The 57,671-nt window shown below is 67.5% G+C and carries 51 protein-coding genes, 1 tRNA gene and 5 pseudogenes; 27 read left to right on the forward strand and 30 right to left on the reverse strand.

All coding sequences use genetic code 11. From position 1 onward, the window contains the following. Window positions 1-83: 83 nt before the first annotated feature. On the reverse strand, window positions 84-266 hold the full coding sequence (locus tag E1161_RS04100; protein ID WP_207920090.1) for a hypothetical protein: 183 nt from the start codon (window positions 264-266) through the stop codon (window positions 84-86). A gap of 656 nt (window positions 267-922) precedes the next feature. On the opposite strand from E1161_RS04100, the gene E1161_RS04105 reads away from it, so the two are divergent. Both E1161_RS04105 and E1161_RS04110 read left to right on the forward strand, forming a co-directional pair. Then, window positions 923-1,795: an AAA family ATPase gene (locus E1161_RS04105; RefSeq protein WP_132619740.1), complete on the forward strand. Its 873-nt coding sequence runs from the start codon at window positions 923-925 to the stop codon at window positions 1,793-1,795. Next, window positions 1,792-3,138: a vWA domain-containing protein gene (locus E1161_RS04110; protein ID WP_132619742.1), complete on the forward strand. Its 1,347-nt coding sequence runs from the start codon at window positions 1,792-1,794 to the stop codon at window positions 3,136-3,138. The genes E1161_RS04105 and E1161_RS04110 overlap by 4 nt, the downstream gene beginning before the upstream one ends. Before the next feature lie 110 nt (window positions 3,139-3,248). Here E1161_RS04110 and E1161_RS04115 read toward each other — a convergent pair whose 3' ends face one another. Continuing rightward, window positions 3,249-4,013: an alpha/beta fold hydrolase gene (locus E1161_RS04115; RefSeq protein WP_132619744.1), complete on the reverse strand. Its 765-nt coding sequence runs from the start codon at window positions 4,011-4,013 to the stop codon at window positions 3,249-3,251. 248 nt (window positions 4,014-4,261) lie between these two features. Between E1161_RS04115 and lnt the strand changes: the two genes are divergently transcribed. Both lnt and E1161_RS04125 read left to right on the forward strand, forming a co-directional pair. Next, window positions 4,262-5,818 carry an apolipoprotein N-acyltransferase gene (lnt, locus tag E1161_RS04120; RefSeq protein WP_235874770.1) on the forward strand — a complete coding sequence of 519 codons (1,557 nt, stop codon included), beginning with the start codon at window positions 4,262-4,264 and terminating at the stop codon, window positions 5,816-5,818. Window positions 5,819-5,868: 50 nt separating this feature from the next. Then, window positions 5,869-6,642, forward strand: a complete 774-nt coding sequence (locus E1161_RS04125; RefSeq protein ID WP_132619746.1) for a polyprenol monophosphomannose synthase — start codon at window positions 5,869-5,871, stop codon at window positions 6,640-6,642. A 295-nt stretch (window positions 6,643-6,937) separates the two neighbouring features. Here E1161_RS04125 and E1161_RS04130 read toward each other — a convergent pair whose 3' ends face one another. The 3 genes from E1161_RS04130 to E1161_RS04140 all read right to left on the reverse strand — a co-directional run bounded on the left by E1161_RS04130 (window position 6,938) and on the right by E1161_RS04140 (window position 10,130). After that, window positions 6,938-7,276, reverse strand: a complete 339-nt coding sequence (locus E1161_RS04130; protein WP_132619748.1) for an RNA polymerase-binding protein RbpA — start codon at window positions 7,274-7,276, stop codon at window positions 6,938-6,940. A 481-nt stretch (window positions 7,277-7,757) separates the two neighbouring features. Continuing rightward, entirely contained in the window at window positions 7,758-9,164 is a 1,407-nt protein-coding gene (locus tag E1161_RS04135) for an MFS transporter (protein WP_132619750.1), read from the reverse strand. 105 nt (window positions 9,165-9,269) lie between these two features. After that, the gene (locus E1161_RS04140) at window positions 9,270-10,130 is read right to left on the reverse strand and encodes a glycerophosphodiester phosphodiesterase family protein (protein WP_132619752.1); all 861 of its coding nucleotides are present in this window, start codon (window positions 10,128-10,130) and stop codon (window positions 9,270-9,272) included. 98 nt (window positions 10,131-10,228) lie between these two features. On the opposite strand from E1161_RS04140, the gene E1161_RS04145 reads away from it, so the two are divergent. Together E1161_RS04145 and E1161_RS04150 are read left to right on the forward strand one after the other, a co-directional pair. Continuing rightward, complete coding sequence (locus E1161_RS04145) at window positions 10,229-10,591, forward strand: hypothetical protein (protein WP_207920108.1); 363 nt, start codon at window positions 10,229-10,231, stop codon at window positions 10,589-10,591. A gap of 131 nt (window positions 10,592-10,722) precedes the next feature. Beyond that, window positions 10,723-11,376, forward strand: coding sequence for a VOC family protein (locus E1161_RS04150; protein ID WP_132619754.1), 654 nt, complete (start codon window positions 10,723-10,725; stop codon window positions 11,374-11,376). On the opposite strand, the gene E1161_RS04155 is transcribed toward E1161_RS04150, so the two are convergent. Beyond that, window positions 11,351-12,310 carry a tyrosine-type recombinase/integrase gene (locus tag E1161_RS04155; RefSeq protein ID WP_132619756.1) on the reverse strand — a complete coding sequence of 320 codons (960 nt, stop codon included), beginning with the start codon at window positions 12,308-12,310 and terminating at the stop codon, window positions 11,351-11,353. The genes E1161_RS04150 and E1161_RS04155 overlap by 26 nt on opposite strands. A 58-nt stretch (window positions 12,311-12,368) precedes the next feature. Continuing rightward, window positions 12,369-13,721 carry a M20/M25/M40 family metallo-hydrolase gene (locus tag E1161_RS04160; protein ID WP_132619758.1) on the reverse strand — a complete coding sequence of 451 codons (1,353 nt, stop codon included), beginning with the start codon at window positions 13,719-13,721 and terminating at the stop codon, window positions 12,369-12,371. A gap of 121 nt (window positions 13,722-13,842) precedes the next feature. Between E1161_RS04160 and E1161_RS04165 the strand changes: the two genes are divergently transcribed. Continuing rightward, window positions 13,843-13,928, forward strand: a tRNA-Leu gene (locus E1161_RS04165). Here E1161_RS04165 and E1161_RS04170 read toward each other — a convergent pair. From E1161_RS04170 to E1161_RS04195, 6 genes are all read right to left on the reverse strand, one after another. Continuing rightward, a complete protein-coding gene (locus E1161_RS04170; protein ID WP_132619760.1) occupies window positions 13,910-15,676 on the reverse strand; it encodes a recombinase family protein in 1,767 nt (588 codons plus the stop codon). The genes E1161_RS04165 and E1161_RS04170 overlap by 19 nt on opposite strands. A 161-nt stretch (window positions 15,677-15,837) precedes the next feature. Next, on the reverse strand, window positions 15,838-17,979 hold the full coding sequence (locus tag E1161_RS04175) for an FtsK/SpoIIIE domain-containing protein (RefSeq protein WP_235874771.1): 2,142 nt from the start codon (window positions 17,977-17,979) through the stop codon (window positions 15,838-15,840). Further along, complete coding sequence (locus E1161_RS04180) at window positions 17,976-18,668, reverse strand: hypothetical protein (protein ID WP_132619762.1); 693 nt, start codon at window positions 18,666-18,668, stop codon at window positions 17,976-17,978. The genes E1161_RS04175 and E1161_RS04180 overlap by 4 nt, the downstream gene beginning before the upstream one ends. Next, complete coding sequence (locus tag E1161_RS04185; protein ID WP_132619764.1) at window positions 18,665-18,997, reverse strand: hypothetical protein; 333 nt, start codon at window positions 18,995-18,997, stop codon at window positions 18,665-18,667. Before E1161_RS04185 ends, E1161_RS04180 begins: the two co-directional genes overlap by 4 nt. Continuing rightward, window positions 18,994-19,344 carry a WhiB family transcriptional regulator gene (locus tag E1161_RS04190; RefSeq protein ID WP_132619766.1) on the reverse strand — a complete coding sequence of 117 codons (351 nt, stop codon included), beginning with the start codon at window positions 19,342-19,344 and terminating at the stop codon, window positions 18,994-18,996. Before E1161_RS04190 ends, E1161_RS04185 begins: the two co-directional genes overlap by 4 nt. Continuing rightward, the gene (locus E1161_RS04195; RefSeq protein ID WP_235874772.1) at window positions 19,344-19,547 is read right to left on the reverse strand and encodes a helix-turn-helix domain-containing protein; all 204 of its coding nucleotides are present in this window, start codon (window positions 19,545-19,547) and stop codon (window positions 19,344-19,346) included. The genes E1161_RS04190 and E1161_RS04195 overlap by 1 nt, the downstream gene beginning before the upstream one ends. Before the next feature lie 182 nt (window positions 19,548-19,729). Here E1161_RS04195 and E1161_RS04200 point away from each other — a divergent pair, with 182 nt between their 5' ends. Together E1161_RS04200 and E1161_RS04205 are read left to right on the forward strand one after the other, a co-directional pair. Beyond that, window positions 19,730-20,113: a helix-turn-helix domain-containing protein gene (locus E1161_RS04200; protein WP_132619770.1), complete on the forward strand. Its 384-nt coding sequence runs from the start codon at window positions 19,730-19,732 to the stop codon at window positions 20,111-20,113. 210 nt (window positions 20,114-20,323) lie between these two features. Then, window positions 20,324-20,761, forward strand: coding sequence for a hypothetical protein (locus tag E1161_RS04205; RefSeq protein ID WP_132619772.1), 438 nt, complete (start codon window positions 20,324-20,326; stop codon window positions 20,759-20,761). Between the two features lie 1,302 nt (window positions 20,762-22,063). On the opposite strand, the gene E1161_RS27020 is transcribed toward E1161_RS04205, so the two are convergent. The 5 genes from E1161_RS27020 to E1161_RS04225 all read right to left on the reverse strand — a co-directional run bounded on the left by E1161_RS27020 (window position 22,064) and on the right by E1161_RS04225 (window position 25,162). Further along, window positions 22,064-22,222, reverse strand: coding sequence for a hypothetical protein (locus E1161_RS27020; protein ID WP_165939679.1), 159 nt, complete (start codon window positions 22,220-22,222; stop codon window positions 22,064-22,066). Window positions 22,223-22,309: 87 nt separating this feature from the next. After that, window positions 22,310-23,065 (reverse strand): DUF4190 domain-containing protein, encoded by a 756-nt coding sequence (locus E1161_RS04210; protein ID WP_132619774.1) that lies wholly within the window; start codon window positions 23,063-23,065, stop codon window positions 22,310-22,312. 41 nt (window positions 23,066-23,106) lie between these two features. After that, on the reverse strand, window positions 23,107-23,406 hold the full coding sequence (locus E1161_RS04215) for a hypothetical protein (RefSeq protein ID WP_165939680.1): 300 nt from the start codon (window positions 23,404-23,406) through the stop codon (window positions 23,107-23,109). 392 nt (window positions 23,407-23,798) lie between these two features. Next, a complete protein-coding gene (locus tag E1161_RS04220; RefSeq protein ID WP_132619778.1) occupies window positions 23,799-24,308 on the reverse strand; it encodes a hypothetical protein in 510 nt (169 codons plus the stop codon). A gap of 539 nt (window positions 24,309-24,847) precedes the next feature. Beyond that, window positions 24,848-25,162 carry a hypothetical protein gene (locus tag E1161_RS04225; protein ID WP_132619780.1) on the reverse strand — a complete coding sequence of 105 codons (315 nt, stop codon included), beginning with the start codon at window positions 25,160-25,162 and terminating at the stop codon, window positions 24,848-24,850. A 170-nt stretch (window positions 25,163-25,332) separates the two neighbouring features. Here E1161_RS04225 and E1161_RS04230 point away from each other — a divergent pair, with 170 nt between their 5' ends. The 3 genes and pseudogenes from E1161_RS04230 to E1161_RS04240 all read left to right on the forward strand — a co-directional run bounded on the left by E1161_RS04230 (window position 25,333) and on the right by E1161_RS04240 (window position 27,701). Continuing rightward, a complete protein-coding gene (locus E1161_RS04230; protein WP_132619782.1) occupies window positions 25,333-25,944 on the forward strand; it encodes a hypothetical protein in 612 nt (203 codons plus the stop codon). Beyond that, a complete protein-coding gene (locus tag E1161_RS04235; protein ID WP_132619784.1) occupies window positions 25,944-26,165 on the forward strand; it encodes a MerR family transcriptional regulator in 222 nt (73 codons plus the stop codon). The genes E1161_RS04230 and E1161_RS04235 overlap by 1 nt, the downstream gene beginning before the upstream one ends. Before the next feature lie 594 nt (window positions 26,166-26,759). Continuing rightward, window positions 26,760-27,701: pseudogene (locus E1161_RS04240) on the forward strand (IS5 family transposase). A gap of 735 nt (window positions 27,702-28,436) precedes the next feature. On the opposite strand, the gene E1161_RS04245 reads toward E1161_RS04240, so the two are convergent. Further along, entirely contained in the window at window positions 28,437-29,264 is an 828-nt protein-coding gene (locus tag E1161_RS04245; RefSeq protein ID WP_132619786.1) for a hypothetical protein, read from the reverse strand. Between the two features lie 640 nt (window positions 29,265-29,904). On the opposite strand from E1161_RS04245, the gene E1161_RS04250 reads away from it, so the two are divergent. From E1161_RS04250 to E1161_RS04280, 7 genes and pseudogenes are all read left to right on the forward strand, one after another. After that, window positions 29,905-30,453 (forward strand): hypothetical protein, encoded by a 549-nt coding sequence (locus tag E1161_RS04250; RefSeq protein ID WP_132619788.1) that lies wholly within the window; start codon window positions 29,905-29,907, stop codon window positions 30,451-30,453. An 820-nt stretch (window positions 30,454-31,273) separates the two neighbouring features. Continuing rightward, window positions 31,274-32,338 (forward strand): beta family protein, encoded by a 1,065-nt coding sequence (locus E1161_RS04255; RefSeq protein ID WP_165939681.1) that lies wholly within the window; start codon window positions 31,274-31,276, stop codon window positions 32,336-32,338. Between the two features lie 965 nt (window positions 32,339-33,303). Next, window positions 33,304-34,391 (forward strand): annotated as a pseudogene (locus E1161_RS27890) (DNA/RNA helicase domain-containing protein). 140 nt (window positions 34,392-34,531) lie between these two features. Then, window positions 34,532-34,897 carry a nucleotide pyrophosphohydrolase gene (locus E1161_RS04265; protein WP_132619792.1) on the forward strand — a complete coding sequence of 122 codons (366 nt, stop codon included), beginning with the start codon at window positions 34,532-34,534 and terminating at the stop codon, window positions 34,895-34,897. Then, a complete protein-coding gene (locus tag E1161_RS04270; RefSeq protein WP_132619794.1) occupies window positions 34,894-35,883 on the forward strand; it encodes a hypothetical protein in 990 nt (329 codons plus the stop codon). The genes E1161_RS04265 and E1161_RS04270 overlap by 4 nt, the downstream gene beginning before the upstream one ends. Before the next feature lie 635 nt (window positions 35,884-36,518). Continuing rightward, window positions 36,519-39,893 (forward strand): DEAD/DEAH box helicase, encoded by a 3,375-nt coding sequence (locus tag E1161_RS04275; RefSeq protein ID WP_132619796.1) that lies wholly within the window; start codon window positions 36,519-36,521, stop codon window positions 39,891-39,893. A gap of 100 nt (window positions 39,894-39,993) precedes the next feature. Beyond that, window positions 39,994-41,103, forward strand: coding sequence for a hypothetical protein (locus E1161_RS04280; protein ID WP_132619798.1), 1,110 nt, complete (start codon window positions 39,994-39,996; stop codon window positions 41,101-41,103). 283 nt (window positions 41,104-41,386) lie between these two features. Here E1161_RS04280 and E1161_RS04285 read toward each other — a convergent pair whose 3' ends face one another. From E1161_RS04285 to E1161_RS27530, 5 genes and pseudogenes are all read right to left on the reverse strand, one after another. Continuing rightward, window positions 41,387-41,584, reverse strand: coding sequence for a hypothetical protein (locus tag E1161_RS04285; protein WP_132619800.1), 198 nt, complete (start codon window positions 41,582-41,584; stop codon window positions 41,387-41,389). 52 nt (window positions 41,585-41,636) lie between these two features. Beyond that, window positions 41,637-42,530, reverse strand: a complete 894-nt coding sequence (locus E1161_RS04290; RefSeq protein WP_132619802.1) for an oxygenase MpaB family protein — start codon at window positions 42,528-42,530, stop codon at window positions 41,637-41,639. 80 nt (window positions 42,531-42,610) lie between these two features. Next, window positions 42,611-42,739, reverse strand: a complete 129-nt coding sequence (locus tag E1161_RS28295) for a hypothetical protein (protein WP_268951365.1) — start codon at window positions 42,737-42,739, stop codon at window positions 42,611-42,613. 134 nt (window positions 42,740-42,873) lie between these two features. Next, window positions 42,874-43,044 (reverse strand): annotated as a pseudogene (locus E1161_RS28620) (cytochrome P450); the annotation flags it as partial. A 3-nt stretch (window positions 43,045-43,047) separates the two neighbouring features. Further along, window positions 43,048-43,200, reverse strand: coding sequence for a hypothetical protein (locus E1161_RS27530; protein WP_207920091.1), 153 nt, complete (start codon window positions 43,198-43,200; stop codon window positions 43,048-43,050). 380 nt (window positions 43,201-43,580) lie between these two features. Between E1161_RS27530 and E1161_RS04300 the strand changes: the two are divergent. Beyond that, window positions 43,581-44,026: pseudogene (locus E1161_RS04300) on the forward strand (single-stranded DNA-binding protein). Window positions 44,027-44,254: 228 nt separating this feature from the next. Here E1161_RS04300 and E1161_RS04305 read toward each other — a convergent pair. The 3 genes from E1161_RS04305 to E1161_RS04315 form a co-directional block, all read right to left on the reverse strand. Next, entirely contained in the window at window positions 44,255-44,569 is a 315-nt protein-coding gene (locus tag E1161_RS04305) for a hypothetical protein (RefSeq protein ID WP_132619804.1), read from the reverse strand. A gap of 225 nt (window positions 44,570-44,794) precedes the next feature. Then, a complete protein-coding gene (locus E1161_RS04310; protein ID WP_132619806.1) occupies window positions 44,795-46,234 on the reverse strand; it encodes a carboxylesterase/lipase family protein in 1,440 nt (479 codons plus the stop codon). A 12-nt stretch (window positions 46,235-46,246) separates the two neighbouring features. After that, window positions 46,247-47,149 (reverse strand): MBL fold metallo-hydrolase, encoded by a 903-nt coding sequence (locus E1161_RS04315; RefSeq protein WP_132619808.1) that lies wholly within the window; start codon window positions 47,147-47,149, stop codon window positions 46,247-46,249. A gap of 133 nt (window positions 47,150-47,282) precedes the next feature. Between E1161_RS04315 and E1161_RS04320 the strand changes: the two genes are divergently transcribed. The 3 genes from E1161_RS04320 to E1161_RS04325 all read left to right on the forward strand — a co-directional run bounded on the left by E1161_RS04320 (window position 47,283) and on the right by E1161_RS04325 (window position 50,065). Beyond that, entirely contained in the window at window positions 47,283-48,191 is a 909-nt protein-coding gene (locus tag E1161_RS04320) for a helix-turn-helix transcriptional regulator (RefSeq protein WP_132619810.1), read from the forward strand. Between the two features lie 458 nt (window positions 48,192-48,649). Beyond that, complete coding sequence (locus E1161_RS28300) at window positions 48,650-48,778, forward strand: hypothetical protein (RefSeq protein ID WP_268951366.1); 129 nt, start codon at window positions 48,650-48,652, stop codon at window positions 48,776-48,778. Window positions 48,779-48,949: 171 nt separating this feature from the next. After that, window positions 48,950-50,065, forward strand: coding sequence for a YcaO-like family protein (locus tag E1161_RS04325; RefSeq protein WP_235874773.1), 1,116 nt, complete (start codon window positions 48,950-48,952; stop codon window positions 50,063-50,065). A 703-nt stretch (window positions 50,066-50,768) separates the two neighbouring features. Here the strand turns inward: E1161_RS04325 and ku are convergent. Further along, the gene (gene ku, locus E1161_RS04335) at window positions 50,769-51,569 is read right to left on the reverse strand and encodes a non-homologous end joining protein Ku (protein ID WP_165939682.1); all 801 of its coding nucleotides are present in this window, start codon (window positions 51,567-51,569) and stop codon (window positions 50,769-50,771) included. Window positions 51,570-52,746: 1,177 nt separating this feature from the next. Here ku and E1161_RS27025 point away from each other — a divergent pair. Both E1161_RS27025 and E1161_RS04340 read left to right on the forward strand, forming a co-directional pair. Next, entirely contained in the window at window positions 52,747-52,911 is a 165-nt protein-coding gene (locus tag E1161_RS27025) for a hypothetical protein (protein WP_165939683.1), read from the forward strand. 629 nt (window positions 52,912-53,540) lie between these two features. Next, window positions 53,541-54,320 carry a Rossmann-fold NAD(P)-binding domain-containing protein gene (locus E1161_RS04340; protein WP_235874774.1) on the forward strand — a complete coding sequence of 260 codons (780 nt, stop codon included), beginning with the start codon at window positions 53,541-53,543 and terminating at the stop codon, window positions 54,318-54,320. A gap of 122 nt (window positions 54,321-54,442) precedes the next feature. Here the strand turns inward: E1161_RS04340 and E1161_RS27895 are convergent, their stop codons facing one another. Beyond that, the gene (locus E1161_RS27895) at window positions 54,443-54,979 is read right to left on the reverse strand and encodes an MFS transporter (RefSeq protein ID WP_235874775.1); all 537 of its coding nucleotides are present in this window, start codon (window positions 54,977-54,979) and stop codon (window positions 54,443-54,445) included. 331 nt (window positions 54,980-55,310) lie between these two features. Then, a pseudogene (locus E1161_RS28625) lies at window positions 55,311-55,679 on the reverse strand (MFS transporter); the annotation flags it as partial. A gap of 47 nt (window positions 55,680-55,726) precedes the next feature. Between E1161_RS28625 and E1161_RS27900 the strand changes: the two are divergent. Together E1161_RS27900 and E1161_RS04350 are read left to right on the forward strand one after the other, a co-directional pair. Then, window positions 55,727-56,149, forward strand: a complete 423-nt coding sequence (locus E1161_RS27900; RefSeq protein ID WP_235874776.1) for a zinc-binding dehydrogenase — start codon at window positions 55,727-55,729, stop codon at window positions 56,147-56,149. Between the two features lie 181 nt (window positions 56,150-56,330). Further along, window positions 56,331-57,605 (forward strand): ATP-binding protein, encoded by a 1,275-nt coding sequence (locus E1161_RS04350; protein WP_132619816.1) that lies wholly within the window; start codon window positions 56,331-56,333, stop codon window positions 57,603-57,605. Window positions 57,606-57,671: the final 66 nt, after the last annotated feature.

Below are 57,671 nucleotides of genomic sequence, written 5' to 3' on the forward strand. Positions count from 1 at the left end.
CCGCCACCCGAGGCCGGTAACAACGGCTCGATGACCTGCCACTGCTCATCAGTCAGCTCATGCCTACGCACCATCAACCAAGATCAAACCAGGTCACCCACACCCACTTTGAGGACACCCCCTAGCGCGACGTAGCAGGTCACCCACAGGCTGGCCTCCTTGACGCTGACGGCATGCGGCCGCCGCCCCACCACGAGCAGGTCGGCCGCGATCAGGCCGAGCAACGCGACCAGCGTCACCGCCCACACCCACACCGGGAAGTTCATCCGCGTCCCCTCACACCGCTCGCTGCGCGCCCTGCCCCTGTGCTGGGACCAGTGGATGCAGAATACTGTATGGAAAAACGGACCTTCGGTGATCAGCGGTACGATCCCGAGCAATTCGGTCGAGATCCCATGCCATTCGGATCGAAATCACAGCCGAACGAGGACATTTGACCGGACGAGTCCGATTCCTCCTCGCCCGTGCCGTTCTTCTTGATCGTCCACACTGGACGTACGTCCCACGCGAGGCGGAATGCTCTTGCTCCGGTCGCCGCGAGTCAAGCAGCGGCGACCAGCGCGGCGAACCAGCGCTGGTCGACCCGACGACCCGCGCGCTGGCACCGGCGCCCGGGGCGACGATGGCGTCGGCGCCGACCCGCGCCCAGCGGAAGGTGCGGCCGCGCCACCCCACGCCGACGACGCGTCCGGTGCCGCGCCAGACCCCGGCGCTGGGCGGCTCGACCTCCACCCACGCCACTCCCCCCGGCCGCAGCAGGTGACGCCAGGCAGACCGAAGCGCGTCAGGGCGTCGTGCCCGGCGGCGCGACGGGCTTGCACGAAACCGCTTTCGGCTGCGGGTGACCGCCATCACTTCCGTTGGACAGGGGTGCGCGTGCTGAGCAACCGTTCGGTGTGGAACTCGGCGAGGGGAGCGTGCGGTGACCGACGGGCGAACGGGCATCTTCGAGTCGGTCGACGACGTCGTCGAGAAGCTGGCCGAGACCGGCTACCTGGCCTCGACCGCCGTGGCCACCACGGTGTTCCTCGCCGACAAGCTCGGCAAACCGCTGCTCGTCGAAGGTCCGGCAGGAGTCGGGAAGACCGAACTGGCCAAGGCCGTCGCCGCCGTCGCCGAAGCGCGGCTGGTGCGGTTGCAGTGCTACGAGGGCATCGACGAGGCGCGGGCGCTCTACGAGTGGAACCACGCCAAGCAGCTACTGCGCATCACCGCGGGCCGTGATGAGACCTGGGACGAGGCCCGCACCGACATCTTCAGCGAGGAGTTCCTGCTGTCCAGGCCGCTGCTGACGGCGATCAGCGGGGACGAGCCGACGGTGCTGCTCATCGACGAGACCGACAAGGCCGACGTCGAGGTCGAAGGGCTGCTGCTGGAGGTGCTCAGCGACTTCCAGGTCACCGTTCCCGAGCTCGGCACGATCAGCGCGTCGCAGCGCCCGTTCGTGGTGCTGACCTCCAACGCCACCCGCGAGCTGTCCGAAGCGCTGCGCCGCCGCTGCCTGTTCCTGCACATCGACTTCCCCGACGCCGAGCTGGAGCAGCGCATCGTGCGGCTCAAGGTTCCCGGACTCGACGAGGCGCTGGCCGGATCGGTCGTGGAGGTGGTGGGGGCGTTGCGCGGTATGCAGTTGCGCAAGTCGCCGTCGGTGGCTGAGACGATCGACTGGGCCCGCACGCTGCTCGCGCTCGGCGCGGACACCCTCGACGAGGACGTGGTGCGCGACAGCCTCGGAGTGATCCTCAAGCACCAGGACGACGTCCGCCGCGCCACCGAGAAGATGGTCGTGCCATGACGTTGCAGGCCCGCGTGGTCGGCTTCGCCGGGGCGCTGCGCGAGCAGGGCGTGCGCATCGGTCCGGGCGAAACCGTCGACGCGGCAGCGGTTCTGGAAGTCCTCGGGATGGCCGACCGGGAACGCCTGCGGGAGGGGCTGGCCGCGGCCCTGGTGCGCGCCGACGGTCAGCGCGAGGTCTTCGACGCCGCGTTCGACCTCTACTTCCCCGCAGGGGTGGGCGCGCCCGAAAGCGCCCGAAACGGCGACGAATCCGACCTCGAACAGCGGTTGGTGCAAGCACTGGCCGGCGACGACTCGGGCGCGCTGGGGGCGCTGGCCGGGGAAGCGGTGGACGCGCTCGGGCAGTTCGGCGGTTCGGACGGCCCGCAGGGCTGGTCGGCGCACCAGACGCTGGAACGCCTGCAGCCCCAGACGCTGCTGGCCCGAGTGCTCGCTGCGATGCGCGGTGAAGCCGCGGAGGACTTCACCGATCGGCTCGACCGCGACGAGATCCGACGCCGCATCGACACCTTCCGCGAGCGCGTCCGCACCGAGGCGCGTCGCCGCTCCGCGGAACTGCGCGGCGCCGACCACGTCGCCAAGCACGCCATCGCGCCGAGCGCCGACCAGGTCGACTTCCTCAACGCCGGCCGCGACCAGCTAGCCGACCTCCGCCGTGCCGTGCAGCCGCTGGCGCGCAAGCTCGCCACGCGCATGGCCGCCCGGCGGCGCCGCGCTGCCAGGGGAACCATCGACCTGCGACGCACGCTGCGCCGATCGCTGTCCACCGGCGGCGTGCCGCTGCGCCCGGTGTACGCGCACCACCGCCCGGCGCGGCCCGAAATCGTTCTGCTGTGCGACGTCTCGGGCTCGGTCGCCGGATTCGCCAACTTCACGATGTTGCTGGTGCAGGCCCTGCACGACCAGTTCAGCAAGGTCCGGGTCTTCGCCTTCGTCAACCGAACCGACGAGGTGACCCGCATGATCGAACCGGGCGCGGCCGATCCCGTCGAGCTGGGGCGCAGCATCCTCTCCGAGGCCGCGGTCACCGGCTGGCACGACAGCAGCGACTACGGCAACGCGCTGGCCGAGTTCACCGACGAGTACCTGGACGCGGTGGGGCCGCGCACGTCGGTCCTCGTCCTCGGCGACGCCAGGACGAACGGCTGGAACCCCAACCTCGAAGCACTGCACACCATCAAGCAGCGAGCCCGCCACGTGTTCTGGCTCAACCCCGAACCGGAGCTGCGCTGGTCGACGGGCGACTCCGCGGCCCGCGACTACGCCCGGATCGCCGAGATGCACGAGTGCCGCAACACCAGGCGCCTGTCCCACCTGGTCTCCACCCTCCTGCCCGTCTGACCCCGCCGAGGTCAGCTTCGCCTTGCTCTTCGGCGCCAGTGGCAGCGGCTTCGTTGGACTTCCCTGCGCCACTCCGGAACAGCTGCTGAGGCCGCACCTTTCAGCAGGGCCTACAGGGCGCTGGTGGACAGGAAGCGTTCGAGGGTCGTGGCGAGGGCGATCGGGGTTTCGTCGATCGCGTAGTGCCCGGCGTTGGGGAAGACCTCGAGATCGCAGTTGGGGTACCACTGCGCGAAGGTGGCCTTCATGGTGTCCTCGCCGAGGGCCGGGTCGTGCTCTCCGGCGATCACCTTGACCGGCACCGGGTTCCCCTCGATCTCTGCGTGGAAGTCGGTCTTCGCCCAGGCGTTGAGGTAGTCGGCGACGGCGGCCGGGTCGGAGTGCTGCCGGGAGTGCTCGACCACCGCGTCCAGCCACACCGCGGTGAGCCTGTTGCCGGTGGTCAGGTCGATGATGGCGCGGCGGTTGGCGAGATCGTCGGCGGCGCCGGAGAACAGCGCCCAGCCCTGTTCGTCGAAGGGCACACCGGCTGCCGGGACGGGGGAGATGCCGACCAGCGCCCGGACCCGCTGCGGTGCGTCGGCCAGGACCCGCTGTGCCACCGCTCCCCCCATCGAGTGGCCGACCAACGAGAACGCGTCCAGCCCGAGCCGGTCGGCCAGCGCGAGGACGTCGGCGGCGGCCTCGGCGAGGGTGTGCTCGCCCGCCTCGTCGATGCGCGCGCCGTAGCCGCGGTAGTCGGGGAAGACGTAGCGGAACCGGCTCGTGTCCAGGTGCGGGTGCAGGACCCGCCAGGCAGCCGCCGAGCCGAACCAGCCGTGCAGCGCGATAACAGGGTGCGCTCCGTCGCCGATCTCCTCGTGTCCGGTGCTCATCGGTCCCCTCCCAATCGATCGGTCGGTCGTCACGCGACCATCGCTGAGGTGCGCTTCCCGCGGGCGCATCGATGATCACCGGGCCGATCGAGGGTGAGCGGCGTCACACTCGGTGGTCAATCGCCTGCTCAGGGCCTGTGTGCGGAGCGCACCCGGCTCGGCGCGTACATTTGGGCGGAGGCGTGCCTGGGCACGCGGCAACGTTGGCGGTCCCGGGCGGGGCCGGAAGCACCGAGAAGGTTGGTCGGGTGGTAGTCCCCACGGCTCCTGCGCAGGACGTCGCGCAGCCGGATCCCCGCACCCCCGGACGACGGGCCGCCTGGGCGCTGCGCCTGGTCGCGGTGACCGCCGCCGGATTCGCCCTCTACGCCGGTTCTCCGCCGCGCGAGGCGTGGTGGGTCGCTCCCCTGGCGGTGGCCGTGCTGGCCGCCGTCGTGCGCCACCGCGAGGTCCGCGCCGGTTTCGGCTACGGCGTGGTGTTCGGCTTCGCGTTCCTGCTGCCGCTGCTGGGCTGGCTGCAGGACTTCCTCGGCGCCGACTTCGGCCCCTGGCCCTGGCTGGGCGTGGCCGCGGTCGAGGCGCTGTTCATCGGGCTCGCCGGTGCCGGGATGGCGCTGGTCAGCCGCCTCCCCACGGCCCCGGTGTGGATGGCGGCCGTGTTCGTGACGGCCGAGTCGGTGCGCTCTGCGTTCCCCTTCGGCGGGTTCCCGTGGGGCCGGTTGGCCTTCACCCAGGACACCGGACCGCTGCTGTCGCTGGCTGCCCTCGGCGGCACGACCCTCGTCTCCTTCTCCGTGGCCCTCATCGGCGGTGGTCTGGCCGAGCTCGTGCGCGCCCCGCGTCGCTGGGCGGTGCCGGTGGCCGCGATCGCCGTGCCGCTGGTCGGCGGGCTGGCGTGCTGGCCGCTGGTGGGCACCGACGCCAACGCCGGGACCGCGCGGGTCGCCATCGTGCAGGGCAATGCCCCCAACCTCGGTCTGGGCCTGCTCTACGAGGACGAGGTCCTGCACGACAACCACGTGCGCGCGGCGCAGAAGCTCGTCGACGACGTGCGCGCCGGACGGGTCGCACGACCCGATTTCGCGCTGTTCCCCGAGCAGGTCGGTAGCTGGGGCCCCTCGCGCACCGACCCGGAGCTGTCGGCGATCGCTTCCCAGCTGGGCGTGCCGCTGGTCGTCGGCGGTCTCGGCCAGGACGGCGACGGGCGGTTGCACAACCAGGTCGTGCGCTGGGATCCGGGAACAGGGTTCGGCGACCGCTACGTCAAGAAGCACCTGGTCCCCTTCGCCGAGACGATCCCGATGCGGGAGTTCGCGCGGCTGGTCAGCCCTTTCGTGGACCGCTTCCAGTCGGACATGACGCCGGGCGAGGAACCGGGTGTGATCGACGTCGCGGGTCTGAAGCTGGGCGTGGGCGTCTGCTACGACGTCGCCTACAACGACGTCTTCGGCCCGGCCGCGGCCCAGGGCGCCACGCTGCTGGCGGTGCCCACCAACAACGCCTGGTACGGGCATTCGGAGATGAGCTACCAGCAGCTGGCGATGTCCCGGCTGCGCGCGGTGGAGACCGGCCGGGCGGTGCTGGTGGGGGCCACCAGCGGGGTGAGCGCGGTGGTGGCGCCGGACGGTTCGGTGACCGCGCAGACCGACCTGTTCACCGAGGAGAACTTGACCGCCGAGGTTCCGCTGCGGGCGAACCGGACGCCGGCCACCGAGCTCGGCTCGGTTCCGATGTGGACACTGGCGGTGCTGGGGGTGGGCGCGATCGCGGCTGCCGGGTGGCGGTCGAGGAAGTCCGACGCCTGAACGACGTACGAGTGCACGGCCGGTCCAGGTGACCGGCTAGGAGGATGTGGATGGCGAGGCAAGCCCCGGCCGAGAAGGTGCTGGTGGTGATCCCCACCTACGACGAGCGGGAGAACCTGGAACCGATCGTGCGGCGGTTGTTCGACGCGCTGCCCGCGGCGAACGTGCTGGTGGTCGACGACGGCAGCCCGGACGGTACCGGCGAGTTGGCCGACCGTCTGGCGGCTTCCGACGACCGGTTGCACGTCATGCACCGTACCGAGAAGGCCGGCCTGGGGGCCGCCTACGTCGCCGGGTTCGAGTGGGCGCTGGCCCGCGACTACACGGCGATCATGGAGATGGACGCCGACGGTTCGCACGCCCCGGAGGACCTGCCGCGCCTGATCGGCATGGTCGGTGACAGCGGGACCGGCGCGGACGTGGTGTTGGGGTCGCGCTACGTGACCGGCGGCCGCACGGTGAACTGGCCCTGGTACCGGGAGTTCCTGTCCCGGGGCGCCAACGTCTACTCGAAGCTGGCACTGGGCGTGCCGATCAACGACATCACCTCCGGCTACCGCGTGTACCGGCGGGAGGTCCTGGAGACGGTCCAGCTGCACAACATCGCTTCGCAGGGCTACTGCTTCCAGGTCGACCTCGCCTGGCGCGCGGTCGAGGCAGGGTTCAGGGTCGTCGAGGTCCCGATCACCTTCGTGGAACGAGAGCTCGGCGCCTCCAAGATGGACGCGGAGGTCGTGCGAGAAGCCCTGCTCCGGGTCACCAAGTGGGGCCTGCGCCGCAGAGGCACCCAAGCAGCAGGAGCAATCCGCTCCCTGCTCCCCTGAACCAGGCGCGGCACTCGCCACTCCCCCAACGTGAGGCAACCGGTGAAGCCGGTTCCTCAGTTCACCACCTGAGCAACCGGCACCGCCGCGGGTTCTGACACGTCTTCTCGGGGAGGACAGCCGCAGCGCCGCGTAATCGACATACTCAAGTCGCGGATCCCGGAGCCAGAAGGCGTGTCAGGTTCCGCTACCCGCACCGCTGAGCACAACGACCACAGAGTATTTGATCAGTGGACACACACGTAAGCGCCCGAGCGAGAAGTGCCCGGGCGCTTGCCATGCCTGTGTGTGAGTTCTACCGGCCGCGACGGGCGCGCAGCAGCTCCAGTCGCTCGTTGAGCAGCTCTTCCAGCTCCGGGATCGTGCGCCGTTCGAGCAGCATGTCCCAGTGGGTGCGCGGCGGCTTGACCTTCTTCTGCTCCGGTTCGTTGCCGTCGATGATCTTCGACTCGGTGCCGTGCAGGCGGCATTCCCAAGTCGGCGGGACCTCGGCGTCGTCGGAGAAGGGCACCTCGAACTCGTGGCTCTTGGGGCAGGCGTAGCGCACCGTCCGGCGCGGTGCGAGGTCGTGGTTACGGTCGGTCTCGTAGCTCACAGCTCCGAGCCGGCTGCCACGCAGAACGCGGTCGGCCATGACGGTTCCTTTCCCTTCGGCCCGGGCTGAGAGCCCGAGCGGTTGTGCTCACCGTGTGCAACGACGGAGTACCCGTCGTCTGTTCCCGGCGTCGTGTTGCTTGGTCGCCGTCGGTGACATTGTTCACCCGTCAACAACGGCTGTCCTCCTAGAGACGCGGTCGAGTGGCGTTCGTGGTGCGTTCTCCCGACAGCAATCTACAAGTGGGTTCGAACGGGTGATAGTGCCAGATGTCCGGTCACCATCGCCAAGCAGGACCCTGGATCGTTAGTCATTGTGGGATGCAGATCACGACCCTTACGGCCGATCCCTTCATCCGCCACGTGACTGATCGTAGTGCCATGATCCTCCCCCGTGATCACAACGCAGCGTACTGGCATATTCCGTTCCTGCGGATTCCCGAGCACTCCTAGATCACCAGCATGGAGCAATGCCCGCTCGATCGCGAGACGAACACGCCTGATCACTCTGCGCACACGCGCTAGAGGAGTTCCGGTGCCCGGTTGCCCACCGCCTCGATGGCTCTGCGGACCGGCACCAGCGCGATCAGCACCAGGCCGACCGCGAAGAAGACGACCAACGAGATGATGGCCAGCCGGAACGAACCGGTCGCCTGCCCGACGCCGGCGAACACCAGCGGCCCCAGCCACGACGTCGAGCGCTCCCCCACCTCGTAGAGGGAGAAGTACTCGGCCTCGCGGCCCGGTGGGATCATCTGGCTGAACAACGAACGGGACAGCGCATTGGTGCCCCCGAGGACCATGCCGATTCCCACGGCCAACCCGTAGAACTGCATCTCCTGCCCGGCCTGCACGAAGTAGGCGGCCACCAGCACCAGGAGCCAGGTCGCCAGGCTGACCAGGATGGTCTTCTTCGCGCCGATGCGGCGGGCGAGCACGCCGTGCAGCACGCCACCGACGAAGGCGATGAACTGCACGATCAGCAGCGTCACGATCAGCGAGTCCTGCGGCAGCTTGAGCTCCAAGCTGCCGTACTGAGCCGAGACCTGCGAAACCGTCGAGATGCCGTCGGTGTAGATCCAGTAGGAGCCCAGGAACGCCAGCGTGAGCGGGAAGTGCTTGGCCTCGCGCAGGGTGCCGATCAGCTGCTTGAAGCCCGCGGTGACCGCTGCGGCGCCCTTGTCACCGCCCTCGACGGCCTTGTGGCGCCGCAGCGCGGTCAGCGGCAGCAGCGTGAACACCGCCCACCAGATGCCCGAGGAGAAGAAGATCAGGCGCACGGCCGCGGATTCGGACAGGCCGACGGCGTCGTGGCCGAGGTAGATGACCAGGTGCAGCGCCAGTGCCGTGCCGCCGCCGAGGTAGCCGATCGCCCAGCCCCGGGTGGAGACGTTGTCGCGCTCGTCGGCATCGGCGATCTCCGGCAGGAACGAGTAGTAGACGACGATCGAGGCGCCGAAGCAGATGTTGCCGATGATGAACAGCACCACGCCCAGCTGCCAGTTCTGCCCGGCCACCAGCGCCAGCAGCCCCGTGGTGATCGCGCCGCCGAAGGCGAACAGCGCCAGCATCAGGCGCTTGTTCTGAGTCCGGTCGGCGATCGCGCCGGTGATCGGCAGCACCACCACCTGCACCACGGTGGCCACCGAGAGCAGGTAGCCCCAGAGCGAACCGGCGGGGAAGGTCAGTCCCACGATCGAGATGTCGCAGTTGACCAGCGAGTTGTCGCCCGCGCAGGCGTCGAGCCCGTTGCGCGCGACGTCGGCCTTGGCCGCGGCCGTGGCCACCGAGGTCAGGTAGAGCGAGAGGAAGACCGTCGTCACCGACGTCGGGAAGACCGAGTTGGCCCAGTCGTACCAGCACCACCCGCGTTGTTCCCGGCGGCGCTGCGCGGTTCCCGGTGCCGCTTCGCTGTCCATCACGCTCATCCCGTTCGGTCCTCCGCGGAGTGGATCACTCGATTGGAGGCACCATACTGGCTACCGGTTCCCGCGTGAGACGCACTCGCGCACGTTCGGAGATCCTTCGTCCGCTCAGCTCCGGGCGGGCTCTCCGACGCGCTCCCGCAGGAGCTGGTTCAGCAGGTCCGGGCGGTCGGTGACCAGCCCGTCCACGCCGAGGTCCAGCAACCGCAGCATCTCCGAGGGCTCGTCGACAGTCCACACGTGCACCTCAACACCCCACCGATGAGCCAGCCCGACGAACCGCTCATCGACGACCTCGAGCCCCTGGTGCCGCGCGGGAACCTGCACAGCGGCGCCCCGGATCAACCCCCGCTCACCCCCCTGACCGGATCTCAGTGGAAATCGGAGTCCGGACTTCCACTGAAATCCGGTCAGGGAAGTGACCCCCCGGCGATAGGGGGCCAACGGCAGTCGGGACCAAGCCCAGAGGGCGGCAACGCCGCGCTGGCCGGTGGAAGTCAGCAGCCTCGGACCGCCGACCTTGCGCAGCAGGGTCAGACGCCGGTCGACGAACGAGGCCAAGCACACCCGGTCCCAGGCGTTGTGCCTGCGCACGGTCCGCAGCACCGGCCCGGCGGCGCTGTCGGCCTTGACGTCGATGTTCAACAGCAAGTCCGGGAACTCCTCCAGCGCCGCGTCGAGGCTCGCGACCGGTTCCCGCCCGGCGATCCTGGCGCGGGACACCTCCGAGAACGGCAGTTGGGCGATGTCGCCGTCGCGATCGGTGGTTCGGGCGAGCGACGCGTCGTGGTGGATGACGACGACACCGTCGCTCGTGGCGTGCACATCGGTCTCGATGTAGCGGTAGCCCTCATTCGCGGCGGCGCGGAAGGCGCTCAGCGAGTTCTCCATCTCGGCCAGATCGCCGAGGTGCCAGCCGCGGTGGGCGAACGCGCGCGGCCACGGCCCGTCCAGGAAGGGATGCGTCACGGACGCCACTCTGCCGCACCCGAGTGACCGGCTGGTGTCGGGCCGGTGGCGTCTGAGTCGGCGTGGCGCCACCACCAAGATCACCGGGGTTGACTAACGTGATCACCGTGGACAACTCCGTCGAGCCCACCCGACGAGCTCGCCAGGTGCGTCACTGCGCCTGGTGCGGCAGGCGCGTACCCGACGCCGGACGGCAAGGCAGGCCACGCCTGTACTGCGCGCAGGCCTGCCGGCAGCGCGCCTACGAGCGCAGGACGGCGGTGCAGCGCGGCGGGCTCCCCGAGGACTCGGTGGTGCTCTCGGCCGCCGAGCTCGCTGATCTGCAGGATCGCCTCTTCCAGCTGCGCTGCGCGGCCGAGGACGTGGTGACCGCGGTCGACGACGCCGCCGACCGGTCGGACCTGCGCAAGCTCGCGGCCCAGGTCGTGGACGTCGCCGCTGAGCTAGAGCGCCTGCGCTGAACTCCCGAACACCACCACGCGCACCCGGTACGACCCACGAGGGGGCCGCTCCCGCCCTGGGACGAACGGAGCATTGTGCCGGCCTGCGCGGGTGGCAAGATGAACTGATCCCCGGTGGCGAGGAAACGACGGTGCCCGCAAGTCCTTCGGTCCGCGGCTTGCGTCGCGTCGACCTGCTCAGTCGCGATCCGATGGCTGCTGCCGTCTTCTACCGAGTCGTGCTCGACTGGTCGCCGGTGCCCGTGAACTCCGGACTGGACTGCTGGGTCGGCAACCGCCGCTGCGCCTTCATCCGCACACCTCGCGCCGACGAGATCCCCGGCTTCCGCCTCGTGTTCGCCGGCGCCCCCATGGACTGCTCGCTGGCCGGGCCGGACAACGCGCTCGCCCAAGTCACCAAGGGACGCGTCCAGCACGGCCCGCAGGCACCGGAACCACGCCCGGGAGAACCGTGCTGGGCCGAGCTGGCCACCACCGAACCGGCCCGCGCCGACGCGTTCTGGGCCGACACCCTCGGCTGGACCGTCGAGGAGGGCACCTACGTCTCGGGAGGGCGGGCGATCGCCGGGCGCAGCGAGACCGCCGGGAATCCGGGCTGGCTGTGCTACTTCGCGGTCACCGACCTCGACGAGGTCGCCGAGTACGCCGCCGAACGCGGCGGCGAGGTCGAACGCATCGACCACCCCGCGCTCGGCAAGGCCATGCTGCTGACCGACGACTCCGGCGCCCGCATCGGCCTCGCCGAAACCTCCACCTGGGCTAACCCAACTCGCCCAGAACCCTGAGGGTGCGGTTGGCCTTCACCGAGAGCCGCTGCTCGCGGGCGGTGACGTCGATGTAGGTCTGGCTGGAGTTCATCGACGAGTGGCCGAGCAGCTTGGCGATCTCGGCGGCGCTGGCCCCGTCCTCGGCGAGCCGGGTGGCGAAGGTGTGCCGCAGGGCGTGCACCATCGCCCCGGGCTGCACCCGGTCGGACACCCCGGCGGCCTGCAACGACCGCCGCACCAGGTATTGCAGGCCACCGCGTTGGAGCTTCTCACCCCGGTGGTCGACGAACAGCGGCTCGGCGCCGGGGAGCCGGTTGCCGAAGCGCTGCTTGCGGGTGCGCAGGTAGGTCTGGATGAGCCCGTCGAGGCTGTCCTCGATCGGGATCGACCGGCTCTTGCCTCCCTTGCCCTGCACGTGCAGCCGTCGGTCACCGGCCCGGCCCGCCCGCGACGCCACGGTCAGCTCAAGCAGCTCCGCCGAGCGCACACCCGTGCACAGCAGGGTCGCCAGGATCGCCAGATCGCGTTCGGGCCAAGGGTTTCGGGCCTTGCGGACCCCCGCGGCCACCTGGCGCAGCAGCCGCTCCGGGGTTTCCTCCCCCTGCAGCGGTTTCGGCGTGGCGGGCGCGCTGCGCGGCTTGGGAACCACCTGCATCGGGTTGCCCGACACCGCGCCTTCGATGACGCCGAAGCCGAAGAAACCGTTCCACGTCGACCAGGCCCGCGTCACCGTGGCCGCCGAACGCCGAGCGGCGAACCGCGCGAACGCCGAACGCAGCACCGAGGGGTCCAGGTCGTCGACCGCGATTCCCTCGACCGGTGTGCCGGTGAGCTCGGCGAGCTCACCGGCCACCGACTCCAGGTCGCGGCGGTAGGCGCGCAGCGAGTTGGCCGCCAGCTTGCGCGCCTGCAAGTGCTCCAGGTAGCTCTCCACCAAGCGCGCCAAGTCCACGCCACACCTCCCGACACGATGATCAACTACGGGAGATGTAACCAGACGGGACCGACAGTCAGCTGTTGCGGATGAAGCGGTCCAGCACTCGCACGCCGAACTTCAGCGCGTCGACCGGGACCCGCTCGTCCACACCGTGGAACAGCGCGGAGAAGTCCAGGTCGGCGGGCAGCTGCAGAGGCGCGAATCCGTAGCAGTTCATGCCCAGCCGGGCGAAGGACTTCGCGTCGGTGCCACCGGACATCATGTAGGGCAAGGCCTTCGCGCCGGGGTCCTCGGCCAGCAGCGAGGCCTGCATCTGCTCGACCAGCCGGCCTTCGAACCTGGTTTCCACCGGCGGCAGCCCGACCCACTCGCGCTCGACGTCCAGCCCCAGCAGGTCGGCCAGCTCCCGATCGAACGCCTCTTCCCGGCCGGGAAGGATGCGGCAGTCCACGGCCGCTTCGGCGACCGAGGGGATGACGTTGTGCTTGTAACCGGCGGTGAGCATCGTCGGGTTGGCGGTGTCGCGCAGCGTCGCCCCGATGATGCGCGAGATGTTGCCGAGCTTGGCCACGGAACCTTCGAGGTCCTCCTCCGGGAAGTCCCAGCCGGTGATCTCGCTGACCCCGTCCAGGAACTCCTGCACGCTGTCGGTCATGACCAGCGGGAACCGGTGTTTGCCCAGCTTCGCCACAGCCTCCGACAGCTGCGTGACCGCGTTGTCCTGGTGCACCATCGACCCGTGGCCCGCACGCGCGCGCACGCGCAGCTTCAGCCAGCGGATGCCCTTCTCGGCGGTCTGCACCAGGTAGGCCCGCACGCCGTCCTTGAGCGTCAGCGAGTAGCCGCCGACCTCGCTGATCGCCTCGGTGCACCCCTCGAACAGCTCCGGCCGGTGATCCACCAGCCACTGCGCACCCTGGAACCCGCCCGCTTCCTCGTCGGAGAGGAACGCGAAGACGATGTCGCGCGGTGGCGCGATGCCGTCCCGCTTGTAGCGACGGGCGATGGCCAGGCTCATCGCCAGCATGTCCTTCATGTCCACGGCCCCGCGCCCCCACACGTAGCCGTCCTGCACCGCCCCGGAGAAGGGGTGCACCGACCACTCCGCCGGGTCCGCGGGCACCGCGTCGAGGTGCCCGTGCACCAGCAAGCCGCCCCGGGAGCGGTCGGCCCCTGGCAACCGCGCCACCACGTTCGCCCGCCCCACCTGGTCGCCGGCCTCGACGTAGGTGACCTCGTAGCCGACCTCGCCTAGCTTCTCGGCCACGTACTCGGCCGCAGCCCGCTCAGGCACAAGGGTGTCGGCGTCGCCCGTGTTCGTGCTGTCGATGCGGATCAGGTCACTGGCCAGCTGAACGACCTCGTCCTGCGCCAGCGCCAACCCCGCGTCTTGATCAGTACCGGAGATCCCGTTGTGCTCGCTCACCAGGCATTCCTATCACCCGCTGCGCCCAACAGGGGGGTCCTCGCGAAGCCCAGTCGACCATGAGCTAATCTATACACACAACACAGCGGGAACGCCCCGGAAACGGCGGCAGACCCGAGGCGTCCGAGTGGCGGAATGGCAGACGCGCTAGCTTGAGGTGCTAGTGCCCTACTAATGGGCGTGGGGGTTCAAGTCCCCCCTCGGACACGCACACTATTCACCCGGTTCGCCGGGTGAATTTTTATTTCGGCAGCTCTCTCACCCGGCTCGTAGCGAACCTGCAGGTCAACGGACTCGTAGAGGCTGGCCAGCCGCTCGGGTTTGGAGCTCGACAGCGCCGCGCCGGCGTCGCCGAGAGAATCGACCATCGCGTAGACCTCGGCCTCGGAGATCGCTCCGCCGGTCGTCATTGTGTTCTCAAATTCGGCGCGAGCGGCCGCGCGTTCCGCCTGGGCTGTGTTGATCACATCGGTCAGCGCGGCGGGGTCCACTCCGGCACCGATCGCGTCCTGGAACCGGCGCAGCCGGGCCTCGGCGTCAGCCAATCGCGTCTTGGTCGCCTCGATGGACGCAGACGAGGCCCCGTCCGACTCTTGAGACTCGACCAGCGCCGCCACCGTCTGATGGACCTGCTCCGGAGCGAACAGACCACCCAGCCACCCGTTGACGGACTCCCTGAGGAGGTCCTCACGCAGGTACACCGCTGGCGGGTGCTCGGCCAGCACCGGCGATCCCGGGGCGAGCGTCCGGGCCGGGCACCGGTAGTACATGCCATGAGCCCTCGGGCTGGCCTCCATCTTCCGCCCGCACACCGCACATCGGACCCGACCTCGGAACAAGTACGTCCGCTTCGTCGGGCGCCCGCTGCGTTCGAGCTTGCGGGCGGCCCGCAACTTGCCCGCGCCCTTCGAACGGCGCAGCAGCTGAGCCTGGGTGAAGTCCTCAACACTCAAAATCTGCGGATGCGCCGGCTTCCGGGAGCGCACGACAGACTCGCTACCTGCTCGGCGGAAGCGGATCACGTACCCAGCGGCCACGTCGTCCGAATCGATGAGCTGCTCCTGCCGGGTCCAGCGCCCGAAGAACGCATAGCCGGTGTAGCGAGGGTTCTCGAGGATCGCCCGGACCGTGCTGCCCTGCCACCCATCGGCCAGCCGGTGCCGGTTCTGCTCCGGCCGCCGAGCCGAGGGGCACGGGATGCCGTCGCGGTTCAGCCCGTTGGCGATCGCGCGGTCTCCCCTGCCGCTGAGGTACTCGGCAAAGATCCGGCGCACGACGTCGACGACTTCCTCATCGATGGCGAGCACCTTCAGCCGGTATCCGTCGGCGGCGCGCGATGGGTTCGGATGCGGGCCGGCGTCCACGACCTTGTAGCCGTACGGCGCCCGACCGCCCTGATGGCGTCCTTCGTTGAGTACCTGTGCATCCATGGCCGCCCGCACCCGGGCCTGCACGTGCTGGCGTTCCGACTCGCTCATGCCGCCGAGCACGTTCATCAGCATCTTGTGCGACGGATTCCGCTCGTCGAACTTGCCGGCCAGCTCCGGTACCCAGAGCTCGACTCCGTGGGCGGCGAACTTCGGAGCGATGAGCGAGAACTGGTTGCCGAACCAGCACCGAGTCCCTTCGCCCACGACCACGGCGTTCCACCCGCGGTTCGGGTCCTTCAGCGCCGCCAACAGGCGCTGGGCCTCGCGGCGCCGCTCCCACGGCACTGACCGCGATTGACCGACGTCGAAGTACTCGGCCGCGATTGTGCCGCCCAGTGGCTCGACGAACTTGCTGGCGTTGCCCAGCTGCCATCCCAGTGATGTTTCGGGGTCCTGGTTGTCCTCGGTCGAGCAGCGTCCGTAGAACGCCACGAGCCCGATCCCTTCCTCGACAGGCTCGACCGCGTCGACACCGAGCAGCTCATCTAGCGTCGACCAGGGGTCTCCGCTGATTTCAACAGTCATGTGATCCCTTCGCCCGGAGGCCTATCCGGAGCCTCGACCTCGGTCAGCTCGATCAGTATTGCTAGCATTATGCGGCTCGTTTCCGGTGTTAGCACAGGCAGATCGTCTGGAACCCGTACCGTGATGGCATCCGGGTCTCGATCGTCGGCCGTCATTGCTGATCAGCCCTCCGAATCGCCTGCTGAGCTGATTTCATCAGATACCCGATCGATGGCGGTTCGGATGTCGGCGGTGAAGTAGCCGCGCACTCGTCGGAGCTCACCGGTTTCGTCCGGGATCCGGTGCCTGGTCGGTCGGCATTCGAGCTGGCCCATCTGCTTGGCGAAGGTGCCGGGGTCGACTTCCAGCGCTTCGGTCAGTTCGGCGCTCGGCACGAACTCACGCTGGTCGAGCTCGTCTCCGAGGTGGTCGACGACGGAGGCGAGCGGCTCAGGCAGCTCGACGAGCGTGCGGTCGGATCCGTCTGGTCCGCTGCCCAGCGCCTTGACTACGGCCGCCCGATCGATCGCGCGCGGTCTGTCATCGCCGGCCGCGTGGCCGCTCAGGGTGCCCGCCGCCTCTCGCAGCGTCCGGCCGCGCTCACAGATCGATCGCCACTCCGCGTTGTCCATGTAGAAGGTCCGGACCGTCACCGCGACTGTGTCGCCGCCGGAGTCGGCTTCACCGTCGGGGCGGAGGATGCCGACTCCCTTGTGGCTGGGCAGCAGCGTCGAGGCGTCGAAGCCTCGGGTGTTCATCTGCTCACCGAGGACGATGTTGGAGTCCCGCCAGTCCATCACCCGCAGCGCGAAGCGCGAGCCCAGCACTGCACGCAGCCGAGAGGGGATGGTGTTGGAGTCCGGTCGCTGCGTAGCCAGGATGACCACGACGCCAACAGCCGGTCCCTTCCGGGCGAGGTAGGTCAACAGGTCGGCGATGTAGGCGCCGAGCGTGGTCTTCTTGCCCCCGATCTCCTCCTTGGTCGGGTTCTCCAGGTAGACCTGGACCTCGTCGATGATCACGGCGGTGATGGGCATGCCCAGTTCGCGGTCCCGCGAGATGGCCGGGGTGATCTTCGACTCCGGGCAGATCTCGTCGTCCAGCGCGGACATCCGCGAGAACCGCGCCTGCACCTCGGCGACCAACTCGACCAGGTGATCGCGGACGGCTTCCGCTTGTTCTTGCTCGTCACCGCAGACGTAGCGGTGGGCGACGGCTTCTGCTGCCTGCCAGTCCTTTCCGCCTTTGCCATCGAAGACGTACAGCTGCGTGAACGGATCGAGGATCAGCCCTGCGGCGGGCAGTCGGCTGGCACAGGTTTTGCCCTGCCGAGGAATCGATCCGACGATCAGCGACGTCCACACCAGTTGTAGATCGATCCGTCGACTGCGCGCGTCCCTCCCGAACGGGATCGCCCGCCAGGCATCCCAGTACTCCATATCCAGCAGCGGGAACCGCAGCGCAGGCCCGGAGTACGGATCCTCGTCAGCCACCCACAGGAACACCCGGCCGGCATGACCGCCTCTCGCCCGGACTCGCTCGACGATCAGCTGCAGCTCATCCACCGCCAGAGCCGACGCCAGTGCTTCGCGGCGCTTGATGACGTCGGCAGCTTTGCGCGTTGCGGGGAGGTCGACGGTGACCGCCCACCCGGAGCCGTCGTGGGCGGCGCGTTCGACGAGGCGGAGCGACTCATCCTTCCCGATGAGCTTCGCGTCCCGGAACGCGTCGACGAGGACCTGCGGATCCATCGTCCAGGTCAGCGTCCGCGGACCGGCGAGCACCGGCTTGCGTCCGGGCGCTCCGTCCTTTCGTCGTCCGTACACGGCCAACCCGACCGCGCAGAATCCAGTCGCAGCCCACATCGCGTGTCCGCCGTACACCGCGTACCCGACCGCGAGCACCGCTCCGGCGGCCAACGTGACCGCACCGGTCACCTTCCAGCGGAACAGGGTGAGTTCACGGATCTCCACGAACTTGTCCGCGAGCTTCTCGGACTGCTCGGCGGCCTCGCGGTAGTCGTGAACGCGGACCCACTGCCGCCAACCGCGGACCGCAGCCACCAGCCCACGGGCAACTGACCGGACGAACCACCAAGGTGAGCGGACCAGGAACGACAGGCCGTCCATGAGCGCGTGCTTGGCGGCTTGGCGTGACTTCAGCGCCGCAGGTACACGGGGTGAACGCAGCCACCAGTTCATGAACCGTTGCCGGCGGGTGAGCTGCGGTTCGGACTCCGAGACGTCGTCGATGAGTTCGGCGTCGAAGATGTGGCGCTCCACCTCGCGGGGCATCACCGGAGCAGGCGTCATGTTCTCGTTCATCGCTGCTCCATCTCCGCGGTCAGCGCAGCCGCGAGCCTGGACGACAGTCCGCGCGAGCAGCCTGTGACCTTGCGGATCCAGGCCGGCGTGACCGTGGTGTCCGGACGCCATGCCTCGCGTGCCCGGGTGAGGTACTCGTCGAAGGAGATGCGTCGCTTGGGGTCCGGTGAACGAGGGACCACCGGCTCCGGCACCAGCTCGCTGTCGGCGTCCACGGATCCAGCGCGGACAGCTGCGGTGAGCTTGTCCCGGAGATCCGTGACCGCTTCGGCAGCGACGAAGACGACCAGTGGCGGCACGGAGTGCAGAACCACCATGTCGGCGGCTCTAGCCGCGTAGGCGCCCCACGTGTTCATGACATACGTGGCCGCGAGCGTGAACCACTTCGCGCCACGAACCCAGCCACCGGTGCGGATCCCGTACCGGGCGGTGACCTGCTCGGCCCGCAGGATCGCCAGCAGCACGAGCGACACCATCGGATCGAGCAGCCACGCGGCCAGCCAAGGCAGCGACCAGGCCGCGGCACCGTTGGCAGCGAAGCTCTGGACGTTGGTCATGGTGAACGCCAGGCCGAGCAGGATTCCGCTCCAGCACAACCGGTCGACCTGCCTGCGCACCTGTTCAACGGCTTCGGCGTCTGGGCGGGTGAGCGGCTGGCGCCGCTCACCCGCTGTCTGCGGGGCGCTCATCGACGCCGCCCCTTCTTCTGCTGCGGCATGTCGACGGCGGTCACGGTCAGCGCCCTGGTCAGCGTGTACGACGCGAACAGCGCAGGGACACCGAGCACCGCGAGCAGCAGTCCTTCGTTGCCGGGATGCTTGATCACGATCCACTGCACGCCGACGATCGCCGCAGCCGTGACCAGGACACGCCCGGTCAGGGACATCAGCCGGACGCTCGTGCGAGCGGCTTCGCTGGCACGCCGGGTGGCCTTCGCACTCGCCCGCCACACCATGACCAGCGCGAAGAAGCCGCCGAGCACGGCCAGGACTTCCACGGGGGTCAGTTGGAGCATCATCGCGCAACACCCCTCTCGGCACGCTCGCCGCGGCGAAGCCAGTGCGGGTGCAGCTCCCGACGGTCGTCCGCCGACAGCCCACCCCAGACATTGACGGTGTCGGCACCGCCGGAGCGGAGCTCCAGTTCGAGGCATTCGTCTGCGACTGGGCAGCCCTGACACATCGCAGCGGCGAGATCGCGGTCGGTCAGCTGCTGGTCCAGCCAGGCGGGTACGTCGGCTGGGAACTCAGCCATGCAGAGCCCGTTACCGCGCACGCAGCCAGTGAGCAGCGCTGTCGGTGCCCAGCGAAGGCGGTCGAGCCGCCACGCGATTCCGATCAGCCAGAGGTCGTTGTAGGAGGTCATCACTTCTGACCTCCGTCCTGCGCCACCGCGGCACCGGCCAGAAGACGGGTCAGCTCGCTCGCGGGGATGAGGAGTCGACCGTTCCTGGGTTCGGCCCGCAGCTCGCCGACGCGGATGGCACGAGAGACGGCGGACGACGGAAGGTTGAGGATCCAGGCGGCCCGGCGGACCGAGTAGAAGTCACGGCGCCCGTTTTTCGGCATGGAAGTACCCATTGGAGAAAGCCCTTCGAAAGATTTGAGAAGCTGATTTCAGCATTGATTAGTTGATTTCAGCTTTCGATAAGCATGAGAAATCCGGGCCACGCCCTTTCAGGCGCGGTCATGTCACGAAATGCGTCACGGAACGGCTAACCTCTGCGCGAAGGCGGAGCGCGGAGGAATAGGTGTCGGAAGACTGGGCGGCGGTGGCCAAGGCCATCAACGAGCGCGTGAACGAGCTCGGCTGGCGACAGCGAGAGCTCGCGGAGCGCTCGAACGTCTCGCAGGCGATCGTCCGCGAGATCCAGCACCACGTTGTGGAGCGCAGACGCAGCGCCCGCACGCTGGAGTCGCTGTCGATCGCGCTCGGCTGGCACCCCCAGCACCTGCTTTTCCTGCTGCAGGGCCGAAAGCCGCCCGAAACCGACGAACCGATCACGGACAGCGCGGACACGGTCTGGTCCCGTTTGGACTCGCTCGAGCAGCGCATGGAAGAGATCACCGAGCGGCTCGACGACCTCAAGGGCGACCTCGCGACGGTCATCGAACATGTCCGCAAGAACCGTTAGCGCCGGGTGGTTCCGCTTGCTGATTGCTTCGTTTTCCATGCCTCCAATTCCAGGCCGAATCCGCCGGGAAACCGATGCACGAAAACCCCTCAGCCAGTGCTCAACCGATGCTCAACCAGTGCACAACCCCACCGCGAAGGGCCGAACGCGATAAATTTGGTGTCCAGCTGGACGGGGCGGACTGCCTGCGCACTGCAGGCTGCGATGCGAATGAGCAACGACGAGTTCGCCGCCCACTTGGGAATCGGTTTGCGCACGGTCGCCGGCTGGCACGAGAAGCCGAACCGTCGGCCGCAGTCCGAGATGCAGCGCACCCTGGACACGGCCCTGGCCCAAGAAGACGACGCGATCAAGGCCCGGTTCGCGGAGCTGGTGAAGGACCCCACCGATGCCCCGGCAGAGCCAGCGGTCGACGAAGCCGCAGCGGCCGACGCCGAGAAGCGACTGAGCGCTGACCCCGACATCGGAGCAGCTCTCGAATGGCTGGACGCGCACGCAGGTTGGACGCCTGGGACCGCACGCAAGGAGGTTGCGACGCGGCTGGCACGCCTCGACGTGAGCGAACTGGAGGCCAGGGCAAGCCGCCGAGGGCGCGTTGATCAGCGCAGCGTCGCCGAGGTGCTCGGCAAGTACTACGTGCTGCGTTGAGCAAGTTGCCTGAGCGCTCTTGCACCAGGAGCACGTACAGGATGGTCCCGCCCGCACCAACACTGCCGATCCGTCGAGCCGTCACCAGCCGGCTCGCCACCCTGAAGGCGTCGACCTGCTCGGACACGCTCGGGTTCTCGCCATCTTCGATGACTTCATCCTGGGCACGCCGCTTTACGTCGAGTACGCGTCAACGGGCCAAAATGCCAATCGCTGCCCGACGTTTCCGGACGCTTCTCGTTAATCTATGGGGGTAAAATCGGGGCGCTACCGGAGCTTCACGGCCGTCGCCGGAACTAGTTGCTTGGCGGCCAGGCCGGGCTTCCCGGAGCGGTTCGTCTAGCTCGAACGTGGCAAGCGCCCACCAGCTCCCGACGTACGTCTGCTGCCAGCTCGCAGTACAGCGAGCGTCAAGAGGTGAACCTCCGTCGAGACGTGCATCCGTGGAGTACCCACTGTCGGATGGTCGAGGCGGTTAGTTGCAGGCATCCGGAGGAGGGACTTCCCCGACATAGAGGGGACTCGCGAACACAGGACGCACAGTGGGCAGCACTGGAGCCACTGTTACCCATGGGAAGGAGCCAGGGCGTATTGAGCTTGCAGCTGGGCGAAAAACCGTGGCACACCGGTCCGGGTCCGGACCGTATCCCGTCCACGAGCGGCCCGCTCGTGGACGTCGGCGAAGCGATTGTCCTCGTGGCGGCCATCAACGAGCGGCCTTGACCAGCATTATCATGGGGTCGCTAACCGGCCTTCGTTGCTTGCAACGAGTAGACGCGCGGGATGCGTTGTCCTGCGGGGGAGACGGAAGTGGCCGTGGCTGTGTTCGTGTAGGAACTCGAGTCGGAGGCCGGCGGTGGTCAGGGCGCTGATCACGTCGCCGATGCCGTGACGCCACTCAACGGTCACGGTCGCCGCCATGGGCGCCATGGCGTCGGCGTAGGTGCCGGGTGCGTCCACCACGATCGAGTAGCGGTGGAAGTAGTGGTTCTCGATGGTGGTGCCGTCGTCGGCGACCAGGTCGGCAACCGGGTGGAACTCGGCCAGGTAGAGGAAGCCCCTTCCGCGACTAGTGCGGCGGCCGTCCGTGCCCAGCTGGCGATATTCCGGAAGCCGGCACAGCGCGCCGAAGCCGGTATAGACGATGTCGAAGGCTGCCCGTCGAGTGCTTAAACGGCGTCGTACAAATCGGCGGTGCTGAAGCGGGCACGCAATGCAGAGGGCTGATCAGCAGTTGCGGACGTTGTCCGGCACGGTGTAGGCGTTGCCGAGATCGCACATTTACTGCTGAACCTGCGCATTCTACTCGCGCAGCTGGACGTCGTAGTCCGGGTGACCGGGCGAAACCGTCGGCGGAGTGGGCAGCGCGTTGTCGTCGGAGGCCTGGAGCTGCGGTGGCGGAGACACCGGCAGCGGCGGCTTGTCCGGGTCGGTACCTACGGCTTTGCGCCGCATAGTCATGGGGCGAGAGTCCCTACTCTGCAGCGCCCAGGTGCGCGAGCGCGTAATCGGCCTGCTCGACGGTTACGCCGTAGGTGAAAGACATTCTTAGACCTGGCCGACCCAGTAGGCCGTGGTCTGGGCAAATACGTTGGGCTTGGCCGAGATCCTCAATTCACCGGGCTGCGAGCCGATCTCCCACACGGTGCTGAAGGAAATGTCGCCACCAGGGGGCACCTCGGCATCGGGCAGCGCGTCGCTGTTGAGGTAGGACTGCGAGGCAACCCGGCCGCCGTGCTGCGCGGTCAGCGCGATCGAAGCGGGGTTAAATGCCCGATCCGTGCCGTTGTGCACCGTGACCGTCGTCTGCACCAGCTCTTTGCCGGACGGGGCATCCATGTAGGGATTGCCCGAGGAGAACTCCTCCGGTGGCGAAATAGTAATCGTCTCGCCGCCGGAGAACATGTAGGGCTGGCCGAAGCCCACATCGACTCCGGCTTCGTCGCCGCCCTGGGTCACGCCGGGCACCGAGGCGGGCGGAGACGGGGCGTTGGCCATGTGGCTGCTGAACGAGGCGGCGTAGACGATGCACACCACCAAGCCGAGCGCCGAGAGCGCCGTGCCCGCGATCGCCATGCCCATGTTGGTAGCGATCTTGCGGTAGGCACGCACAATGCCGATCAGCCCGAAGATCAATCCCAGGATCACCAGCGGCCAGGCCACCACGCCGATCAGAGGGATCAGCGAGAGCATGAAGCCAATGATGCCCAGGATCATGGCGGTCAGGCCGATCCCGTTTTTCGGTGCCGACCTCACACCTGAGGTCTCGCCGGAGGAGGAAGAAGAGGGAGGTTGCGTAGACATAGCCAAAGTCCTCGCTTTCGAAGCCAAGGGGTGCGTCGTCGTTAGTCGCCGTAGTAGGCGCTGCAGATCGAGGAGACCTCGTTGGCGTAGTTGTTGATCATGGTGTTGTAGGTGTAGGCGCCGCCGGAGGTGTGCCAGTAGTTGACTTCGGCGATACCGGCATCAAAGGCCCGCACTTCGGCCGAGCCTTGGCCGTATACCGAGACCAGCGACGTGCGTTCCTGGGGGCTGCGGTCGTAGGCGTAGGGGTAATACCCCGGGTAGTAGCTGTTGCCCGTGGTGTAGGAGGTCTCCACGGGCCCGTAGTAGGCCTCCAGCGCCCGGTCGACAGAGCTGGTCACCATCACGAAGCAGCCTTCGGCACTGCGCGTTGACGTTCCTTCCGACGATGACGACGAGGAGCTGGAGCTCGACGAGCTGTCGTCGCGTGAGCTGGCCACTCCCAGGGCGAAGGCAATCAGGATGAGCACGAAGGCCCCGCCCAGGGCGGTGGCGGTGATCAGCAGGCGACGGCGACGACGATGCTGATCGGGGCCGGGACCGTTACCTTCCGGCGACGGGGGTTCTTGCGCGGGCGGTGGCGGCGCTTCGGGTGGCTGCTGGGTGCTCATGGTTTCCCCCTGATGAGCGGGTGTGGGCGGTACTAACTCTCTGGTCTTCCGCCCACGTCAGACCCACCTCGACTATGCGGCGCGATGCTGTACGAAAACACGGTCTAAAGTCCCGACTGCTCTTACTCCGTGGACGAGGTCACCGGCTGCTCGGAGACCGGCTCGCCGTAGCGGGTGATCACCAGCTCGTCGGAGTTGATTGTGTAGACGTAGCCGTCATTGATCTCGGTGCGATACGTCCCGGCCGCCGTGAGGTAGGCGGGCACCGTGATCGACCCGACGGCACTGCTGCCGTAGTAGTAGACCTCGCCGGAGGCCTCGCACAGCTGCACGTGCGACTGCTCGGTCTGATACGTCGCGAAGCAGTCCGACGGCGTCTTCGGCGGCGACGTCTGCTCGCCATCCCCGTAGCTGGTCTCGGGCAATTCGGTAGCCGATTCCGGCGTCTGCGAGTGGGGCTCGGTCTCGGTGGCCGTCTGCTCCGGCAGCTGCACCTGCGGATACTCTGGGGCCTGGGACTCGGACCCGCTGGTGTCGAACCAGCCAGGACCACTTCCGCAGCCCGCAGCGGAGCCGAGACTGAGCAGCGCTCCCGCCAGCAGGCCGGTCACGATGCGCGTGTGTGTGCTCATGGTGTGGCTCTCCCCCGAGGCGAATAATGATGTCCTTGGCCGGAAAAACACGGTGTGACCACGCCCTTTCCGGAATTCACAACCATAACCGTAAAGCGCCTTGCGGTATGGTAAACGAGGCAAAAGTCCTCGTTGTGCAGTGCGAATTGATCCACCGCAGTGCCGTCTAGGCGAAGGCTTATACGACGCGATGCAGCGGTATACACCCCGCAGCTAAGGGTTCTGTTCGGCCGCGATGACCGCTGACTCCGTAAGGCCCAACCCGTGCGAATCATCATGATCAGCACAGCAGGAGGGACGAAAAGATCAGTCGTGACGACTCACCACGCCGATGATCAGCCCTCGGCCTCCACCCTGTGGACCCGTCACGATGTGGGCCGCTACTCGGGCCACAAGCCTGCTGATCCGACAACTCCCCCGGTTCGGCCTTCCGGGTCATCCACTCCACATCGGAATAGTCACAGGTGACATCAACAACGCTCCCCATGCTGATCACCAGCGGTGGGGGGTTCCTGCTCGACCACGGCCACGAGGCACTGCTAGCCATCCAACAGGCGTCCGGTGTGGGCGAACTTGATCGGCTCGCCGGTCATGGACCACTGGCCCGCGCGCATGTCGTGGGCGTTTCGCACGATGCGATCGGGCCGCCAGTTGCGGTTGCGGGTGTGCTTGAGCCACTCGCGTGCCGTGGAAGGCCGCACGGTTTCCACCGCAGCCTGCACCGAGGGCTTGGGCTTACTGCTGCTGCGGGTGGTCTTTTTTCTGGGTCTCGCGTTGGCCTCCAGCCACAGCCAGCCACGCCCTTTCCGATCACGTAGAGGTCGGTAATCCGGGTTTCGGTTGTTAATCGACAAGCAACGGAAGAGTTAACGAGATCATCTTCGGTCAGGTGACAAGGCAGGACTTTAGACCCGACCACCATACATCGCAGTGAGGTAAAGTTCGGCGGGGAGACGTAGCTGCTCACTACTCGGGGTGAGCAGCCGACGATCCATGAGACGAGGTCACAGGCCGGAGGTCATTCATGGTCAGTGACACGGCCGTCCAGCTTGATCACGACGAGCGTCACCTGTGGGTGCGCGCTCCGCATCACCGTGGCTTCGCCGCCGCCCGCAAACTTGGCGGCGAGTTCGACGGCGCCACCAAGAGCTGGACCTTCGACATCGGGCATGCCGATGAGGTCGCAGCGCTGTGCCGGGAGATCTATGGCACCGACGGCACCCCGGGGCAGCTGGTGACCATCACCGTCGACCTGGACGCCTACCGCAAACACGCCGATGATCCCGGCGAGCTGTATATCACCGGACGCCGCGTGCTGCGCCGCCCCAGCCGCGACGCCCCGGTGCGCTACGGGCCCGACATCACCGTTGCCACCGGCGGATTTCCGGCCTCCGGCGGCACTCACCGCCTGCCCCGATTAGAGGCCGCACGCGGCACCATCCTGGAAGTCCGCGATGTCCCGGCCGCCCACCCCGACCTGACCAAAGACGGAATCGCCGTGCTCGATCAGGCACGCGATATCGCCGCACTGCACGCGGAGCGGGCCCTGCTGATCGAGCGCATCACCGAGATCGACGCGCAGCTGGCCGAAGCCCAGCACGAGCGCGACGACGAGCAAGAAGGGACGGCCCCGTGATGAGCAGTAGGGAGCTGTGGACCACGGCTCAGGCTGCCAAGCACTGCGGCGTGAGTCCCAATACCTATCGCTACTACCAAAAGCGCCTCGGCGCCCCCGGGCCGGTGCTGCGCGAGCCCGGCCGGGACGGGCAGAACCTCTACCGCGCCGAGGAAGTCCGCAAGTGGCATACCGGGCGTAAAGGGCAAGGCGCGCGCACCGACCTGCCGAAATCGAAGTAAAGCGAGTAGCCCGCTGCGGGCGGGGTGGCGACCAGTGCTCGAACTCCGAGCTGTGGGCAAGCGTGTGAACGGGGCGGGCGCGCGAACGCTGTCCTCGAAACTGATCACGCAGCGATCCCCATCATGATGGAGCGTGCTGGTCCTTGCCGGCGCCGATGCGGCGGGGGTGGTGATGTGGTCGTGGTCGACGTAGCGGGTGGCGACGATGAACCCGGCCATCGGGGCGTCCACGGCGTCGAGTTCATAATCGTGGACCTTTCCGGCGTCGGTGGACAAAACGACGTGGTAGCGGTCGACCCAGCACTCAAGCGGAATTCTTGACATCCGCGCGCAGGTGCGCGCATTCTCGCCACTCGTCACGCCAGCACCGCCGTACGTGCGCGTCGGTGGCTGTTTACCGCGCGGGAAGCGGGGGCAAGCAGAGCGGCGTTGACCCGGCGACCGGCAAAGAAGGCCGAACCCGGGTGCGCCGACACGGAGGTCAGGTCTTCGCCGTGGCCCGGCCACCGCCGCCTGGCCGCGACCGGCGAAGCCGCACGCCCGGCTAGAGCGTGTCTCCAATATCGCGGTCTGGTCGTAGGTGATGATCGGCTGGTGGTTCGTCCTGATGTGATTTCGGATAAGTTATGGAAGTTGGTCGCGCCGCTGATGCCCTCTCGAGAGGGTTTGCGGGGCAGGCCGCTGGCCGATCATCGTCTGGTCTTGGAAGGGATTGCCTGGCGATTCCGCACGGGTGCGCCGTGGCGGGACCTGCCCGAAGAGTTCGGGCCGTGGCAGACGGTCTGGAAACGCCATCACCGGTTCTGCCTCGATGGCACCTATCAGCGGATGTTCGATGTCGTGCGTTCCCACTACGGCATCAACGCCGGTGACGATCTCGCCCGGTTGCTGTCGGTCGATTCCTCGGTCGTGCGTGCGCATCAGCACTCTGCGGGCGCGCCCACGGTCCCGGGTCAGGCCGTTGCTCGGGCCACCGGCCACACAGGGGGCACCCTGGAATGACATGAATCCGGCCGAGGAACCGGACGATCACGCGTTGGGGCGCTCCCGCGGCGGGCTTTCCACCAAGATTCACGCGTTGGCCGACGTGACCTGCGACCTGCTCGCGGTGCGACTGACTCCCGGACAGGCCGGAGACAACCCGCAGTTGTTGCCGCTGCTGGATGGCTACCTCGCCTCCGATGACACAGAGGTCCGTCCCTCGCAGGTCCGGCTGCTGGCCGACAAGGCGTATTCCCACCCATCGACCCGCCGGGAACTGCGTCGACGTCGGGTCAAGCACACGATCCCCGAACGGCGTGACCAGACCGCCGCCCGCAAGGCCCAAGGCTCAACCGGCGGCCGACCACCGGCGTTCGACACGGAAACCTACAAGCAGCGCAACACCATCGAGCGCAGCTTCAACCGTGCAAAACAGTGGCGCGGCGTGGCCACCCGCTACGACAAATACGCCCTGACCTTCCTCGGCGGAGTCCTGCTCGCCAGCACGATCATGATCGGCCGCACCGCTTCCCGAAATTAGGAGACGCACCCTAGAGCCTTCGAGGTCAACTCCGAAGCCGTCACCCGTTTGGACGTCAACACGGCCACCCTCCAGCCGCGTACCTCCACACCCCCGCGTTCCGCAGCCCGGGCGATCTGTCACCTTGCGAAATCCCACTCATCACAAACGCGACTCGCCAGCCGAAATCGCTGCGGCCATCTCCACGCGCTCCACCGGGGCCGCGAACTGAGGAGGACAGGTTCGATGATTCTAGGTTTCATCCCCGGGGACACGTGCAGCCCGGTGTCCCGAGGTGTCCCCGAAACGGCGTGGGGTCGCTGGTGGCGCGCCGGACAAGCGAGTCCGGGACATCTGCGCAGATCAGAGAGCCGATAGCTCAGTTCACGCTCGCCGACACGCGCCGCACCGGATACTGGTCGCCTGCTGATCCACATTATGCGCGCCAGAACGTGAGCGCCTGGCTCGCCCGAACAGGCCGAAGCGCAACGTGCCGATGTCGTCCGCGCCATGCAGGTGCTCATGGGCGATTCGACAGAGGACTCCGGTTCGTCCTGAGCTTCGGGTCAGCCGGGGCACCACAGCGGGAGGGTTCTAGCTAGCACCTGTCTGCGGTTGTGGCTGGTGCACGGCGACAACACCATCACACGCGTTGAGTTCCGTCCTGGCCATCACTCGCACGTCCGTCACGCCGTCAACGCGGGCGCCGACGGAGGAAACGACCGAAAAACAACCCACCAACGGACTTGATCCTTTACTGTAGATCTTGCTCAGTTCCAGGAACGACACGGCTCGGATGGACGATGCCCAGGCGAGATGGCGGCGAAGTACGGAACTCTCTGACCGCGAATGCCACCACCGTGGTCCAAGCCGGCCATCTCCACGGTGGTGTGCATTTCCACCACCATCAGCAGACGCCGCTCCGGGCGGTCCAGCTGGAGCTCGCCGCTGCGGTCCACTCGCAATGGCGGGACGAAGCACTGCGTCGTGGGCTTCTCGACCACCATCCGCTGCGCGTTCCCTGGGCGGCCGCACACTGGTCGCTGGCGGACCACGGGGACGACATCGCCGGCGGTTTCTCCGGCAACCACGGCTCTCCGAACCGCTTGGCCGCGTCCTTCCGCACCTTGTCCCGTCGTCGTCTCGTCGTCCTGGGCGAAGGTGGTTCCGGCAAGACCGCGCTGACACTGCTGCTGGTTCTCGGCTTGCTGAACGACTTGCGCGCCGACGAACCGGTGCCGGTTCCGATGTCGATAGCATCCTGGGACCCGCATCAGGAACACTTGCTGGCATGGCTCGCCCGCCGTCTCCAGGCGGAATATCCCGGGATCCGCCGGTACGGAGGGGCCGTGGCCGAACAACTCGTCACCGAGCGCCGCGTCATGCCCGTCCTCGACAACCTCGACGAGGCTCCGCTGCGGTGGCAGGGCTCCGCACTCATGGAATTGAACCAGTCGCTGACCATCGACGACCCGTTGGTCCTGACGTGCCGCACGGACAACTACGCCCAAGCCGTGCAGTGCGGCGACGTCCTGCGCACCGCTGCGGTGGTGCAGGCTCAACCGGTCCCGCGCCAAGCAGTCATCGACCACTTGCACCGAGCAACACCGCCCCACCGCACCAGCCAGTGGGCTCCGGTCTTCGAACAGCTCGCTGACCGGGCCGCAACTCCGGTGGCACAGGCGTTGACGAGTCCGCTGATCATCTCCCTGGCGCGCACCGTCTACACCCGCTCGCATGTGGCTCCCGCGGAACTGCTCGACCGCTCCCGCTTCCCGAATCGCGAGGCGATCGAGAACTACCTGCTCAACGCCCTCATACAGGCGGTCTACCAGAACTCTCCCGCACCTCCGGCGCCGGGGAGGCGACGGCAACCAGGCGCCCGCTACGAGCTGCACAAGGCGACGAAATGGGCGGTGTTCCTCGCACAACACACGTATCGACTGGGCACCCGCGACATCGCGTGGTGGGACTTCAAACACACGACACCGAGGACCGTGTACGCCCTGGCCGCCTGGCTCACGAGCGCCCTGTTCCTCGCCTGCCCCTGGATTCTCCTGGCCGTCCACGTTCCAAGCCCCACGGACATCTACACCCAGTACGCCGTCATCTTCTCGCTGCTGAGCCTCGCGATCGCGATTCGGGCCGCGTACCGGGCGCGAAAACCCAAGCCGCCAATTCAAACTATGCTGGCGTCGTCGGCCAAGCCGTTCGAGGTGATCAAGTACGGGGCTGCGCTTGATCCTGTTCAGCTTCTTCTTCCTCGTTCTCGCCTTAGTGCTGCTGCCTGGAGCCTTCGCCATCTTCGGACTGGGTGCCTTGTTCTGGGGGCCGCAGATCTTCGGAATTCTGAGGACGTTCTGGGGAATTGTTTCCCAGAACCTGCACGTGCATATCGACCCTGTCGGAACCTCCAGCCCGAGCCGGACACTGCGCAGCGACCGGACGGCGAACCTACTGATGCTCCCGTCCTTCGCCATGGCGGCGTTCCTGCCTCTGTCGCCTGTCCTGGTCTTCGAGCTCATGACGGCCGACGCGTCGACCGCCCTTCCTGCTGGGATCATCCCCGCAGCTATCGGAATTCTGTTCGGAACCGTTTTTGTCCTCGATTCGGCTTGGTGGCATTTCGTCGTCGCGAGGTCATGGCTCGCTTTCCGCGGGCGCCTACCCGCGCGACTTATGCACTACCTCACCGATGCCCAGGAACGGGAACTGCTCAGACAAGCAGGTGCGGTCCACCAGTTCCGCCACGCACGTCTGCACGACAACCTGCTGCTCTACCGGTAAACAAGGCCCTGGGGATCGACCCCGGCAAGGTCTTCGACCTCGCTCTCCCTGTCGGCCAGGCAAGGCCGCGGGGAGCGCGACCCAGCTAACTCCCCTGCCGCTCCCGCGGTACGGGCCGGGTCCCGCAGGCCGGATGCCCCACCGGCACCCCAGCTCGCCGGTGGCGGTCAGACCCATCGCATCTGGAGAGTTTGGTGGCGGGACAGACGCCGCCAAGATCCTCGGTCACTGGTGACGGCCCTGCCCTAAGCCCCACCGGCTAACACTCGTTAGAGGCGTCAAAAACCGGTTCAGGCACACGTCGGGACATCCCGCAACGCCCGTCCCCGACCCGGACCACTCCACGTTTTCGCAGTTCACAGAGCAACGCGGCCTGTCCCATCACGGTGTCCCGGATGGACTCCCGAAGGGACACCTGGGACGGCAAAAAGCCCGCTGCTTCCCCCTGTTTCTGGAAGCAGAAGGCGGGTGAATAGTGCGCAAGTCCGTCTCGGACACAGCATCAACCCCAGGTCAAGTCTTTAACCTGGGGTTTTTGGTGTAGCTTTTGTGAAGTATTCAACATCTCGGCGCCCTGACCTGCTTCTTTATCCGTGGGGGTGCGAGTCCCTCACGGATACGCACCTCCCGAGTGCGTCTTTGGTCTCGTCGCGCCACCGCCAAGAACGTCTGGGCCCTCAGCTCAGCGACGACGGTGATCCGCGCACGATGCACGGTCCAGTTCATTAATTCAGGCCTCTGGCGGATGGTCGTCTGTGACTAGACGATCTAACCTTCTGTCTGGTTGAACCTGGCGCAGCTGCGGAATGGAGCTGTGATCGTGGCCCAAGACTTCAGCGCGCTGGTGGCGCTCCACGCGAAACAAGGCGAACTCACCGCGCTTCGCAGGTGGAACCGAACGTCGCAGATCCAGCGGGTGCAACCGCTGCTGGAGCTGGTACCGAGTTCCTCACCGCACAGCCAGCTCGACAAGGTCGATCAAGTCGCGCGGAGCCTCCACGCGTCCGGGCGCCACCTGATGATCGATGCAACCGAAGTCGCGCGCATGCCGAGCTTCGGCAGCGGACCGGCTGGCGCCTTACGCACGCTGGCGGACCGGCTGGACGGCCCTGTAGATCTCCTCGATGCGTACCCGGTCCCGTTCGAACCCGTGATTCGATCTGATGTCGAGGACGACGTGCTGTCCGCGTGCAGGAATCTCTGCCAGGAGATGGAACTCGGTGGCGCCATCCGCATAAGGTTGGCCGAGCTCACCAGGGCGCGTCTGTCTGAGCTGCTCGAACGAACGGGGCTTGACAACACCGACCTCGATCTGATCGTCGATCTCCAGTACGTTCCAGAGATCTCTCCCCGACTCCAGGAACTTGCTGGCAATGCTCTGCGGATCGTTACCGAAGCTGGACCGTTCCGCTCCACCACGCTGCTCGCCGGCTCCATCCCGCGCTTGCTCAACCGGACCTCCACGTGGGAGGAACCTCGCGTCGAGGAGGAACTGTGGCGGCTGCTGCGCGATGAGACCGCCGTCGACGTCCAACTCGGCGACTACGGGGTGGTCCACCCGATTCCGGGCAAGGGATATCGAAGCAAGCACGTCAGTCTCAAGTACTCGTGCAGCAACAGCTGGATGTACTCCCGGGAACCGACGGGACAAGCCCCGGAAGACGCCACAGAGTCGGTGCGCGCTTCCACGCTTCGCTCGATCTGCCGTGAGCTCGTCCATTCCGACCGTTTCTTCGGCCCGGAATTCTCCTGGGGAGACGCGGAGATAGCAGCCGCATTCAACAGCGACACCTCGGCGTGGGGCGCCACGAGCCGCCCGGTTGCACTGGGGACCTCACATCACCTCGCGTATCTCGCCACCACAAGCGAGGCGATGCCCCGGTGAACGGCTCTCGAGGCGTCTTCTGCACCTGTGTCTCGATGTCGGACCCAGCCAGCGACGCGTGCGTAACCATCAAATCGCACCACATCTCGACGACCCAGCGTTAAGATCCACTTCGCGACCGACTCGCTGGAGTGACATTGCTGGGGGATCGTTTGCGGCACGTTCGTGGGAGCGCAGCCGAGCTGCTCACCAAAGCCGAGCAGGGACTGCTAATCGAGGAGATCGCCACCGCCGTCGGTGGCAGGTACGACCTCAGTTCGAACCGCGGCGAAGTGGGGGCGTGGCGCAACAGCCTCCCGGTGCTACTCGAAGTGCTTCGCGACGCTGGGCTCAGCCACGTCGAGGTGTTGCTCGAGCACCGGTTGCCCTACAGCCCGAAGAGGGTGGACGCACTTCTGTGCGGCTGCCACCCAGAATCGGGCGAACCGTCATACGTCCTGGTCGAGTTGAAGCAATGGAGCCGGGCCGACGCCGTGGGCGACGGGCTGGTAAGGGCGTCGGGCGTGAAGAAGCTCCAGCTTCCTCCTGTTGCGCAGGTACGCCGGTATTGCCAGCAGCTGCTCGACTTCACCCCCTCGCTCGCGCGACGGGCGGAGCCTGTCAGCGCGATCGCGTTTCTGCACAACGCCAGCCACTCCGATGTCGACGGGCTCTACAACTACCAGTCGCACGGTTTGGTTCATCTCTACGCCGCAGACGAGCGAGAAGACCTGACGGATCACCTGCAGGCGCTGCTGGACACGAACTCCGAATCTCGCACCACATGCGCGCAAGCGGCCGACGAGCTGCTGAGGGCCGAGAAGGCGCCGGCGAGGACGTTGCTGAGAACAGCCGCCGACTCCTTCGAACGCCGCGACGACTTCGTACTCCTCGACGAACAGCAGGTCGCGTTCAACCTCGTCCTGAACGCCGTCGCTCAAGCCGAACAGGCAGGCACCAGCTGGACCCCGGATGACAAGACGGTGGTGATCGTCCGAGGAGGCCCCGGTTCGGGAAAGAGCGCTCTCGCTACGACACTGCTCACGAAGTTGGCTCGACACGGCAAACGCGTCCTCCACGCAACAGGATCCAAAGCATTTACCGAAACGCTCAGGGACCGCGTCGCCCGAGGCGATCCGCGCACGAGCGACATGTTCGGCTACTTCAACACCGTGACCGGACGCAAGGACGACCTCGATGTCGTGGTGTGCGACGAAGCCCACCGCATCCGTGGAGGCTCACCGGACGGGCGAACGCTGCCGGTGTACGAACGTCGGCAGATCAACTCCCTGATCGACGCGGCGAAAGTTCCGGTCTTCTTGCTCGACGAGCACCAGGTCGTGCGCCCAACGAACGAGGAACGCCCGACAACATCAAGGCCGCTGCCGAAGAACGCGGGTACGCAGTCCACGTAGTTGACCTCGAAGGTCAGTTCCGGTGCGGTGGTTCAAAGCTGTTCGACGAGTGGGTCGCCCGTTTGCTCGGACTGATCGACGAGGAGCCGATCGGCTGGTCCGACCTGGTCGCGAGCACGCGCGACGAGTACGTGGTTCACGCAACGAAGAACGCGCAGTCCTTGGAGCGATGGCTGCTCCAGAGGTCCTCGATGTCCGGGGGAACTGCGCGAATCTCGGCCGGATTCTGTTGGGACTGGAGCCAGCCGAAGCAGCACGAGGGGAAGCTGGTGCTAGCTGCTGACATCGACATCCCCGGTTGGCACCGACCGTGGAACACGCCGCCTGACGCGTCTGTCACCGACGCACCGCCCGCCTCTTTGTGGGCGTCGGACCCACGTGGATTCGGTCAGGTCGGCTGCGTCTACACCGCGCAGGGCTTCGAGTACGACTGGGCTGGCGTCATCTTCGGCGAAGACCTCGTCTTCAGGGAGAAGGTCGGCTGGTGCGCGCAGCAGGACAAGACAAAGGATCGGTCGTTGAAGAACACCTCCCCCGGATTCTTCGATCGACTGGTCCGAAACACCTACAAAGTGCTGATGACCAGGGGCTTGCAAGGCGTCGGCGTGCATTCCATCGACCCGGAGACGAACGAGTTCCTTCGGCACTTCGCGCGCTGACGCACCGACCCGACGCCACGGGCATTGCTCAACCCAGCGCCCTCCTGACGACCACCGGCAGGAGCGCCAGACTGGTGGGGCACCGGCACGAGTGCACGGCTACCGCGGTACGCGGGTGAGCTCTCGTAAGGTTGGCCGGTGTGACACTTGAGGACTTCCAGCGACGCCTGCGGGACTTCGCCGATGAACGCGACTGGCAGCAGTTCCACACGCCCAAGAACCTCGCCATGGCCTTGGCCGGCGAAGCAGGTGAGCTCCTCGAGCTCTTCCAATGGCTCACTCCAGAGCAGTCTTCGCAGATCATGGCGGACCCGGCCACCGGTGAGAAGGTGCGGCACGAGCTGGCTGACGTGCTGGCCTACCTGCTCCGGTTGGCCGATGTGCTCGAAATCGACCTCATGGCCGCGCTCGATGAGAAGATGACCTTGAACGCGACCAAGTACCCGGTAGAGCTGGCCAAGGGCACCGCGCGCAAGTACGACCAGCTCGGACAGGAGGACCTGTGAGGATCGCGCTCCAGCCGGCAGCGCTCAACGATCGCGACGTCGCCCAGCACTACCGCGACACCATCGACAGCAGGGTTCCCTTCTCCAAGCACGTCGACGTCGTCCCCTCGCGCGTTCTCACAACACTGGGCGCCGAATTCCCCCAGCACACGGCACAGTTCTGGGGAGCGACTCGCGGCCGCAACGACGTGAACGTCACCAAGTGGCAACGTCTCGAGCCGGGCGACGCCGTCTTCTTCTACGGCAAGAAGCACCTCTACCTCGCGGGCCACATCGTCCTCACCTTCCGCAACGCCGCCCTGGCCGACCGCCTATGGGGCCGGAACCAGGATGGGCTGACCTGGGAACTCATGTTCGCCCTCACCAACCTCCGCCACATCTCCGTCCCCATCGAAGAGGTCCGCAGCGCGCTGGACTGGAACGACAACGCCTTCGTCCAAGGCTTCACCGTCTACGACGGCGACAAAGCCGACAGGCTCGCCGAACTGGTCAACCTCGACGCGCTGACCACCCCCGCCGCCCAGAGCGACGAGACCACGCGGTCGAACACCGCCCCCGACGGCCCGACCGACGGAACCCGAACGAGCAGCTGGCGCCGCGAACACACCGCGTTCAAGCAACGTCTCGTCGAACTGTCCGACGGCAGCTGCGCGCTCTGCGGCAACCACCTACCGCCCGCGTTCCTCGTCGGAGCCCACATCAAGAAACGCGCCATGTGCAGCGAGGACGAGCGCAAGGACTTCGACAACGTCGGCATGCTCGCCTGCGTCCTCGGCTGCGACAGCCTCTTCGAACACGGCTTCATCGCAGTCGACAACGACGGCACGATCATCATCAGCGACACCATCAACGCCACCCCGGCCGTCGAGCAGTTCGTCAAGGACCGGCTCGACGGCCGCACCACCACCTGGTGGACCCCGCAGCGCGAGCCCTACTTCGACTGGCACCGCCGGCACACCTTCATCAAACCCCACGACGGCGCCTAGTAGGAACGAGTCTCCCTCAACGCACACCAGCAGAGCGACGCGGATGGAAACCAACCCGATCAGGATTCGCCGACCATCGTCTTCAGCGTCGGTCGCGAGCAAGCTCGGTGATCCGGTCCCGCCGCAGCCACCGGTTCCTCGTGCCCCCACACTCTGACCACCAGCCAACCGGCAGAAGTCAGCTCAGCGTCGGTGTCCCGATCACGCCGCACGACACCCTCCAGTTTCCGTCGCCACGAATCCCGGTTGGCTCGCGCCCTCGCGAGTCAGACCCCATCGGGGCCGAGATCGGCAGCGAGGGTGCGGGCCAGCGACAGCAGCGCGGCCTTCGGCGCTGAGAGCACAGCACCCGTAGCGTTCCCGCTCGTTGCCCATCAGGCCCGGACTCGCCGGCCAGCACCATCAGCGAAGCGCAATTCTCCGGGCAGGTTTTCTACCGGAGGACCTCCCACGCCCCGTGTGGTGACGGCGGACGACGAGATCTCGCGCTTGCAGCCCACGGGAAGCCGATCATGTTCTACAGTGCCCCTTGCTCCGAGCGGTAATCACATGAACACACTGCGCGACGGCACTGGGGGAATTCTGTGAGTGACAACCGGTCTGCGAACATCGTCCGGTTCTGGCGAAGCGTCGAGATGCTCAGTCCGCAAGACGTGCCGAAGAAGAAACCCTACCGCCGCGGTGCCCACGAGCAGATCTTCGACCTGGACGCGGGGGAACTCGCCCCTTGGGAGTCGGGGCACCCGCTCCTCGACGAACCGATCCCGCCTCGGTACACGTGGCAGTTCACCGTCTACGGCGGCCTGTACTCCCGATCGGCCGTTGCCGAGGCGCTGGTGGAGGCGTTCGGGCAGGACACGAGGGAGGAACGACCGAGCGACGGGCGCACCGCCCTGTTCGCGCTCACGATCGACGCCGATGGGTGCCTGATCGAGAACGGCGCGACCCTGTCGGCCTGCGCTTGGACACTGGGGAAGCTGACCTCCTCCAGGCTGGATCCCAACACCCTCGACGGGTTCGACGAGGAGGAGCGGGCATTCGCCGAGGCGATGGACAAGCTGGTGCCGCCGGAACGTCGCTCCTCCACCGACGAGGAACAGAACGGCACGAGGACTTCCGGCCCGTTCGATCGAGTCGTGCGCGCCTTCGGCGACCGCTTGAAGTCCGCGGGCATCGATGCGTGGAGCGCCGGAGCCGAAGCTGCCGGCACGGCTGTCAAAACAGCGACGGAGACCGCGGTGGGCCCGGTTCTCGGCGGTGTCGCCGGTGCCGCTGCGGGGGCCTTCACCGAGAGCGTGCTCGGCCCGAGCGACGCTGAAAACGACGATACTGCTTCCGAGACCACCACCGCGCAACCGAGCGCACCTCGCCTTCTCGTCACCGCCTCGGCACTGCACGATTTCGTCGCCGAGATGGCCGCGGCGCTAGGCGTGCGCGACTCTCTCAACGCCACCGGGGTGCGCGTCCGGTGCCGTGCAATACCGATCCGCGACGACTCCGCCGATCAGGACTTCCTCAACAGCCACATCGCCAACGACCTCAGCCACGTCGCGGACGCGGTGGCCAGGGACGACGTGGGCGCCGCTTTGCGGAACTACCTGACCGACGAGAGCGCGCTCGACACCGCGCGCCGGGTCGACGTCCGGGCGCACCCGGACGCGGTGATCACCGGTGTCGAACCTCAGCACGTCCCGGCCGCGCGGTGGCCCGGCGACCCGGGCAAGCCGCTCGTGCTCAGTCAGCAGTTCGCCGTCAACCGCGTCGTCCGCGAGCTCAAGGACGACGCAGGGCTGTTCTCGGTGAACGGTCCGCCGGGCACGGGCAAGACCACGTTGCTGCGCGACGTGCTCTCCGCGATCGTCCTCGAGCGGGCGGACCGGCTCGCCGAACTCGCGTCCCCGTCGGAGGGTTTCACCGAGCGGCTCGAACTCGTTCCGGTCGGGCCGAAGAAGATCCCCACGCCGGTCTACGGCGTGTCCTGCGCGTTGAGCGGCTTCGAGATCGTCCTCGCCACTGCCACCAACGACGCGGCGAAGAACGTGACCGCTGAGATGCCCGGGATCGACGCCGTGCGCGGATACACCGACGAAGCACTCGACGCCGACTACTTCACCGACCTGGCCTCGCACGTCCTCGACGCCGAGGCGTGGGGGTTGGTCGCGGCAACGCTCGGCAATCTCAAGTACCGCAACACCTTCGCCAAGCGCTTCTGGTGGGGCAACTACAGGACCTCGCAGAACGAGGATTCCCAGGACGCCGACCCATCGGGCGCCGTGGGCATGTATCAGCTGCTCAAGGAAGCCGCCCACGATCCCGACGCGGTCGATGACTGGGACACCGCAGTCGCCGAGTTTCGCCGTGCCCGCGAGGAAGTGGAGCGCCTCGCCGAGGCGCGGCAGCACGCCGCTGACGCGATCACCGCGGAAAGCAAGTGCCGTCGGCGCTGGGATGAGGCCAAGAGGGCGTTCGCCGACGCCGACGCGTTGTGCGCCCTCGTGAGAAAGGACTTGGCCACCAGCGACGCCGAGGTGAGGCGTGCCGACCGGGTGTTCCGCGACGCCGACGACGACTACGAGAGCCACCTCCGCCACCGGCCGGGATTGTGGGTCGCGTTGGCCACGTGGTTCCGGGCACCGCGTGAGTGGCAGGCCAAGCACGAGCGTCTCGAGGAGGCGCGGGATGCAGCCAAGAAGAAGCTCCGCGACACCGAAGGGACGCAGGAAGAACTCCAGCAGCGGCTGAGCGCGAAACTGACCGAGCTGCAGAAGGCGGAGGACGCACGCGCCGCGGTCTCGTACGAGCTCGACCTGGCTCAGGGCCAGGTGACTCAGGCGCGTGACCGATGGCCGGGTCGTGTGCCGATCCCCGATGATTTCTCTGACGACGACGAGTTCCAGAAGTGCGCGCCGTGGTCCGACGAGGAGTACGTCACGGCCCGAAACCGGCTGTTCCTGAAGGCGTTGCGATTGCACCGCGCCTTCATCTTGCACTCCAGCAACCGGATCCGCAGCAACCTGAGCGTCATGACCGAGATCCTGCAGGGCAACGCCAAGCCCTCCTCAGCCGCGAGGTTGGCCGCCTGGCAGTCCTTGTTCCTGGTCGTGCCGATGATCTCGACGACGTTCGCCTCACTGCCTCGCTTGTTCACCGGCCTCGGCCGCGAGAGCCTGGGCTGGCTCCTCGTCGACGAAGCAGGCCAGGCCACCCCCCAGCAGGTGGTCGGCGGTCTGTGGCGCTGCCAACGGGCGGTCGTGGTGGGAGATCCGCAGCAGCTGGAGCCGATCGTGACACTGCCGACCTCAGCACAACACGCGCTGCGCCGTCATCACCAGGTCGACGAGCAATGGACTCCGGAGACGACCTCGGCTCAGGGCGTGGCCGACAGGCTCACCCGTCACGGGACCGCGCTGCAGCTCCAGGACAGCGACGAGCAGGTCTGGGTAGGCGCTCCGCTGCGCGTCCACCGACGTTGCGACCGGCCGATGTTCGAAGTGTCAAACGACATCGCCTACGGTGGAACGCTCATGGTTTACGGAACCCAGCACACTGGCCAGTTCCCGGACGAGAACCGCTGGATCGACGTCCGAAGTCAGATCTCCACCGGCCATTGGGTTGGCGATGAGGGAAACGCGCTTACCGCTCTCTTCGAGCAACTGGTGGCGCAGGAAGTCAACCTGGATGACGTCCGGGTGATCAGCCCGTTCCGCGACGTCGTCAGAGGAGCCAAGAGCCGGCTCAGCGCGCACGTCGGCTCTGAGTTCGCGAAGCGCAACGTGGGGACCGTGCACACCGTGCAGGGCAAGGAATCCGACGTCATCGTCCTCGTGCTGGGGAGCGCCCCGAAGAGTTCCGGCGCGCGGCAGTGGGCGGCCGAACGCCCGAACCTGCTCAACGTAGCGGTCTCCAGGGCCAAACGACGGTTTTACGTCGTCGGCAATCGACAGCTCTGGAAGGATCTCCGCTTCTTCGATCGGCTCGCGGCATCGCTCCCCGCTCACGAGTGGCGGTGAGGCGCTCGCGCACAGGTGGCGTCGCCGCGGCCGCTTGATCGAAACATCTGACACCAGCACGAGGGAGATCAAGGCGAGCATGGGATCAGCCAGGTTACGTGTGTTCGAGTACGAGGCGACCGGCAGTCGGTCCCCGAAGTTGAAGGGGACTCCTACACAGGTCGGCAAAGATTTCCTGATCCCGGTGAACCTCGCCTCAGTGATCAAGACAAACGCCCTGGCCACCCCGCTGAAGAGCGCCAAACTCGACTACCGGACAAGGCGAAGCGAGCTTCAACTGTTGACCTCGTTCCTTGCGGACGAGGCCAACGCGATCAGACTCCGCAGGACCGAGTTCAGTTCGAGCGCACACCACATCCAACGTTTCGTCAGCGAGTCCGGCGGGCTTGGCGTGCTCACCGCAGTAGTCCAAGCATGCTGGAATTGGAGTACGGGACACGGCCCCGTCCACAACGTCGACGTGATCAATGGAGCGCTGGCAAAGCAGTACAGGAGCGGGAACGGATCGCGGCCAGACCTGCTGTTCGACTTCGGCTTGAAACGCATGCTCGCGGGCGAAGCACGGGGCCGATCGAACAACCCGCATCGCTTGGTCACCTCGAAGCAGTACCAACGACTCGAAAGCTTGCTGCCCTGGAGCGCAAGCACCGGCACCCCGCTGTTGATGACCTGGGCATATTTCACCGACAATGAAACCGTTGTCGATCTCTTCGTGCCACGTGATCCGGGAGGGCGCGCCTTCACGCCGTTCACATCCGAGACGTGGTCGGGAACAACGAATCCCAACGTGAACAGCCTGTCATCGTTCCTCACACCGTGGTGGCCGGAGGAGTCGAACGAAGTCCGTCATCGTAACAGCGGACCGGAGGGCACCTTCACCATGGCGGCTCAGGAGCTACACCGGCTTGAATCCGAGCTCTTCCACTCAGCCGAAGAGGAAGACTCGGTCGGGTTTGCGGGGCGGGACCTACGGGGAGGCTGGGTGCCCACTGACCTGTTTCGCCGCGGACCGGGAAGGCTATTCCTGGGAGTGCTCAACGAGCAGCTCAGGCCCTCGGAGACCGCAGACATCATGCCCGAAATGCAAACCCGCTACGAACGTTACAGCGACGGATGGTTGGCCACCCGCCCCACCGTCGCTATCGGCGGCCGCATTGTCGTCGTCCACGACCCGTACGGAGCAACCGGCTGGGATCTTCTTCGGCTGTAGACGCGCGGCCACGGCATGGCCGCCGGCACCAGTGCACCGATTGAGATCGTGCAGCCGGTTCAGGGACACATCGGGACACCCAGCAACACCCGTCCCACCACGCACCCAACCCCTGTTCCTGCAGTTCAGAAGACCCGACGACCTGTCCCGTCCGGGTGTCCCAGATGGACTAGAGCTGGGACACCCGGGACAGCAAAAAGCCCCCTGCTTCAAGCTGTTTCGGGAAGCTGAAGCCGTGTGGTTAGTGCGCAAGTCGCCCCTCGGACACAGCATCAACCCCAGGTCAAGTTTTTGACCTGGGGTAATTGTTGCGCGTGTTGTAGATCATATGATGCATTGGCACGGGTGCTTCCCCACGGCGCGCATCGAACCGCGCTTCCTCCGCAATCCCAGCCCAGCTCACTGAATCGGTGCGAATGCGATCGCCGACGATGCCAGAAACACCGCAACACCGATGCGACTCGATCTGCTCGCCGTCCACCGAGGAGACCTCGGCGGTAGCGCGATCGGGGACAGCACCGCCGCGAGCCTGCTCAGCTCCGGATCGGGCCGTCGGCCTGCGCAGGGGCCGTCATCGCCCAGCGGATCGCGCCCACGATGCCGTGCCCGCCGAGGCGGACCGCCGTCGCCTCGGTGACCGGTAGGTAGGGCAGGCGCAGCGGCCACCGCGCCCACAGGGGCAGTTCTGCCACCGCCGCGGAGGCCAGGAAGGCGTAGGGGACCCGGGCGACCACCGGCACCGGCGGATCGAGCAACAGGAAACGAGCGGCCGCCCGAGCTTCGGGCGTGCCCTGCAGTTCCGGTCGGTAGGCCACGAGCCGTGCGGCCAGCTCGGCGCGGTCGCGCGGTGGATCGACGACGCCGAGTGCGGTGCCGATGCGCGCCATGTCGTCGATGTAGGCGTCGCAGGCGTCGTCGTCCAGCGGCACCGCTCCGTAGTGCTGGTGGCATCGCAGGAAGCTGTCCACCTCGGCGACGTGGACCCAGCCCAGCAGGTGCGGGTCGCTGGCGCGGTAGGTCCGCCCATCGCGGATCGAGCCGCGCACCTTCTGGTGCACGCGGCGCACGGTGGCCACCGCGTCCTGCGCGTCGGAGGCGGTGCCGAAGGTCGTCACCGCGAGGAAGGTGCTCGTGCGTTGCAGGCGCCCCCACGGATCTCCCCGGTACCCGGAGTGCGCGGCCACGGCCGCCATGGCCAGCGGGTGCAGCGATTGCAGCAGCAGCGCCCGCAGCCCGCCGACGAACATGGCGGCATCGGCGTGCACCCGGCGGATCGGCCGGTCCTCGGAGAACCAGCGCGGGCCCGGCAGGCCGTGGATGCGGGCCCGCTTGGCCGGACCGTCGGAGCCGGCGACGCGTTCGAACAGCGCGGCTCCCCAACGCTGCCGCAGCAACGTCAGCGGACCCAGCACCTTCTCCGACGTCACGGAACCAGCATGGACCTCCCACCGGCCTGGAGGCCAGGGGCGCGAGCGGATCGGGGTTGGCGACCCAGCAGGCCGACGGCTCAGGGCGTGAGGACGAAGCCGCTCCTCGGGTGTGCGGGGATCCTGCGCAGCGAGATCGTGAGGTCTTGCTGCGGGACCTGGTAGTCCAACCGCGCCAGCCGCACCGACAAGGTCGCCAGGATCGCCACCGCGGTCGGCTCGCCCGGGCAGCGATGATGGGTCGTGGGATCGCCCGCTCCCTGGTACGAGTTCGAACGGCCCGATGTCGCGGCCGGGCGAACCGGTCGGGCCGGAACGCGAACGGCTCCTCCCACAGCTCCAGGTCGTGGTTGTGCCTCCACAGGTCGAGCAGGACCATCGCGCCCTTCGGGATCGGTTCGCCGCGCCATGCCAGGTCCTGCACCGCGATCTCACCGATGAACGGTGCGAACGGGTAGAAACGACGGACCTCGTGCGCGAAGGACTCGGCGAACTCGTCGTCGCCGTGGGCCAGCCGCTAGCGGTGGTGCGGCCAGCGGTGCAGAGCGTGCGCGGCATGGGTGACGAACCAGCTCACCGCTGCGGCCGGGCGGATGATGTTGAGCAGCTCGACGTCGGCGAGCTGGGGCGTCAGCTCCCGCCCGTCGGCGTCGCGATGGCGCGATGCCACGTCGAGCGCGGACTGGAAGACGCCTCGATCCGGCCGGACCGGACCGCGTTGACCAGCCCGCTCAACCAGGCTTCGCGGCGGCCGCGCGCCCGACGCGCCCGCCAATGCCGGGGCCCAGGCGTGGCGAAGCCGTCCACCATCGCGATCGCGGGGTGTGGGTCCGTCGATCTGAGGCGAATCAGATCAGAGCGGACCGGCTGCCCCAAGGACGCCTTTCGGCGTCGCTGGGCGATGTGCTGCGCACACCCCTGCACCAGCCACCCCGTCCTGATCACGCGGTCGCAGATCGACACCCCCACACCACGCACCCAGCACCCCTGGTGCTTGAGGCCAGGGGATGTCGACGTCGGTACTGGATTCCGCTAGAGGAGGAGGCCGTTGTGGCTGGAGAAACCGAAATCACCCTCGCCGGCAACCTGACCGCCAACCCCGAGCTCAAGTTCACCAACTCGGGCGCGGCGGTCGCGAACTTCACCATCGCCAACAACCCGCGGTTCTTCGATCGGCACAGCGGGGAGTGGAAGGACGGCGAGTCGCTGTTCCTGCGCTGCAACGCCTGGCGACAGCTGGGCGACCACGTCGCCGAAAGCCTCACCAAGGGCACCCGCGTGATCGTGCAGGGCCGGTTGAAGCAGCGCAGCTTCGAAACCCGCGAGGGCGACAGCGCACCGTCTCCGAGCTCGACGTCACCGAGATCGGCCCAGCGCTGCGCTACGCCACCGCCACCGTCCGCAAGGCCACCCGCAACACCACCGACGAGCCCCCGGCCGACGACCCGTGGGGCGCCCCGCCCGCCGACACCGGCGCCGACGACGCGCCCTTCTGATCACCATCCCAGCGGGGTGGGTGCCGTCCAACCACGGACGGCGCCCGCCCTCACTTTTGGTCTCACCGTTGCCTGATACCGCACCACACAGCTGAAGGAGGAAAGTCCGTCATGACCCAGCACCCCGATGCCGCTACCTGGCACGCCACCCCGCAGACCGACCCCGATGGGACACACCCACGCCCGAGACGATGCCCGCAATCCTGCTCACCGCCGAGGGCGCCGGCATCATCGAGATTCCCCCGCCACCAGCCCCAAGCGGACATCCGCCAGCGGGTCGGCGACCCGCTCATCGAACGCGTCCGCTACACGCTGGACATGCTCATCTGGGTCGGGGAGAACAGCCAGCACACCGGCGAGTTCAACTCCGGTGCCACCTGGCTCATCACCCAAGTGCTCGACAACATCGCCACCGGCGACTACGCGACCAGCGACCGTGCCCGCAACTACACGCAGGGCCTGCTCAACATTCCCGGCTTCGTCCCGGCGATCCACGGACACGCCGTGATCACCGGCGCCACCGACGACGGCGACCCGGCCCACTCAGCGAATCCTTCACCCACTGGTTCGAAAACACCGTCCCCCAACCCGTCCTGCACCTGGAGCAACTCGCCCTGGCCGCCGTCCTCGACGAGCGCGGGCTCGACGCCGCTGCCATCCTCGATCGACCCGAGATGTTCGGCTCGCACTGACCAGCCGACAGCGGATTCGCAACATAGGCGCCCTTCCACCCCGCTCGTCTGCGGGGCGGAAGGGTTCACGGCCGGGTCACCACATCGACAGGTCGCCGGAGGTGGTGGTCTCCGACACCGCGTCGAAGCGCCGGACCGTGCGCTGCGCGCCGAACCGCGGCCAGCCGGGATCGCCGGTGGTCGCGAAAGACACCCACGCCCCGTGCATCTCCGTCGCCAACACCGCCGGCGGTTCACCCGCACCTAGCAGCGCCTGCGGTCCCTGCAACATCGGGAGGTCGAGCAGGTCGAAAACGAACGGGAGCTCGACCGAATGCGCCGCGCCGAGCCGACCACCCACAGCGGTGGAACGCCAGGCGAACTCGTAGACGTGCGCGTTGCCGTGGGCTTCGGCCAGCTTGCGGCCACCGGCGGTGAACATGGCGTCACCGAGGATCGCGGCCCGCAGCTGCCCGTGACCGGCACCCGGGCGCTGCGCCCGGTAGGCCGCGACGAGCGCGTCCGGGTCCCGGTGCACGCGTGCGGCCAGATCCCGCACGTCCTCGGCGGTCGACGTCGCCAGGTCGCCCTGCGGAGCGAGGTAGAGGTTGCCCTCCTCGGCGTTGGACCCCACCAGCAGGTCCACCTCGGCCACGTCGCTCTCGGCCGGCTGGCGCTCCAGCACCACGTCGAACGGGGTGAGACCGACCAGCGGGTCGAACTCACCCTCTGTGTGCAGGTTCAGGCCGGTGAGCCCGGGCATGACATCGACGAGCCGCTCATCGGGGACCGCGCTGAAACCCGCTGCCGTCGGTTCGACGCCGAGCGCGGAGGCCGCTGCGCGGGTCACCACCGCAGCCTGGTTGGGCGAGAACGCGCCGGTCCCGCTGCCGCTCTGCACGATCGCGCGGCGGAACAGCCCGGTGGCCTCGTCAGTGGCCAGCAGCGCCGCGACGAGCGTGGCACCGGCGGACTGGCCGACCAACGTGACATTGCCTGAGTCACCCCCGAAGGCTTCGGCGTTGTCCTGCACCCACCGCAAAGCGGCGATGACATCAAGCAGGCCCCGATTGCGCGGCGCCCCGGGCACATCCAGGAATCCCGGGATTCCCAGCCGGTAGTTGAGCGTCACCAGGACCACGCCGTCGCGGGCGAAGGCGGTGCCGTCGTAGAGCGGTGAGCGGTTCGAGCCGGAGACGAACCCGCCGCCGTGCACGAACACCATCACCGGGCGGCGCTCAGCGTGCTGCGGTGACCAGACGTTGACCGTGAGGAAGTCCTCGCCGCGGACCCAGCCGGGCCCGAAGAACGGCGACATGTCCAGGGTGGCGAACCCGTCCCGGCGCGGTTGCGGCGCGGTGGGCCCGGGCCGGGTCGCGTCGCGAACCCCCGGCCAGCCGCGATGCGGTTCCGGAGCTGCGAACCGGCCGCTGCCGCGCGGCGGCGCGGCGTACGGGATGTCCAGGAAGCGCCGCACACCGCCGCTGGTGCTGCCGCGGACCGCTCCCCCGGTGGTGGTCACGGTGAAATCGGACATCGGGTGCTCCTGTCAGATCCGGTCGAACGGTGCCCACGCCTTGATGGCGAACTTCTCGCCATCGCGCACGACTTCGGCGCCGCCGTGCCCGCCGAGGTGCGCGGGCAGCACCAGGGTGTTGGTGTCAGCGGCCTGGCTCAGCAGCCGGCGGCGGGTGGACCGGGCCGCGACCGGGTTCTCGCAGAAGCAGCTGTTGGCGTCGGGCTCGACGAATTGCGCAGCGGTGTGCAGCAAATCTCCGACCAGCAGCGCCCGGTCGGTGCCGGACTCCACGCTCAGCACGGAGGATCCAGGGGTGTGCCCCGGTGCGAGGAACAGGCGCAGGTCGTCGTCGATGACGTGCTCGTCCTCCCACAGCAGGGTCTGCCCGGCTTGGAACACCGGGGCGACGCTGTCGGCGAAGACGTTCTCGCTGCCGCTGCCCAGTGCGGGGTCGTGACCGTCGGCGGGGTTCCAGAAGTCGAAGTCCGCGCGCGGCACCAGGTAGGTGGCGTTGGGGAAGGTGGGCACCCAGTTTCCGTCCTGCAGCCGGGTGTTCCAACCGACGTGGTCGACGTGCAGATGGGTGTTGACCACCAGGTCGACGTCCTCGGGCTGGACCCCGGCGCGCGCGAGGTTGCCGAGGAAGTCGGTCTCGAGGCCGTGCCACACCGGCGCGTTCGGCCGCTGCTTGTGGTTGCCGACACCGGTGTCGACCAGGATCGTCTTTCCACCGCTGCGCAGCAGCCAGGTCTGGATGGCGCACACGCACACGTTCGCGGCGGGCTCGATGAAGTCCGGGACCAGCCACGGCTCGTGGACCCGCCAGCTCTGCTCCGGCACGTCGGGGAAGAAGTCCGCGGGCGACATCTCGACCGATCCGTAGTACTCGACGACTCGGGTGATCGTGACATCACCCAGCGCGATCTCTCGCATGGTTGCTCCGGGAAGTTCTCGATGAACGGGTCTCGCCCAATCTGCGCGTCGGAGCGACCGGTGAACCAGCCTCGGCCGTGCCTACCACTGACAGGGTCAGGCTCGTCGTCGGCGTCGAGGGCATAGTGGGGGCATGGGCAGTTCCGGACACCTCGGCGAGTTCCTGCGATCCCGGCGGGCGCGCCTGCAACCCGCAGATGTCGGGCTGATCACCCCGCCCGGACACCGCCGAGTCGCCGGACTGCGGCGCGAGGAGCTCGCCCAGCTGGCCGGCGTCAGCGTCTCGTACTACACGAGGCTCGAGCAGAACCACTCGGTCAACGCCTCCGACGGAGTGCTCGACGCGCTGGCCACGGCACTGCGCCTGGACGACCACGAGCGCGCTCACCTGCGCGAACTCGCCGCCTCGCGCCCGCGCCAACGCAAGCGCCCACCGGTCGAGCGCGTCAACGGACTCACCCGCGAGCTGCTGCGGTCGCTGGAAGGTGTGCCCGCGCTGGTCGTCGGGCGGCGCACCGACGTGCTGGCGTGGAACCCTCTTGGTCATGCGCTGCTGGCCGGGCACATCGACCCGATGGCACCAGAGCGACCGGGCGATCGCCCGAACCTGGTCCGGATGCTGTTCCTGGACCCGCACACCCGCGAGCTCTACCTGGACTGGGACCGCAAAGCACGTGGTCTGGTGGCCAGCCTCCGGCTGAGGGCGGGCCGGCACCCCGACGACGCATTGCTGGCCTCGCTGGTCGGCGAGCTGTCCGTGAAGTGCCCGGAGTTCGTCGCGATGTGGGGCGACCACCGCGTCAAACCCTGCGAAGGCGACTCCTTCCGGCTGCACCACCCGCTGGTCGGCAAGCTCACCATCACCCAGCAGAGCCTCCAGCTCAACCACTCACCGGAACAGTCCATCGTCGTGGTCACCACCGAAGAGGCATCCGGTTCCGCAGACACCCTAGAACTGCTGCGCCAGCTCGTTCCGGCGGACCGCCGCGGGAAAGCCAGTGACGCACAGCCGATTCCCGCTCGCGACGCAGCCGACGCCTGACAAGACACCCGCGAACCACCCTCCCGGACTGTTCTCCGATATGGGGGACACCTAGAGCCGAGCAGAGGCTCGGGTCGGCAGGCCACCGACGCCCGCCTCCCGCGCCCCGCGGTCGGGCACCGCTTCCCCGGCGCCCGGCCGCCGGTCCTCACCCTCCGCCCGGCCTTACCCAGCATTCGGGTCCAGACTCGCTGCCTGCGGTAGCACCGGGGCCCGACGACGTATCCGGCAGGCCGGCATCCGGAGGCCCTGCGTTCTCGCCATCCCTTGCAGGCCCATGCTCGCCAGCCGTCTTTCCGTTCGCTGGACCACCGGGGGTTTCGGACTTGCGGCCATGCTCCGATCAGGTGCGTCTGCGTTCCAGGTGTGGTGCGCGTGTAAATCTTGTCCATACCGTGGCGGGGCGGCGCATCCACGGCCGCGTTCAGATGCTCACCGAGACCATGGAGGGATGCTTTATGGGTGCTGTTAACGGCGATATGGCGGTAGCGCAGCAGCCGGAAGGCACGCTGCTGACGGCCACCGAGGAAGCACTCGCCGCCGAGTTGGAGACGACCACGACGAACTCGGCACCCGAGGACGCGTAAGCGGTGCCGTCTGGTGGGGAGCTCGGCGGCGCTCGCCGGCTCTGGCCGGCTGGGGCGCCGTCGGAGTTCTCCGCACCGGCCCTCGGCGGTGCTGGGCCAGCGACCGCGGCCATCGAGCAGGCTGCCCTGAGCTTGGGCCTGCGGCCGCGCTGGCGACTGTGGGCGGGGTCTGTGTCGCTGGCGGAATGTGATCTGCTCGATGAGGCCGGAGCTCCCGCTTCGGGGGCCCGTGGCCTCGGCAAGGGGCGAGACCAGGCCGAAGCTCGCCTTTATGCACTGGGCGAGGCACTGGAGCGGTTCCTCACGGGTCCGACGAGCCTGGACAGTGCGGCCGTGCGTTTCATCGCCGCCGAAGAGCTCGCCGACGGCGTGCTGGCTCAAGAAGCGAGCGCGCCACTGCTCAGGCAGCTCACCGGCAGCGCAATCGCGTGCTGTGCATACCAGGCACTTCACACGGGCCAGGACGACGCGACAATCCCGCTCTACCTGGGCGCCCCGTGGTATGCGGGTCAGGACGGACACGTTTACCGGGACCGCGTCGGCGACCGCGCCGATTACCAGGGGCTGTCCCGTTACTCCGTGCAGTCCGGTTATGGCCTCGCACCTACCCAGGACGAGGCCACTGTTCATGCCTTACTGGAGACGGTGGAACGTGACGCTTGCTCACTTCTGACTCTCCGCACCTTCATATCGGGTCGACAGCCCACCGTCATCGACCCGCACACCCTGCCGGAAGACCTCGCCCTGCTTCATACCCAAGCCCAGCGTGAACTCGACGCCACCGTCCATCTCATTAACGCCACAACCGACCTGGGTATCCCCACCGTCCTCGCCTACTGCACCCCCGGTGATGGCACCCCCTATCGCCGCGGCCAAGCTGCCGCGCTCGCCACACGCGACGCCGTCACCGGCGCGATCACCGAGCCCCTCGAATTCCAACTGCCCCGTGCAGCGCCCCCGCCCATTGCCCTGACTCCGCTGAAGCCCTATCCGGCATTGCACCGCTGCGCCCGCTTCGACCTCACCGACGCCTTGCAACAGACGCACACCACAGCGTTCCTCGACCGACCCTCACCCGAAGCCCCTCGTGCGCAATTAGACGAACTTCTCGCCCGTCTGGCCGCAGCAGGGTTCACCGCCTACCGCCGTCACGTAGCTGTACTGCCAGGCGAGGTGAGCGCTGTGCACACCGTGGTACCAGGCCTGGAACGGTTTTTTGCCGTAGTCAAAGGGGCGCTCATTCTTCCCAGCCCCCGCGGCCGAACGTGCTGTGACGCTCGGCGATGACGGCCCGTCCGTCGACTCGCCTTCCAAGTACCTCGACCCCATCCACGCGCGAACCGGCTGATTCGAGAGCGGTTTCAGCAGCCCTTTACAGTCGTGGGTGGCAATCTCGTCCCGGTACGGGGACGGCAAAGTCAGCCAACGTCCTCGTCAAAATGCCGATCACCGTGACCCCAGACCGGTGGGTGTACTGCTTGACGAGGTCACCGGGCGTGCCGCCGGGCATGAACGGCGTGTTCCGGCCAGCACTCCCCTGATGGGACTGTGGTTCTGCGGTCGATCGAGAACAGGACTGCCCTGAGCGAACGGCAGAAGTCCTCGCCGGAGTTCCGTGCCAGCGAGTTCGACCTACCCCGGTCTCGCCGGTACCGCGGTGCGCTCGAGAAACGAGGCTTCACCAGGCGGTTCAGCCTGTCCAAGCCGTTCTGCTCGTCGTGGCTACGGTGGTCGGTGCCATTGAGGGCAAGGTACCGCAGGGCGGCGAACTCGCACTCGATCCAGTTCGACCACGAAGCGTTGGTCGGGGTGAAGACCAACTCAACGTCGTGGGCCTGGCGCCAGGCCAGCACTTCGGGACGCTGGTGCGGCCCGTAGTTGTCCGGGACCAGGGATTAGCGCGGCGAGCATGTGCCGCACCCCGTGGGGGCCCCCGCGCCACCTGACCAAGGCGACGCGGGGCGCTTCGTCGTCCGATCGCCCCTGCGGTCTATCCGGTCTCACGTTGCCCACCAGTGCGCGTCTGGCGGGCTTGGTCGAGGCTGACCCGCAGTGCTTCCTCGAGGTCCGCGGCTTCCTGCGTGCGGGGCTCCGGAACGGCGATCTGGCGGTGGGCGAGCTTGGCATCGATCAGCGCCTGCAGGGCCTCGCGTGAGTGGTCCCGGTAGCCGCTGGGGTCGAACGTCGTACTCGACAGCGACAGCACCAGCTGTTCGGCCATCCGCTGTTTCTGCTCGCGGGGCTGCGGAGCCTGGTCGGTGAGCCATCCGAAATCCGGTTTCCGCACCTCATCCGGCCACAACAGCGTGACCAGGCAGATCCCCGGCCCATAGGGCCGCAGCAGCGCCAACCGCTCCCGAGTCCGGATCGCCACCCGCCCCAGCCCCACGTGCCCGGTGTCGGTCATCGCGTCGCGCAGCAGGCCGTACGCGTTGAGTGCGACTTGGTGGGGCTGCAGGAAGTAGGAGCGGTCGAACAGGATCGGATACACCGCGTCGGCCGGGACGAACTCGGCCACCTCGATGGTGTGCGCACTGGGCAGCGGCAACTCCGCCAGCTCGTCCTCGGACAGCACGACCATCCGGCCGTCGGGCAGCTCGTAGCCCTTGGCGATCTCCTCCCACGGCACCCGGCGGTCTTCCACGGTGCAGACCCGCTCATGCCGCACCCGGGCCCCGTCAGCTCGGTGCACCTGCCGGAAGCTGATCGAGCGCGACTCCGTCGCGGCTGACAACCCCACCGGGATCGCCACCAGCCCGAAACTGATCACACCGTTCCACAGCGTTCTCACAGCGCCAGCCTGCGCCCAGACGACAGGCCTGCTTAAAGTCTTTTGCCCCTTCACGCCCCACGGCCCCTCTGCCGAAACTGGCCGCCTGCCTGTGCGGCGGAAGGACGACCAGGCCGCTGGCCGCCCGCCAGTCCAATGCCATCGACAATGACCCGCCCCTAGGCAGGCCCATCGGCGGTACCAGTCATCCAGCGGCCTGGTCGATCACAACAGCCCACTCGCACCCGAGCCGAAACTCTGCCTGCCACAGATTGCGTCATTGGCAGTCAGCGCTAAACGAACTTGGCCATAGGTCCTTGCGGGCGCTCGGCCGAAAGATGCCTAATCACAAACAGGGATCCCGCGACCTCGCAACGACTCCAACACCTCCGGCTGCAAGAGCACTGGCCTCGACTGTGATCAGAAGCGGCACCGAAAAGCGGGTATGTTCTCGCACCTCGATCGGACCGACATTTCAACCATTCACCTAATATGGCTCGACACACCTCAATCGGGTCGGGTGCTCGGGAATTCTCGGTCCCCAACCCGGAGGTATCATGCGCGTCCCGCGGTTGCTTCGTCGGCTATCTACTGTGGGCCTGGCGATCGTCGCTACCATCAGCGTCGTCGTCCCCGTCGCGGAGGCTTCCCGGCCACCGTCACCCGCGCCCGCAGAGTGCGCTGAAACCTGGCGATGCGATCGACCAGTTCGCACGGATACCTCTCGACGACCGCATCGCATTCGTCCGACTGCTCCATCGCCGGGCCTCGGAGTTCGAGCCGAACTTTCAGCGCTGGAACGCGATCGTGGCTGTCCTGAAGGCACAACGCGATCACGGCCACGCCGAGCCGGGCACCTGGACCGCGATCACTGGAGCGCGGCTGTTGGAAGGAATCGAACGCGGAACCGAGCTCGCCGGCGGATCCGCCAGCGCTGCCGGCAACCCGGGCTCGGATCGTTGGGCGGCATATCTCACCGATCTCGCAGCCGAAGAACTCACCTACCCGCCGACACACGGAGAGGTCTGGGAGTAACTCGGAGCAAGTCTCACTGGATTACGGTGACCAAGTCTCCCGCGAGCAGTACGGGCGGACGGCGACCGCCGAGGAGCAACGGTGCGAGCAACTCACCGATCTCGGGCGTTGGGCGCTCCGGAATCAGAAGCAAGCCTCCGAGGCGCTCGGCCCGCTCGCGCCCGTGCCGTGGTGGTTCACCGACACGCGCAACGAGGAGAGCTACCGGATCGCCGGTGAAGTCGCGGTCACGCTCGCCTACGGGCCACCACTGGAAACGCTGGCCGAGCTGCTTCGCAGAATCCAGGAACGCTGTCCCACCTGCGTGCTTCCCGCTCCGGTGGAGTAGCGGGCGCCGTCTGGCGTGCGGTCGAACGCGAGGGCCTTCTACTGGTCCAGGGCCGCAAAACACCACATCTCCTGTCCTGAACTAGCCGCGGAACCAGCCTGCGGACCGAGCCAGACGGCCGTTGCCAAACCTCCGAGTGGCCCGCCATGCACGCTGATCCGGTATCGCTCGCCGGCGGACCACTCAGCACGAGATGCGGCAGGTACGCCAGGGGCTCTCTTCGTCGTGCCTCAAGCGGTGCCCGAGACGCCGCGAAACGGGTTGCGACGGCTGAGACGAACGGGGACATGACGTTACCGACCGACCAGGTCAGCGCAACGCAGTGAGAGTCCAGAGACGTACCCGGCTCCGTTCACACCGAAGAGGTCACTGGTTCGATCCCATTTCGCCCACATCTTGGGATTGTCCGCCGATGAATTTGTTGGCGGGGAATCTTCTTCTCGCGCCCTCTTGAGAGGGTTCATCACTACCGTGGGGCGCAGACCTGTTCGATCGGCGGAGGGGGTGCGCGTGGAGCACACCGTGGTGATGACCGGGGCGAGTCGCGGGATCGGCCGGTCGCTGCCGAGCGCATCCTGCGCGAATCGGCGGGCGCTCATCTCGTGGTCGTCGCCCGCGCATCGGCTGATGTGCCGATCGGGGACGACGTCTCCCACGTCGAGGCGGATCTGAACTCGCTGGAGAGCACTCGTTCGGCGGCTGCCGAGATCCGCGGGCGGCTGGGCCGCGAGCTGCCGCCGTTGCGCTGCTTCGCCGGCAACGCGGGCGTCCAGCACACCGACGACCTCACCGCGGGGCCCGAGGGGTTCGAGTCGACGTTCATGGTCAACGTGCTCAGCAACCACGTGTTCGTGCGGGCGCTCGAAGACCGCATCACCACCGGCGGCCGGATCGTGATCACCGCAAGCGATGTCCACTTCGGCGATCTCAGGCACAACCTGGGCATCGTGCCCGCTCCGGTGTGGAAGTCGCCCGACGTCCTCGCTCGGCCGCGCGCCTTCGCCGCGCCGGAGACGACCGCGGCCGGGCGCACCGCGTACGCAACGAGCAAGCTGGCGGTGATCCACCTGGTCCACGAGTACGCGCGCCGTCTGCCCGCGGGAGTCGACGTCGTCGCGTTCAACCCGGCGTTCGTTCCCGGCACCGACCTCGCCCGCAACGCGGGCGCTCTCTCCCGCTTCGCGATGCGGCACGTCCTACCACTGCTGACGCGCACGCCGTTCGCCACGCGCCCCGACGACGCGGGCCGTCACCTCGCCGACGTCGTTCTGGGCACCAGGCGGGCCCCGACCGGCTCCTACGTCGATCGCGGCCACGTGGCGCGTTCCTCCACCGAGTCCTACGACCCAGCTCGCGAGCACGAACTGTGGGAAGCGGTCGAGCGCCTCACGACCGGCGCTCCGGAGTGATCAGGCGTTGGTCGGGCGTTCTGGTTCGGGGAGGTCGTTGACCGCCGTGGCGAGGAGGCAGAGCTCGTTGCCTTCCGCAATGCCCGACCAGCGACACCATTGTCGCTAGGCCGCACCAGGTTTCATCCTCGGCTGCGCCCGGGTGCGCATCGAGACAGCGCCGGCGCAGCGACAGCTCCTGCGAGGGAGAGGATGCCGGTGAGCACGGCGACGTGATTCCAGCCGGACAGCTGGGCGGCGATGTCGTCGCCTGGGGCAGAGGCGAGAACACCTACGACGGTGACCCCGATCGAGGCACCGACGTAACGGGTGGTGTTGTTCAGCCCGACCCCTGCGGCGGCACGGTCGGGCGGGACGGTGGCAGTCGCCTGCCGTCCCAGACCGGCATTGAGCACGCCGGTGGCGACGCCTGCGACAAGACGGCCGGGCACCAGTCGCCCGATGGTCGAACCGGTTTCGAGCCCGGTGAGCAGCAGCAGACCGGCACCCGTGACCGCGAGGCCGATTGCCAACTGCGCCGTCCCCGTCAGCCGCGCGGCCAGCCGACGGCTGAGCACGGCGGAGACAGCGCTGGTACCGGACCAGAGCGCGAGCGTGGCGCTGGCCCCGAGGGTGCTCATCCCCATGCTGGTCACCAGGAACGTGCAAGCGAACGACATCAGTTGCGATCACACCGGCGCCGGTGGCCGTGGCCGCCACCGTGGCGGCCACGAAATCTCCCCGGCGAAACAGCGCGAGCTCCACCATGGGCGAGCGGCTCCGGAGTTGGCTGATGGCGAAAGCCACCAAAGCAGCCACCGCTACACCGGCACAGACCAGGGCTGAGGCGAGGCCACCTTGGCGCCCTTCGACCAGTGCGACCAGCAGCAGTCCCAGCCCGCTGGTCATCAACGCAGCGCCAAGCAGGTCCAGGCGCCTGCCCGGGATCACCGCCTTCTCGGGAAAGCACCACCGCGCGGCGATGGCGATGCTCACCCCGACGGCGGCGAGCAGCCAGTACGGCGCGCGCCACAGATCCGCGAAATCGAGCACACCGGTCAGCAGCGGGCCGAGCGCGATGCCCAGCCCCATGCTGGCGCCCCACCAACTGGCAGAGACCGACCGGGCTCCGGCGTCGCTGGTCACTGCGGCCACGAGTCCCAGACCGGTCGCAATCAGACCGGCCGCACCAACACCTTCGACGAGTCGCCCGATGACGAATTGCGTCGCCGTGGCCGCGGTGGCGCACACCATGGAGCCCGCCGCGAAGACCCACGCACCGAGCTCGAAAACCCGCCGACGGCCGGACTGGTCGGCCAGTGCGCCCGCGGTCAGCAGGCTCACCGCAAGGCCGGTGCTCATCGAGCTCAGGATCCACATAGTGGCTCCCGGCGTGGCGGCCAGCGCGGCGGTGACCGTCGCTGCGTTTGGCGATCGAGCGGCTCGGTGGCCGCGCCGTCGACCCCGCGGCCGTGGACGTGCCCGCGCTGGTCGCCGATGAGACCCAAGGGGCGATGGCCGACGCGGCTTTCGACACGGCGGGGGTTGCGCCAGCGGTGCGCACCGCGCTCGGGTCGATCGGCTCCCGCCGCCCCCTGGTGGCCGTCGCAATCTACGAGACACCGCTCGAAACCCCACTGCTAGAGCTGGTCATGCACGAAGCCCGTGTCCAGGGCTCGCTCTGTTACACCGGCGCGGAATTCGAAGCGGTCATCGCCTTGATGGATGAGGGCAATTACGACACCACGGGCTGGGTCGAGACGATCGCGCTCGGCAACGTCGTGGAGGAGGGCTTCGAGGCGCTGCACCGTGGCGAGAAGATGAAAGTGCTCGTCGACCCGACGCGGTGACACGGCGAACGGCACTCAGGCCACCGGCCGCGCTTGCGGTCCTGGATGTGGCGGCTCGGTCTCACGCCGCGTTCGCGCTGTTCATTGCGCGCTGTGGCCGCGGCCATTAGCTTTCTCGGTACTTCGCAGCTCACGAGAGCTGTTCCCCATGGGTGGATGAGATTGGGTCAGGAGGTGCGCCTTGCCGTTGTGGCGCGTACGTGATTTTCACGACGACGATTTGGACCAGGCGATCCACATCTGGGACAAGAGCCGCGAAGGCGGTGAGCCGGTGTTCTCCGCAGCGGAGGTGGTGTCGATGGCGCGGGCCGGTCACCCGGCGATGGTGGCGGTCGTGGAGCAGGACGTGGTCGGCATGGCGGCAGCGAAGGTGGAAGGGGAACGTGCGTGGCTGGCGTTGTTCGCCCTCGACACCCATTGGCGCAACCGCGGCATCGGGAGCGCGTTGCTGGACGAACTGGAGAAGAAGCTGCGCGGTCAGGGCGTGCACCGCATCTCCAGCCTGGTCCCGGAGGGCGCGGCCGGGTTCAAGGCGATGGTCAACTCCGGTTACCGGCCCCGCACCGACCTGACCTACTTCGAGAAGGTCGAGCACCTCGACCCGACCGAGTTCGGGGTGCTCGAGGAGCTGGGCGGGCAGTTGCTGCCGCCGGGCCGGTGGGACGCGCTGGCCGGAATGACGCAGGAGAAGGACATCATCGAGCGGCGCGTGGTGCTGCCGATCTCACACCCCGCGCAGGCCGAGCGGCACGGCGTGCTGCCGCCGAAGGCGATCGTGCTGTTCGGGCCGCCGGGCACCGGCAAGACCAGCTTCGCCAAGGCGATCGCCTCCCGCCTGAACTGGCCGTTCGTCGAGTTGTTCCCCTCGCGGCTGGCCGGGGCGTCCCCGGACGGGTTGGCGGCGTCACTGCGCGCGGTGTTCGCCGAGCTCGAGGAACTCGACGACTTGGTGCTGTTCATCGACGAGGTGGAGGAGATCGCGGGCACGCGTTCCACGCCCGCCGCCGGTCCTGCGCACGGCGTGACCAACGAACTACTCAAGTTGATCCCAGGCTTCCGCGAGCACGACCACCGGCTGTTGGTGTGCGCCACCAACTCGGTGCGATCGTTGGACTCGGCGTTCCTGCGGCCGGGCCGGTTCGACTACATCATCCCGATCGGCCCGCCGGACGAGCCAGCCAGGCGGGCGATTTGGTCGCGCTACCTCGGGCCGGCGCGCGACAACGTCGACCTGGACGTGCTGGTGAAGCGCACGGACCTGTTCACACCGGCTGATATCGAGTTCGCCGCCCGCCAAGGTGCCCAGTCCGCGTTCGAACGCGACGTGCTGCACGACGACAACACCATGGCCACCACCGAGGACTACCTGCGGGCGGTCACCGACACACGACCCACGCTGACCGCCGAGGCCATCGCCGACTTCGAGCAGGACATCGACAACCACACCCGCCTGTGACAGCGATGCCGGCCCAAGACGTAGCCGTGCCCGCTGACCAGGCCGACCCGGCGATTTCCGAAGTCG

Origin of the sequence: Saccharopolyspora aridisoli (assembly GCF_004348445.1) — a bacterium.
In the GTDB taxonomy this organism is placed as follows: Bacteria; Actinomycetota; Actinomycetes; order Mycobacteriales; family Pseudonocardiaceae; genus Saccharopolyspora; species Saccharopolyspora aridisoli.

Excerpts from the sequence above, each read along its gene's own strand:
- E1161_RS04315 (WP_132619808.1), bottom strand. The coding sequence starts at position 47,149 with ATGCGAGAGATCGCGCTGGGTGATGTCACGATCACCCGAGTCGTCGAG.
- E1161_RS04275 (WP_132619796.1), top strand. The coding sequence starts at position 36,519 with ATGCTCAGTCCGCAAGACGTGCCGAAGAAGAAACCCTACCGCCGCGGT.
- E1161_RS04310 (WP_132619806.1), bottom strand. The coding sequence starts at position 46,234 with ATGTCCGATTTCACCGTGACCACCACCGGGGGAGCGGTCCGCGGCAGC.
- E1161_RS04220 (WP_132619778.1), bottom strand. The coding sequence starts at position 24,308 with ATGAGCACACACACGCGCATCGTGACCGGCCTGCTGGCGGGAGCGCTG.
- E1161_RS04130 (WP_132619748.1), bottom strand. The coding sequence starts at position 7,276 with ATGGCCGACCGCGTTCTGCGTGGCAGCCGGCTCGGAGCTGTGAGCTAC.
- E1161_RS04190 (WP_132619766.1), bottom strand. The coding sequence starts at position 19,344 with ATGACCTCCTACAACGACCTCTGGCTGATCGGAATCGCGTGGCGGCTC.
- E1161_RS04170 (WP_132619760.1), bottom strand. The coding sequence starts at position 15,676 with ATGACTGTTGAAATCAGCGGAGACCCCTGGTCGACGCTAGATGAGCTG.
- E1161_RS04125 (WP_132619746.1), top strand. The coding sequence starts at position 5,869 with ATGGCGAGGCAAGCCCCGGCCGAGAAGGTGCTGGTGGTGATCCCCACC.
- E1161_RS04115 (WP_132619744.1), bottom strand. The coding sequence starts at position 4,013 with ATGAGCACCGGACACGAGGAGATCGGCGACGGAGCGCACCCTGTTATC.
- E1161_RS27895 (WP_235874775.1), bottom strand. The coding sequence starts at position 54,979 with ATGTCGTTCGCTTGCACGTTCCTGGTGACCAGCATGGGGATGAGCACC.
- E1161_RS04210 (WP_132619774.1), bottom strand. The coding sequence starts at position 23,065 with ATGTCTACGCAACCTCCCTCTTCTTCCTCCTCCGGCGAGACCTCAGGT.
- E1161_RS04175 (WP_235874771.1), bottom strand. The coding sequence starts at position 17,979 with ATGAACGAGAACATGACGCCTGCTCCGGTGATGCCCCGCGAGGTGGAG.
- E1161_RS04205 (WP_132619772.1), top strand. The coding sequence starts at position 20,324 with ATGAGCAACGACGAGTTCGCCGCCCACTTGGGAATCGGTTTGCGCACG.
- E1161_RS04135 (WP_132619750.1), bottom strand. The coding sequence starts at position 9,164 with ATGAGCGTGATGGACAGCGAAGCGGCACCGGGAACCGCGCAGCGCCGC.
- E1161_RS04195 (WP_235874772.1), bottom strand. The coding sequence starts at position 19,547 with ATGCCGAAAAACGGGCGCCGTGACTTCTACTCGGTCCGCCGGGCCGCC.
- E1161_RS04110 (WP_132619742.1), top strand. The coding sequence starts at position 1,792 with ATGACGTTGCAGGCCCGCGTGGTCGGCTTCGCCGGGGCGCTGCGCGAG.
- E1161_RS04235 (WP_132619784.1), top strand. The coding sequence starts at position 25,944 with ATGAGCAGTAGGGAGCTGTGGACCACGGCTCAGGCTGCCAAGCACTGC.
- E1161_RS27020 (WP_165939679.1), bottom strand. The coding sequence starts at position 22,222 with ATGACTATGCGGCGCAAAGCCGTAGGTACCGACCCGGACAAGCCGCCG.
- E1161_RS04320 (WP_132619810.1), top strand. The coding sequence starts at position 47,283 with ATGGGCAGTTCCGGACACCTCGGCGAGTTCCTGCGATCCCGGCGGGCG.
- E1161_RS28300 (WP_268951366.1), top strand. The coding sequence starts at position 48,650 with ATGGGTGCTGTTAACGGCGATATGGCGGTAGCGCAGCAGCCGGAAGGC.
- E1161_RS04180 (WP_132619762.1), bottom strand. The coding sequence starts at position 18,668 with ATGAGCGCCCCGCAGACAGCGGGTGAGCGGCGCCAGCCGCTCACCCGC.
- E1161_RS04185 (WP_132619764.1), bottom strand. The coding sequence starts at position 18,997 with ATGATGCTCCAACTGACCCCCGTGGAAGTCCTGGCCGTGCTCGGCGGC.
- E1161_RS04230 (WP_132619782.1), top strand. The coding sequence starts at position 25,333 with ATGGTCAGTGACACGGCCGTCCAGCTTGATCACGACGAGCGTCACCTG.
- E1161_RS04100 (WP_207920090.1), bottom strand. The coding sequence starts at position 266 with ATGAACTTCCCGGTGTGGGTGTGGGCGGTGACGCTGGTCGCGTTGCTC.